This window comes from Nocardioides sp., assembly GCF_036274455.1.
In the GTDB taxonomy this organism is placed as follows: Bacteria; Actinomycetota; Actinomycetes; order Propionibacteriales; family Nocardioidaceae; genus Nocardioides.
This window is the reverse complement of sequence record NZ_DASUFR010000142.1, coordinates 1-48,923: the sequence shown is the minus strand read 5'-3', so window position 1 is coordinate 48,923 and position 48,923 is coordinate 1. Positions and strand designations below refer to the sequence as shown.

Below are 48,923 nucleotides of genomic sequence, written 5' to 3'. Positions count from 1 at the left end.
CTGAACAATCGCGCGGCGCCTGCGCCGCGATAGCCGCACGCTGGCTGTGTTGCCGCCCCTCGAAAGGCGCCCAGCCTGCCTTCGGGACGGACGCCTTGCCATCGCACGACTCTCGCGACGCAGGCATCCACGCCCTTGTTCGCCACCCTCCTAGAGCCGTCGCGAGGTCGCACAACAGGTCGCACAAGTCGCCGTCGCGGCCCCGCTCCCGGTGTCAGACTCGATCGTGTGAGCGAGCAGGCGCCGCATCGCTGGACCGTCCAGGAGCTCCTCGACCTGGTGCTGGACGAGGGCTCCTTCGAGTCGTGGGACGAGCCGATCGACATCTCGGACGCCGCGCCGGACTACCGGGCCGAGCTGGAGACGGCCCGCGAGAAGGCCGGTACCGACGAGTCGGTGGTGACCGGCCGCGGGCTGGTGCACGGCCGGCCGGTGGCGGTGGTGGCCAACGAGTTCCGGTTCCTGGCCGGGTCGATCGGGCTGGCGGCGGCCCGCCGCATCATCAGCGCCGTACGCCGGGCGACCGCGGAGCGGCTCCCGATCCTGGCCAGCACCGCCAGCGGCGGCACCCGGATGCAGGAGGGGACGCCGGCGTTCGTGAAGATGGTCGAGATCTCGCGGGCACTGATGGAGCACCGCGCCGCCGGGCTGCCCTACCTGGCCTACCTTCGCCACCCGACCACCGGCGGCGTCTATGCCTCGTGGGGCTCCCTGGCGCACGTGACCGTCGGCGAGCCGGGCGCGCTGATCGGCTTCCTCGGGCCGAAGGTGTTCGAGGCTCTGAACGGGCGCCCGTTCCCGCCCAACGTGCAGCTCGCCGAGAACCTCAAGCACCACGGCGTCATCGACGGCCTCGCCACCGCCGAGGAGCTGCCGGTCCTTGTCGACCAGGTGCTCTCGATCCTCGTCGACGCCCCGTCGGAGCCGCGGCTGACCAGGCGAACCGGCGAGCCCGCCCCGGACCTCGACGCCTGGGCCGCGATCGAGCAGACCCGGAGCGAGGAGCGGATCGGCGTCCGCGACGTGCTGCGGGCAGGTGCCGAGGTCGTGCTGCCGCTCTCCGGCACCGAGAAGGGCGAGCGGGACAGCACCGTGCTCGTGGTGATGGCGCGGATCGACGGCGAGCCCTGCCTGGTGGTCGGCCAGGACCGCAGCCGCCAGGGCCCCGGTACGCCGATGGGGCCGGGCGCCCTGCGGACCGCCCGCCGGGCGATGCGGCTGGCCAACGAGATGCGACTCCCGCTGGTCACCGTCATCGACACCCCCGGCGCCGAGCTGTCGCAGCGCGCCGAGGAAGGAGCGATCGCGGGTGAGATCGCGCGGTGCCTGGCCGGCCTGGCCACCATGCGGGTGCCCACCGTGTCGGTGATCCTGGGCCAGGGCTGCGGCGGCGGCGCACTGGCCCTGTTGCCCGCGCAGCGGGTGATCGCCGCCGAGAAGGCGTGGCTGATGCCGCTGCCTCCAGAGGGCGCCAGCGTCATCGTGCACGGCGACACCGCGCACGCCGACCAGCAGGCGCGCGGCATGCGGATCCGCGCGGTCGACCTGCTGGTCAACGGCACGGTCCACCACGTCGTCCCCGAGCCGCCCGGCGACACCGGTGCGGCCCTCGCTGCGGCCGTCGCCGCGGAGATCGCCGCCGCCATCCGGGCGGTCCGGACCTGACCGGGAGAAATCAGCAATCGCCGGAGCAGCGGCAGCCATCCGGCCTACCCTCGCGGTGTGACCGAGCTGCGCGAGCCGGGAGATGCCGCGGGCTGGCGTGACGACCCATACGGCCGGCACGAGCTGCGCTTCTTCGACGGGCACCGCTGGACGCCGTACGTCCGCGACGGCGGCACCGACTCGGTGGACGAGCCCGGCGGCCCGATCGGCGACGCCAAGCAGCGCGTCCGCAGCTCGCTGCTGACCGAGGACGTCTTCGTGGTCGAGCGGTTCACCGACCTCGGCCGCCGCTGGTCGGACCGCTCGGTGCTGCGACCCGACGGCACCAAGGCCGGGATGCTGCGCCGGGCCGCACCGCCCGCTCCCCGCAGCTCCGGGCTCAAGGGGCTCGTGTCGCGCGACCATGCCAAGCACGACGTCGTGGAGCTCGTCGACGACAAGCAGGCCGTCGTGCTCACCATGATCCGGCCGGTCGGGGTGGCGAAGACCTCGGTGGAGGTCCGCGACGCCGACGGCCGCGATGCCGGCCGGATCGTGCAGCAGAGCCTGCGGCGCACCGAGACGACCTATGCGCTCCTGGGCCCCAACAGCCACTTCCTCGGCGACCTGCAGGCCGAGAACTGGGTGGCCTGGGACCTGCGGATCGTCGACAGCCACACCCGCGAGGTCGCCACGATCACCCGCGACTGGACCGGCCTGGACCTGGCCGGGCCGCCGCGCCCGGACGACTACGTCGTGCGGATCAACGAGTCGGTCAACGAGCCGTTGCGCACGCTGGTCGTCGCCTGCGCGCTCAGCCTCGAGGTCGTGGTCAAGCCCTACGCCGAAGGGCTCTGACCGGTCAGCTCGCCTTGCGGGCGGCGACCTTCCGGGTGCTCGCCTTCTTGGTGGCGGCCTTCTTGGTCGTGGCCTTCTTCGCCGGCGTCTTCTTGGCCGCAGCCTTCTTGGTGGTCGCCTTCTTGGCCGCGGCCTTCTTCGTCGTCGTCCGCTTCGCGGTTGCCTTCTTGGCCGCCGGCTCCTCCTCGGCCCCGACCTCGACGTCCTCGAAGATCTCCGACCCGGTCTCCCCGCGGCCCTTCTTGGCGGCGTCGACCGAGCGCTGCAGGGCGGCCAGCAGGTCGACCACCTCGCCGGAGGACTTGGTCGAGGTCGGGGTGCGCTTGAGCTCGCCGCCCTCGATCTTGGCGCGGACCAGCGCCTCGACGGCCTCGGCGTAGTCGTCCTCGAACTCGCTGGGGTCGAAGTCGCCGGCCAGCGTCTCGACCAGCATGTGCGCCATCTTGACCTCGGCGTCCTTGACCTCGCCGGCCTCGACCGAGAAGTCGGGGGTGCGGACCTCGTCGGGCCACATCATCGTCTGGAGCACGATGACGTCGTCCTTGACCCGCAGCACGGCGACGGTGGTGCGCTGGCGGAGCGCGACCGTGACCACGGCCATCCGGTCCGCGTCGAGCAGCGCCTGGCGGAGCAGCGCGTAGGGCTTGGCGCCCGACTTCTCCGGCTCGAGGTAGTAGGACTTCTCGAACAGCATCGGGTCGATCTGCTCCACGGGCACGAACTTCTCGACCGCGATCTCGCGCGAGGACGTCGAGGGCAGCTGCTCCATGTCCTCGTCGGTGAGGATGACCATCTCGCCGTCCTCGGTCTCGTAGCCCTTGGCGATGTCGGCGTAGGCGACCTCCTCCCCGTCGATCGAGCAGACCCGTTGGTACTTGATCCGGCCGCCGTCCTTGGCGTGCACCTGGCGGAACGAGACGTCGTGCGACTCGGTCGCGGCGTAGAGCTTGACGGGCACGCTGACCAGCCCGAACGACACCGCGCCCTTCCAGATCGCCCTCATCCGCCGTTCCTCTCGTCGATTGCGCGCCTGACCCCCAGACTGCGACCAGTGTGACCGGTGAGGCGTCGAGAATCCATCGGTCACCGAACGCCGGGCATCGGCAAGGATGGGGCCATGGCCGTGTCCCTCAATCCCGTTGCCGGCTGCGCGCCGCCATACGCGCACACTGGCGGCGTTGGCGAACGCTCGAAAGACGCCCAGTCTGCCTTCGCGTCGCCGCCTTGCCATTGCACACGTCTGACGCCGCGCAGCTCGACAGTGGATTGAGGGACACGACCATGCGCCCGATGCTCGCCTCGACCGGTACCCATGTGCCCACCGACGCGGGCTGGTCGCACGAGGTGAAGTGGGACGGCGTCCGGGTGCTGGCCGACACGACCCGCATCGGGGGCACCCGGCTGCTGAGCCGCAACGAGAACCCGGTCACCGTCGCCTGGCCCGAGCTCAACCGCAGCCCGCTGGGCGACCGCGACCTGCTGGTCGACGGCGAGGTGATCGCGCTCAACGACCGTGGCCTTCCGGACTTCCGGGTGCTCCAGGACCGGATGCACGTCCGCAACGCGGCCGCCGCGGCCCGGCTGGCCGACCGGCTACCCGCGACGTACATGGTCTTCGACGTGATGCGCGTGGACGGCAAGGACGTCAGCGACCAGCCGCTGGGGGAGCGGCGCAAGATCCTGCGTGGACTCGGGCTCGAGCACTCGACCTGGCAGGTGCCCGACGCCTACGACGAGGGGCCGATGCTCTACGAGGCGACCCGGCAGCAGGGGCTGGAGGGCATCGTCAGCAAGCGGCTGACCTCGCGCTACGTGTTCGGGCAGCGGACCAAGAACTGGCTGAAGTTCGCCCACCGCCACCGCCGCTCCTACGTCGTGGGCGGCTGGCGTCCCCAGGAGGGCACGACCGACCGGCTGGCCGCGCTGCTCGTCGGGGAGCCCACGGCGGAGGGGCTGGTCTACCGGGGCCGGGTCGGCAGCGGCATCGGGGGAGCGGCCAGCCGGCAGCTCACCGAGCTCGTCGCGCCGCTGACCCGCGGCGACAGTCCCTTCGACGACGAGGTCCCGCTCGTCGACGCCCGCGGCACGTTCTGGGTCGAGCCGGTGCTCGTGGTCGAGGTCGAGACGCACGGGATCGGCTACCAGCGGCTCCGGCAGCCGTCCTACCAGGGGGTCCGCACCGACCTGAAGCCCACCGACCTCCAGCCCACCGAGCTTGGCAGCGATCTGGGGAGCGGCCGGTGATCACCGAGCTGGTCCTCGCCGCCGCGCTGTCCTCGGCACTGTCCTCGGCGGGCGGCGGTCCCACGACCCTCGACGGCGTCCGCGTGCACCTCGAGCCCGGGACCCAGCAGGTCGTCACCGTCAACCACACCGACGGCTACCACGCACGGGTCACCTTCTGGAAGCTCGCCGGCGCGGGCTGGAAGGCGCGGTTCAGCGCCGAGGACGGCCGGATCGGGTACGGCGGCCTGGTCCGCGGCACCCAGCGCAAGCAGGGCACCGGCACCACCCCGCTGGGCACCTACGCGCTGCCGTGGGCGTTCGGGATGGGCGCCCCCGACGACCGCTGGAAGCTGCGCTACCGGCAGGTCCGGACCGGCGACTTCTGGGTGCAGGACAACGCGTCGGCCTACTACAACCGCTACCGCAACCAGGCCGAGGGCGGCTTCCGCTGGTGGCTGCCGGCGAGCGACCCCGACAGCTCCGAGCGGCTGACCGACTTCCGCCACCAGTACCGCATCGCCGTGGTCACCGACTTCAACAGGTCACAGGTCCGGCACCGTGGCGCCGGGATCTTCCTCCACGTCAACGGGCACGGGGCGACCGCGGGCTGCGTGAGTGCCCCGGGGGTGTTCATGGACAGGCTGATGCGGGCCCTCGACCCGGCCAAGGCGCCGGTCATCGCCGTGGGGCGCTGATGGCCAAGCAGCAGGAGTCCGAAGAAGTCTTCGTGGACGTCGAGGGCCGCACCCTCAAGATCAGCAACCTCGGCAAGGTGCTCTACCCGCGCACCGGCACCACCAAGGGCGAGGTGCTGAGCTACTACGCGACGATCGCCCCGGTGCTGCTGCCCCACCTCGAGGACCGCGCGGTGACCCGGATCCGGTGGCCGCACGGCGTCGAGGACATGAGCTTCTTCGAGAAGAACATCCCGGGCGGCACCCCGTCCTGGGTGCGCACGGTGACGGTCCCGACCACCGGCTCGCGCACCGCGTCCAAGGAGGAGGGGACGCTCACCTTCCCGATCGTCGACGACCTGGCCACGCTGACCTGGATGGTCAACCTGGCGGCGCTCGAGCTGCACGTGCACCAGTGGACGGTCGGCCGCAACGGCCGCCCGCGCGGCGCCGACCGGCTGGTCATCGACCTCGACCCCGGCGAGCCGGCGGGGCTCCACGAGTGCTGCACCGTCGCCCTGCTCGTCGCCGACGCCCTGGAGGAGCGGGGGCTGGTCGCCAAGCCGGTGACCAGCGGCAGCAAGGGGCTGCACCTCTACGCCGACCTGGCCACGCGGATGCCGTCGGAGGAGTCGACCGCCCTGGCCAAGGAGGTCGCGGAGGAGCTGGAGAAGCAGCACCCCAAGCTCGTCACCGCGACCATGACCAAGGCGCGCCGGGCCGGAAAGGTCTTCCTCGACTGGTCGCAGAACTCCGGGTCCAAGACCACGATCTCGCCGTACTCCCTGCGCGGGAAGGAGCGGCCCTACGTCGCCACCCCGCTCGGCTGGGACGAGGTCGAGGAGGGTGCCGAGGACCCGGACGCGCTGGAGCAGCTGCGCTACGAGCAGGTCCTCGAGCGGGTGGAGGAGTACGGCGACCTGTTCGCCTGAGCGGCCGGCTGCGAGCGTCCCGGCTGGTGCTGCTGTGACCGGTGGGGCGGGCTCGGCGCGGTGTTACCCAACCTTGGTCCACTCGTGGACCGGGCGTGGACCCTGCCGGCGATGGTCGGCCTAGTTTGGCCCTGGGCCTCACGGCCCGGGATGTCAGGGACGTGTCAGGGGGGACAGGTCTTGGAGATCGCGCCGGTTCCGCACCGGTCGACCCACCGCGAACGGCGGCGGCTCGTACTCGGTCTGGTCGTGCTCGTCCCGGTGGTGCTGCTGGTGCTGCTGCCCACGGTGCTCGGCCTGGACCGCTACGTCGTCTCCGACCGGTCGATGCACGGCACGCTGGGCCGCGGCTCGGTCGTGCTGGCCCGCGAGGTGCCGCCCTCCGACCTGCGCGCCGGTGACGTGATCACCGTCCAGCGTGGCGTCGGCCCCAACGACGACCGTGTGGTCCGCCGGATCGTGGCGATCCACGGCGACACGGCGACCATCGGATCGGACGCGGGGGCCGACGCGAGGCCACTGTCGCTGACCTCGCCGTCGTACTCCCGGGTCTGGCTCGCGATCCCCTGGATCGGCTACCCGTTCGTCCTCGACGGCGGCTGGCTGCTGCTGCTCTCGGTCGCCGCGACGTTCCTCGCCCTGGGGGTGATCGTGGGCCGTCGCGAACCGCAGGTCGTGGCCCGGCCCTCCCTGCCCCGACAGCCGGTGGGCTCCCGCTGAGGGGATCGGTGCGTTGCGCCGCGCGCACCTCATGTCTAGTCCTATCCTTTCGGCATGGCGCAGAGAGTCCTCGTCGTGGAGGACGAGGAGGACATCGCGTTTCCTCTCGTCCGCACCCTGGAGCGCGAGGGCTACGACGTGCACTGGGTCGACTCCGGGCAGAAGGCCCTGGACGACGTCTCGACGCGCCACGCCGACGTGGTCATCCTCGACCTGGGGCTCCCCGACATGGACGGCCTGGAGGTCTGCCGCAAGGCCCGCGACGGTGGCTACGACGGCGCGATCATGATCGTCACGGCCCGGGCGGGCGAGCTCGACCGGGTGGTCGGCCTCGACTACGGCGCCGACGACTACATGGCCAAGCCGTTCGGGCTGGCCGAGCTCCAGGCGCGGGTGCGCGCCCTCCTGCGCCGTACCAACAGCAACGCCGGCTCCGGCGACTCCGGCAACGAGGGCGGTCTGCGGATCGACGTCGCCGCCCGCCGGGTCTTCTCCGGCGACGACGAGGTGCCGCTGACCGGCAAGGAGTTCGAGGTCCTCAACGTCCTGGTCGCCAACAAGGACAAGGTCGTCTCCCGCACCCGGCTGATGGCCGACGTGTGGGACGAGAACTGGTACGGCTCGACCAAGACCCTCGACGTCACCATCGGGCGGCTGCGGCAGAAGCTCGAGAGCGTCGGCGTCCAGGAGAAGGTCGTGGCCGTGCGGGGCGTCGGGTTCCGCCTCGAGGGCAGCTCCAGCGACTGAGCACCAGCAGCCCCCACGTGGCAGGTGACCGGTGCGCGCGCGGCTGACGGCGTCGTTCGTCGTCCTCACCGTCGTGCTGCTGGTCGGCGCCCTGTGGATCCACGGCTACACCGAGCAGTCGACCCTGCGCACCCACGAGAGCCGGGGCCTGCGCGAGCAGGCGACGATCCTGGCGCTGGTCGTGGAGCAGCGCCAGCAGCTCGGCCAGCCGGTGGACCGTGCGTTCCTGGCCGGGGTGGTGGACAGCGCGGACCGGCTGGAGTTCGACCCCGGCGACGGTCCGCCGATCGTGGTCGAGGGCAAGGCCTACACCGACGAGCACGCCGACGACGCCATCGAGACGATGGTCGACGCGGGCGAGGGTGCGCTCACACTGCGGCAGTCGGGGTCGGTCCTCCACGAGCTGGCGAGCACCGACCTCGGCTCGCTCGGCTTCCTGGTCCTGCTGGTCGCGCTGGTCGCGGCGCTGGTCGGCTACGTGATGGCCCGACTGGTCTCCCGGCCGTTCCGTCAGCTCGCCGGCGCGGCGGGGCAGCTCGGGCGGGGCCGCTTCGACCTCGACCTGCCCCGCACCCGGATCCCCGAGGCCAAGGCGCTCAGCCAGGCCCTGCTCACCTCGGCCGGCCAGCTCCAGGAGCGGCTGGCCTCGGAGCAGGCGTTCGCCGAGCACGCGTCGCACGTGCTGCGCACGCCCCTGACCGGGTTGCGCCTCGAGCTGGAGGACCTGGCCCTGCGCGACGACCTGCCGGCCGACGCGCAGGCCTCGGCGACCCGAGCGGTCGGCCGGATCGAGGCGATGGACGCGGTGGCCGGCGACCTGGTCGCGCTGGCCCGCCGCGGCGCCCTGGTGGCGGGGGCCGAGATCCCGCTGCGCGACCTGGCGACGCAGTGCGCCCAGACCTGGGCGGACGCGCTGGCCGAGCAGGACCGGGAGCTCACCGCAGCGGTCGAGGGGCAGATCGAGACGACCTATACGCCGGGGCCGGTCGAGCACATCCTCGACCTGGTCCTGGCCGACGTGCTCAAGCGCGGCCAGGGCGCGGTCCGGATGGTCTTCGAGGCCGACGACGAGGGACACCTCTCGATCGGCGTCTCCTGCGAGGACGTCCGTGCCGGGTCCGGGCCTGGCGCAGACATCTCGATCACCCAGGCCCGAGCCGTGGTCGCCGCGCTGGGCGGCCGGCTGACCGGCGAGCCGGCCGAGAGGCTCTCGATCCTGCTGCCGCGCCGCTGAAGCCGTGACTCACGTGCAGGTCGGGTGCAGACTGACCTACCGTGCGCAGTCGACTGCCCCATCTGGTCCTGGCCGGCGCGTTGACCGTGGGGTTGTGGCTCGGGCCGGCGCACCCGGCCGGCGCCGCTGCCCAGGTCACGCTCAAGGACACGCAGTGGGGGCGGGCCGCCGCCGGGACCGCCGAGATGCTCGGCGACCTGGCCCCGGGGCCTTCGTCGTCGATGACGACCTTCCCGCACCCCGAGTTCAGGTCGGCCAACGGGCGGGTGTTCTTCGCCGGTGACGACGGGGTGCACGGCCTCGAGCCGTGGGTCACCGACGGGACGCCCCAGGGCACGGCGCTCGTGGGCGACCTCCAGCCGGGGGCGGCCGACTCGGACCCGGCGTACTTCACCTCGGCCCGGCACGGCGTCGTCTTCATGACCGACACCCGGCTCGCGTCGGGACACGCCCCGGTCACCGGGGCGATCTGGTCGACGACGGCCACCGGGACCGGCGGCGCCACCGGCACGACCACGCGGCTCGCCGAGGGCGCGGACGTCGTGTCGCTCGACGCCGCCCCGCTGGGCGACCTCGCCCTGCTGACGACGTCCGACTTCGACAAGAACCCGCAGGTCTGGCGCTCCGACGGGACCCTCGCCGGCACCTTCCCGCTGAAGCGGCACCTCACGCTGCCCGACGAGCTGTCCCCCATCGGCCGGCTCGCGCTCTTCGTCGACGGGCAGAACCCCCTGTGGCGCACCGACGGCACCCCGGCCGGCACCCGCAAGGTTCGCACGCTCGGAAGCGGCTCATCGACCTTCCTGCTCCAGCTCACCCCCGTCGGCCGGCGCGTCTTCTTCAAGGTCAATACGCTCGCCTCGGTCGGCACCGAGCTGTGGGTCAGCGACGGGTCGCGGCGCGGCACCAGGCTGGTCCGCGACATCCGGCCAGGCCCGGCCGGCTCGGACCCCCGGAGTCTCTCCGCGCACGGCGACGCGTTGCTCTACCTCGCCAACGACGGCGTGCACGGCGTGCAGGTCTGGCGGACCGACCGCAACGGGCGGCGTACGGTCCGGCTCACCGACGTCGACGCCCAGCGGGTCAGCCGCCCGGTCCAGTGCGGCAGCACTGTCTACTTCACCGTCCGCGACCACCGGGGCAGCGAGCTGTGGGCCCGCTCGGGCCACCGGGTACGCCGGGTGGTCGACCTGCTCCCCGGCCCAGGCAGCTCCGCCCCCCACAACCTGACCTGCCTGGGCGCCACACTGGCGTTCACCGCCACCGACGGCAGCCACGGCCGCGAGCTCTGGACCCTGGCCGGGCCGCGGCTGCGACCGGTCCTGCACGACCTGTCGGCGGGCTCGTCCTACCCGACCGCACTGGCCGCCCTCGACGGTGACCTCTACTTCGTCGCCAACGACGGCGTGCACGGCCGGGAGCCGTGGGTCCTGCACGTCATCTAGCCGTCACCGGACCGGTGCGGGTGGCGCCGGCAGTGGAGCGGCTGGAAGTAGTGGTGATCGACGTACCGGCCGACCTTGCGGCCCAGGGAGGTGCCCTGCAGGTCCGAGGACATGAAGTGGAAGCCGACCAGCACCCGCGCCAGGTCGACGTCCGCCACGATGTCGTCGAGCCGGGCGTAGTCCCGCGTGGTGTTCGTGGCGCGGCTGTCGAGGGTGAACGCGATGTCGTGGGTGCCGAAGAACGCCTCGAGTGCCGCGACCACGGCCATGCTGTGGCAGGCGTGCGCCGACGGGTACTCCGGGAAGTTCGGCGTCGTGGTCAGCGGCTGCCAGCCCGGGTCGGCGAGGGTCCGTGGGTTGCCGTCCGCGTCCGCCTGTGCGATGGCCTGGAAGGGCCGCCAGGACCAGTAGTGGTACTTCGCGTCGAAGCACGCGATCATCGCGTCCCCACCGGCCACGTGTGCCATCGCCAGCATCCGTGCGGTCTGCACGAGGCTCAGCCCTCGGGCCGCGGCGAGGCGAAGCATCCCGTCGTTCCACTGCCGGATGTCGTGGTCGGTCCAGAAGCGCGCCTCGAGCGTCTCCTCGGGCGTCCGCGACGTGCTGTCGATACGGCCCAGCTCCTTGACCTGGTTGAAGTCGTCGGCGTACTTCCGGCTGGTGAGGGGACGGGGGCCGTGCGGGCGGAGCTGTGATGCGCTCGCGAGCGCCAGTGGTCGCATCCCGGGCAGGCACAGACCGAGCACCGGCCCCGGCCCGGGCTGCCACACGCCGGGGCCGGCCGGCGGCTGTCCGAGGTCGGTGACGGTGGTGCTGCATCCCCGACCATCGTCGGCCCGGAGCGCGAGCACCGCCGCAGCCGCCCGCTCGCCGACGGCGATCCCGTTCGCCTTGGCCCGGCCGTCGGGGATGCCGGCCAGGTAGGTGGCGTAGTCGTGGTCGAGGATCGTCTGGTCCGCGCCGAGCGCGGGCTGGAGACCTGCAAGGGTCGCGTACGCCGCCGCCGCGACCGCGGCCGCGGAAGAGGTGCCCGCCGGGGCGGCCGGTGTCGGCGCGTACGGGCGGTAGCCACCCCGGATGGCCACGACCGCGTCGTAGATCGCGACGTGCACGATGCCCATGTAGACGGCCGCCTCGCCGGGGAACTTGTTGCCGAAGTTCTCCGCGCCGAAGACGCCGCCCGGCCCGGCCGGGACGATCGCGCACCGTGCCTCGGTGCTCCAGAAGGCGATCGGTGTGGTGGCGGCCGGGAAGCCGGCTTCGGGCTTGCACTGCGTCGCCGGCTGTGCCGACCCCACGCCGGGCGCCGGCGCAGCGAGGACGACGGACCCGGCGAGGACCGCGAGGACGACGAGTCTGGTCTTCATCCGCCGGACGGTAGGCGGGTCCGGTCAGCTTGGAATCCGCAGTTCCCCTGAACTTTGCTCGTCAAGGCGGAACCTACGTGCCAGCTCGGCCCGGGACCGGATGCCGAGCTTGGCGTAGACGTGCGACAGATGCGACTCGACCGTGCGCTCGCCGAGCATGAGAGCGGCGGCGACCTCGCGGTTGGTGCGGCCCTCCGCGACCAAGGCAGCGACGCGGCGTTCGGCCGGGGTGAGCCCCTCGGTGCGCGTGCGACCGCCGATCTGCCCGAGCTCCCCGCGCGCCCGCTCGACCCAGGCCGCAGCATCGAGCTCCTGGAACCGCGCAAGCGCCGCACCGATCGCGTCGCGGGCGTCGCGCTTGCGGCGCTGCCGTCGGCGCACCACGCCGAGCCCGAACAGTGCCCGCGCTGCTCCGAACGGGTCCGCGTCGCGCTCGTGCTGGTCGAGCGCGGCCTCCAGCAGCGACGCCGCCTCCTCGACGTGTCCCCGGGAGGCGGCGATCAGCCCACGACAACGCGTCACGTGGGCCAGCACCCAGTCGCGCCGCAACCGCCGAGCGTCTGCCTCCCAGGCGTCGACCACCCGGACGGCCTCGTCCCGGCGGTCCAGCGCCAACAGCGCCTCGACGTGGTCGGGCACCCACCAGCGCCTGCCGGGCTCGTGCCACTCGAGCCTGGTCAGGATGGCTTCGGCCTCGTCGAACCAGCCGAGTGCGGCGCCTGGATCGCCGGCCTGGAGGGCGACGAACCCGAGCGTGCCCAGGTGGACCGGGGTGTGCAGCCCGAACTGCTCCTCCGCGAGCTGCAGGGACCGCTCCGAGTGCGCGCGGGCCAGCGCGAGCCGCCCGCGGTGCGCGGCGATCACGGCGACGGGAAGGTGGATCCACGGCACCTCGAGGCCGTACTGCACGGTGATCTCGTGAGCACGCTGGGCGTGCTCGGCGGCGAGCTGCCAGCGTCCGCTCCACAGATCGACGTAGGCGAGGGCGAACAGCGCGTCCGTGGCTGCGAGCTCGTCGCGCTCATGGCATCGCTCGTAGAGGTTCTCGTTGAGCGCACGCAGCTCCTCGACCCTCCGACGGACCTCGAGGACGTTCGAGACCGCCCGGCGCGCCTCGACCAGGAGATGCTCGTCGCCGAGACCGGAGGCGAGCCGGCGGGCCCGCCAGGCGTGACCGGGCGCGGCCGGATCGCCGGCCGCGCACCCGAGGAACGTCAGGATGGCGAGCGCCTCGACGCGGAGCGCGTCGTCGTCGAGGTCGTCGGCGATGTGCAGCGCCGTACGCGCGTGCTCGAGTGCTCGCTCGTAGCCCTTGGTGAAGCGAGTCGTCCACGCCAGCCGGCACTGGATCCGCGCCCGCAGCGCCGGCCCGGCCCGCTCGTCCTCGAGCGCTTCGGCGAGCAGCGCAGCCCCGCGTTCGAGTCCCTCGAACTCCGCGAGCTCGATGAGGACCTCGGCGCGGAGCGGACCGAGGTCCTCCGCCAGCAGGTCGGTGAGGATGTTGCGTGCGCGCGTCCACTCCCCGGCGGAGCGGTGCGCGCGAGCCGCCGTCAGGGCTCGTGGATGGCGCTCGACCGCCTCTGCCGGCGTCAGCCGGACGGCGTGCTCGGCAAGCTCGGCGCCGACGGCAGACAGCCCGCGCTCCATGGCGAGCGCGGCGGCGTCGTCGAGCACGGTGGCGATGCGTGGCTCGGGTGGCGCCGCGGACAGCGCAAGGTGCCGGGCCCGGGTGATCGGGTCCTCGACGATCTCGGCGATGCGTCGGTGCACGCTCCAGCGCCGCTCCCCGAGGTCGCGGTAGAGGACCGACGACAGAAGCGGGTGGCCGAACCGGACCGTGCCGTCGTCGAGCTCGACGACGTGCGACGCGACGGCCGGCGAGAGCGTCTCCAGCGCCACGCCCGCGCGCTCCATCAGAGCCAGGGACGGCGTACCGATCGCCGAGGCGAGCGCGAGGGCATCGCGGGTGGCGGCGGGCAGGCCGTCGAGCCGCGCGGAGAGCAACCCGTCGAGGGTGTCCGGGACCGGCAGCGGCCGCAGCGGATCGATGTCGGCACCGAGCGCCCTCGCCAGCTCCAGGGCGAAGAACGGGTTCCCGCCCGCCCGCTCGTGGATGCGGAGCGTCGTCTGGCGGGCGTAGGTCCGCTCCAGCCGATCGGACAGGAGTCGATGGAGGGCGCCGGAGGTGAGCGGGCCCACGAACACGTGCTGGAGGTGCTCCTCGCCGATCGCGCGCTCCAGCTCGGTCGGCTCGGCCTTGTCGACGTGCCGACGGGAGAGGAGGACGCGGACCGGGGACCCGGCAAGACGCCGCAGCGCGAACGACAGCGCGCTCGAGGAGGACGGGTCGAGCCACTGGTGGTCGTCGACCGCCAGCAGGATCGGCCGCCGCTGGGCGAGCACCGAAAGCAGGTCGTGGACCGCGACGCCGAGGGCGCGCCGGTCGACGGGATCGTCCGCTGCCTCCTCGCGCAGGAGCGCGACCTCGAGGGCGCGCCGGCGAGGCGCCGCGAGCGCCGGGGCGACCTCGTCCAGGACGTCGTCGAACAGGTCGCCGAGACCGATGTGGTCGAAGCTGCGTTCGGCCTCCGTCGGCAGCGAGGAGAGCACGAGCAGCCCCCGGTCGCGGGCGCCGGCCACGGCCGCGCCCCACAGCGTGGACTTCCCGATCCCCGGCTCGCCCACCAGGCTCAGGCCTGCCGGGCCCGCGACGTGGCCGTCGAGGAAGGCCGATACCTCGCCCAGCTCCCGCTCGCGCCCGACCACGTCGCCTTGCGGCATGTCCTCCATCTTCGCGCGCTGGGCGGGAATCGTCCCCCGCGCGCGAGAAGCTTCTAACCACCCTCGCCGGGCAGCGGGGGCGGGACCGGGCTCGGGCGGTATCTGCCGGCGTTGCCGTGCGGCCGGGTGCCGTCGAGGTCGTCGATCTCGTAGTGGTCGGCCAGCTCGCCGACGTCCACGACCTGGCCGGTCCACCGCATGACCTCCGGGTCGGCGGCCAGCGCCGCCATCACCCGCCCCGCCAGGTGCGGCGACTCGGTCTTGCCGGCCAGCACCTCCGGTGCCACGTGCGCCTCCATCAGCTCGGTGCGCATCCAGCCCGGCGCGACGGCGACCACCCCGATCCCCTTGTCCTGGAGGTGGTAGCCGAGGGCGTAGACGAGCCGGTTCTTGGCCGCCTTGCTCGACTCGTAGGGCACCCACGCGGGTGGCTCCGGCGTGTGCCAGGTGGTGGTCAGGACGAGCCCCGACCGCGCCGGGCCCATCGCCAGCCGCAGCGTCAGCAGCGTCGTGACGTAGTCGGAGTAGGCACCGCCGAGCAGCATCGCCCGGAACTGCTCCATCGGCTCGTCCCACACCTCCTCGCCGTCGGCCTCCTCGTGGTGGTCGTGGCCGCCCCAGGCGTTGTTGACCAGCACGTCGACCCGGCCGTGCCGGTCGAGCACGCCGCGGAGCAGCGCCTCCACCTGGTCGGGCTCGGTGTGGTCGCAGCGGTGCCACTCGCCGTCGCCGCCGGCCGCGCGTACGGCGTCCAGCGTGCCCTCGAGCGTGAGGTCGTCGACGTCGGTCTGGGTCGCGCCGGTGCGGGTGCTGCGCGCCGTGCACACGACGTACGCCCCGGCCGCGGCCAGCTCGACGGCGGTGGCGCGGCCCAGTCCTCGCGAGGCGCCGCTCACGAGCGCCAGCCGTCCGGTCAGGGGTCCTTCGGCAGCCATCTGTCGATCCTGCCCATCGCAGGGGCAAGTCGCTTGACCGTCCTTGCGCCAGCCTCCGAATCACGACCACCGAGCCGATCGGACCTCGGCTCCCTGGCGACGGAGCTACAGGCCGGTCGCGAGCCGGTGGTAGGCGTGGTTCCACCGGAGCTCGTGCTGGAAGGCCTGGACAGTCGTGGTCTCGTCGATGACGAGCAGCTCGGTCCGGGCGATCTCTGCGAAGTCCCGGAAGACGTCGACGCCGACCGTCGTGGTCATCACGGTGTGGTGTGCCGCGCCGGCCGCGAGCCAGCAGGCGCTCGAGGTCCTGAAGTCGGGGGCCGGGCGCCAGACGGCCCGGCCGACCGGCAGGTGCGGCAGGTCGGGTGCGCTGAGGTTCTCGACCACGTTCGCGACGAGCCGGAACCGGTCCCGCAGGTCCGACATCGCCACGACGACGGCAGGCCCCGGGTCGGCGGTGAAGACCAGCCGGACAGGGTCGTCCTTGCCCCCGATCGCGAGCGGGTGCACCTCCAGGCTCGGGACGGCTGTCGTCAGCGAGGGAGCCACCTCGAGCATGTGGGCGCCCAGGATCCGCTCGTGACCCGGGACCAGGTCGTAGGTGTAGTCCTCCATGAGGCTGGCGCCGCCCGGTAGCCCCGCACCCATGACGTTCGCGACCCGGACCAGGATGGCGGTCTTCCAGTCACCCTCCGCGCCGAAGCCGTACCCCTCCGCCATCAACCGCTGCACCGCGAGCCCGGGGAGCTGGCGCAGCCCACCGAGGTCCTCGAAGCTGGTCGTGAAGGCGCCGAACCCGCCACCCTCGAGGAACGAGCGCAGCCCCAGCTCGATCGCCGCGCCGTCCCGCAGTGACCCGTGGCGCTCCCCGCCGGGGAGCAGCTCCGGAGCGACGTCGTAGCGGTCGGCGTACTCCTCGACCAGCGTGTCCACGTCGGCGGGTGCCACGTCGTCCACCGCCGCCGCGAGCTCGTTGACGCCCCACGTGTTCACCTGGACGCCGAACCGGAGCTCGGCCTCGGTCTTGTCGCCCTCGGTGACCGCGACGTAGCGCATGTTGTCGCCGAACCTGGCGATCCGCAGCGACCGCGCCGCGGTCCAGGCCGCCGCCGCCCGCTGCCAGGTCTCGATCTCGCAGAGCACCCGCGGGTCCGACACGTGGCCGGAGACGGTCTTGCGGGCGACCCCGAGGCGGGTCTGGATGTAGCCGAACTCGCGGTCGCCGTGAGCGGCCTGGTTGAGGTTCATGAAGTCGAAGTCGATGTCCGCCCACGGCAGCTCGAGGTTGGCCTGCGTGTGCAGGTGCAGCAGCGGCTTCCGGAGCGCGTCCAGGCCGGCGATCCACATCTTCGCCGGGCTGAACGTGTGCATCCACGCGACGATGCCGATGACCTCGTCGCGCGCGTTCGCGTCCAGCGCCAGCCGCCGGATGCTGTCCGGGTCGGTCAGCACGGGCCGCCACACGACGCGCACCGGCAGCCCCTCGAGCCCGGCCACCACCTGTCGGGACTGCTCGGCGACCTGGCGCAGCGTCTCCTCGCCGTACATCGTCTGGCTGCCGGTGACGAACCAGACCTCCTGGCCGTCGTACGTCGTCAGCATCTGGTCTCCCTCGTTGGCGCTCACTCGCGGCGGTCGTCGGTGGCCTGCCCGTAGACGTTCTGGTAGCGGGCGTAGAGGTGGTCGATCGCCTCCGGCGCGATCGGGAGCGGGTCACCGACCTGACGAGCGATGTGCACCGTGCGCGCGACGTCCTCGAGCATGACTGCGGCCTTCACCGCGTCGCGCGGGGTGACGCCGATCGTGAACGGCCCGTGGTTGCGCATCAGCACGGCCCGGGACCGGTGGCCGCGCAGCGTCTCGACGATTCCCCGGCCGATCGAGTCGTCCCCGATCGTCGCGAACGGCCCGACCGGGACCGGCCCGCCGAACTCGTCGGCCATGCCGGTCACGACGCACGGGATCTCCTCGCCACGCGAGGCCCACGCGACGGCGTAGGTCGAGTGCGTGTGCACGATGCCGCCCACGTCCGGCAGGTGCCGGTAGACGTAGGCGTGCGCCGCGGTGTCGCTGGACGGCGACCGCTCGCATCCCCGGGTGCCCGGGACGACCCGGCCGTCGAGGTCGCAGACGATCATCGAGTCCGGCGTGAGCTCGTCGTAGGAGACCCCGGACGGCTTGATGACGAAACAGTCTGTGCCCGGCACTCGGCCGGACACGTTGCCCGCCGTCCAGACGACCAGGCCGTAGCGGACCAGCTCGGCGTGCAGGCGCGCGAGCTCCTCACGGACCGCGACCACGCCGTCCGTGCCGTCCACGGCGTCCTCGGTGCTCACGACGCGGCCCCGTCCAGCGCGGCGCGGCGGGCCCCGCGCAGCCGCTTCATCACGTCGTTGCCGCCTCGTCCGAACCAGTCGTGCAGCTGGAGGTAGTCCGAGAACAGCAGGTCGTACGCCGCCGCGTCGTGGTCGTCGGGCAGGTACACGACCTGGCCGCGCGAGCCCATCGCTGCGGCGGCGGCCCGGACGTCGGCGTGCACTCCCGCCGCGACCGCGGCGTGGATCGCCGACCCGAGCGCCGGGCCCTGGTCGCTCCCGATCGTCGAGATCGGCAGTCCGACGACGTCGGCGTAGGTCTGCATCAGCCGGGTGTTCCTCGTCAGGCCTCCGGCCACGACGAGCTCGGTGACCGGGACGCCCGCGGCCGCGAAGGTCTCGACGATCACGCGGGTGCCGAACGCGGTCGCCTCGAGCAGTGCCCGGTAGCCCTGCTCGGCGCGCGTCGCGAGCGTCTGGCCGACGACGACCCCCGAGAGGTCGTGGTCGACCAGGACCGACCGGTTGCCCGAGTGCCAGTCGAGGGCGACCAGGCCGTGGGCCCCCACCGGCTCCCGGTAGGCCAGCTCGGTCAGCAGCTCGTGCACCGAACGTCCCTGGGCGGCGGCCTCGTCTGTGTACCGGGCGGGGACCTGGTTGTCGACGTACCACGCGAAGATGTCGCCGACGCCCGACTGCCCGGCCTCGTAGCCGAACAGCCCGTCGACGATCCCGCCGTCGACCACCCCGCACATCCCCGGCACCTCCACGAGGTGCTCGTGGCTCATGACGTGGCAGGTCGACGTGCCCATGATCGCGACCATCTGGCCGGGCTCGGTGGCCCGGGCCGCCGGCGCCGTGACGTGCGCGTCCACGTTGCCGACCGCGACGGCGATGCCCTCGGGGAGCCCCGTCCAGCCGGCCGCCTCGGCGCACAACCGGCCGGCCGGGTCGCCGAGCCGGCCGATCTCGCCACCGAGCAGCTCCTCGGCGAACCCGGCGAAGGCCGGGTTCAGCGCGGAGAGGAACTCGCGGTCGGGGTAGCGGCCGTCCTGCAGCAGGCCCTTGTAGCCGGCGGTGCACGCGTTGCGGACCAGGCTGCCGGTGAGCCGCCAGACGATCCAGTCCGCCGCCTCGACCAGGAGGTCGGCCCGCTCGTAGAGCTCCGGGTCCTCCTCGAGCAGCTGGAGCCCCTTCGCGAACTCCCACTCGCTGGAGATGAGGCCGCCGTACCGGCTGAGCCAGGGCTCGGCCCGGCGACGGGCGAGCTGGTTGAGGCGGTCCGCCTGCGGCTGCGCGGCATGGTGCTTCCAGAGCTTGGCGTAGGCGTGCGGGCGGTCGGCGTACTCCGGCAGGTCGCAGAGCGGGGTGCCGTCAGCCAGCGTGGCCAGGACGGTGCAGGCGGTGAAGTCCGTGCCGAGGCCGACCACCTGGCACGGGTCCACCCCGGCTGCGCGCACCGCGGCCGGCACCGCGGTGCAGAGCACGTCGACGTAGTCCTGCGGCACCTGCAGGGCCCAGTCGGGCGGCAGGGCGACGTGACGGTCCGCCGCCGCTGCCGGCCCCGCGGTGAGGCGCGTGTCCATCACCGCGTGCGCGTACTCGTGCACCGCGGCGCCGAGCTCGGCACCGTCGCGCACCCGGACCACGACCGCGCGGCCGGAGAGCGTGCCGAAGTCGACGCCGATGGTGCACGGGTCGCTGGTCACGGAACCTCCCCGGGTCGGGGCCGGCGCGGTCGCCGACGCGGCGGATGGTAGCCAATTGTGATCGTTAACGTAAGTCCCGACTTTGGCGCCAGCCACGCCCCACGTAGGACTCGAAATCTACCCCTTGTGCTACCGGCATGTTACCGCTAACCTCCCGGCAATCTCGGAATGTGAAGGTTCACAATCAGTCGCTGGCGCAGTCCGGAGGCACGCGTCACGCATACTCAGCCCGGCGCAGCCGGTGCTAGCGAGGAGGTTTGGAGTGAAGACGAAGTTCCTGACCGGCATCGCCATGCTGGGTGCCCTGGCACTCGTCGCGGCCGGCTGTGGCAGTGACTCCGACTCGGGCAGCGGCTCGGGCGGCGGCTCGGGCGACACGATCAAGGTCGGCTTCGCGCAGACCGGATCCGAGTCCGGCTGGCGCAGCGCGAACACGGAGAACATGAAGCAGGCCTTCTCGAAGGAGAACGGCTTCGACCTGGTGTTCAACGCTGCCGACAACGACCCCGCTGCCCAGATCGCCGCGGTCCGCAGCTTCATCAACCAGCGCGTCGATGCCATCGTCATCGCGCCGATCGTGGAGGACGGCTGGGACGACGTCCTGCAGGAAGCGGCCGACGCCGACATCCCCGTCGTCCTCGAGGACCGCACCGTCACCTCGTCCGACGACCTGTACGCGAGCTGGGTGGGCGACGACTTCAAGAAGGAGGGCGAGACCGCGGGTCAGTGGGCCGCCGACAACTTCGGAGACACGCCGACCAAGATGGTCGTGCTCGAGGGCACGACCGGTTCGGCGCCGGCGAACGACCGGGCCGAGGGCTTCGACAGCGCCATCGGCGGCACCCAGATCGAGAAGATCGACTCCCAGACCGGTGACTTCACCCGCGACGGTGGCAAGAAGGTCATGGAGGGCTTCCTCCAGAAGTACGGCGTGGACGGCATCGACCTGGTGTTCGCCCACAACGACGACATGGCCCTGGGCGCGATCGAGGCGATCGAGGCGGCCGGCGGCAAGCCGGGCGAGGACATCAAGATCGTGTCGATCGACGCCGTCCACGACGGCATGCAGGCGCTCGTCGACGGCAAGATCAACTTCATCGTCGAGTGCAACCCGCTCCTGGGCGACTACGCCGCCGACCTCGTGAAGAAGGTCCTCGACGGCACCGACGTCGACAAGCAGAACTACGCCGAGGACGGTTCCTTCACCCAGGACCAGGCCAAGGAAGTCATCGACTCCCGTCCCTACTGATCGGTCCAGCACCACACCGCGCAACCAGAGAGGCAACCAGAGAGCGGCTCCGCCGGAGACCCAGTGACCCCGGGGCTCCGGCGGAGCTCTCGCTCCCGAGACAGGGGCTGCTGACGCACATGTCTGTCACGACCGAGAGCCGCACCGTCGTCGAGATGCGCCGGATCACCATCCGCTTCCCGGGCGTCCTGGCGCTCGACGCGGTTGACTTCTGCCTCCGCGCCGGAGAGGTGCACGCCCTCATGGGCGAGAACGGCGCCGGCAAGTCCACGCTCATCAAGGCGCTCACCGGCGTCTACTCCATCGACCACGGCACGATGGCGGTCGGCGGCGAGGAGCGGGTCTTCGGCTCCGCGGCGGACGCGCAGGGCGCCGGGATCTCGACGGTCTACCAGGAGATCAACCTCTGCCCGAACCTCTCGGTCGGCGAGAACGTCATGCTCGGCCACGAACCCCGCTCGCTGCGCGGGATCGACTGGCGCGCCACGCACCGCGAGGCGGCCCGTCACCTCGCGAGCCTGGGGCTGCACCTGGACACGCAGTCGGTCCTGGCCAGCCACTCCATCGCCGTACAGCAGCTCGTCGCCATCAGCAGGGCCATGGTGCTCGACGCTCGGGTGCTGATCCTCGATGAGCCGACCTCGAGCCTGGACCGCGAGGAGGTCGACCGGCTGTTCGCCGTGGTCCGGGGGCTGCGCGAGCAGGGCGTGGCGATCCTGTTCGTGAGCCACTTCCTCGACCAGGTCTACGAGATCGCCGACCGCATCACCGTTCTGCGCAACGGCAAGCTGGTGGGGGAGTACCTCGCCGACCAGCTGCCGCGCTCCGAGCTCGTCACCAAGATGATCGGACGTGAGCTCGACGAGCTGGAGGCGATCTCCGCCAGCGCCGAGCGGAGCATCGACCGCACGGCCATCCCGGTGCTCAGCGCGTCGGGGGTGGGCAAGAAGGGCGTCCTGCACCCAGCCGACATCGACGTCTACCGGGGCGAGGTCGTGGGCATCGCCGGCCTGCTCGGCTCCGGCCGCACCGAGCTCGTGCGGCTGCTGTACGGCGCGGATCGCCCCGACTCCGGCACGGTCTCGGTCCACGGTGCGCCGACGAGGCTCTCGTCCCCGCGCCACGCGATCGACCGGCGGATCGCCTTCTCGTCCGAGAACCGCCGGGCGGAGGGGATCATCGCCGACCTCACCGTCGCCGAGAACATCGTGCTCGGCATCCAGGCACGGCGCGGTTGGCTGCGCAAGGTGCGCCGGGCGGAACAGGACGCTGTCGTCGAGGAGTACATCGGCGCGCTCGACGTGCGTCCCGCCGATCCCAACCGGGTGGCGGGCGAGCTGTCCGGCGGCAACCAGCAGAAGGTGCTGCTGGCGCGCTGGCTCGCGACCGCACCTGAGCTGCTCATCCTCGACGAGCCGACCCGCGGGATCGACGTCGGTGCGAAGGCGGACATCCAGCGCAAGGTCGCCGAGCTCGCGGGGCGCGGACTTTCGGTCATCTTCATCTCCTCGGAGCTGGAGGAGGTGCTTCGATTGGCTCAGCGTGTGGTCGTCATGAGGGATCGACACCAGATCGGCGTGCTCGACTCGAGCACCGTCGACGTCGACGGAGTGATCGACTACATGGCGACAGAGGGCGAAGGGAGCGTCGCGTGACCAGCCTGCTCAGGCACCGCTTGTTCTGGCCCGGCTTCTCGCTGGTGGCGCTGATCGCCCTCAACACCGCGGTCCGGCCCCGGTTCATCCAGATCACGGTCCGCGACGGGGAGCTGTACGGCGCACTCATCGACATCCTGCGCAACTGCGCGCCGTTGATGCTGGTCTCGCTCGGCATGACCCTGGTCATCGCGACCCGCGGCATCGACCTGTCAGTGGGCGCGGTGATGGCGGTGTCGGGCGCCGTCGCCCTGACCATCATCGACGGGTCGTCCGACCCGGGCAGCGTGAGCACCGTCCTCGTGGCCATCGGCGTCGGGGTCGGCGTCGCGCTGGTGCTCGGCGTCTGGAACGGCTTCCTGGTCTCGGTGCTCAAGATCCAGCCGATCATCGCCACCCTCGTGCTGATGCTGGCCGGGCGCGGTGTGGCGCTGCTCATCACCGACGGCTTCATCACCACCGTGAACAGCAGGCCGCTGGAGTACGTCGCCAGCGGCCACCTCTTCGGGCTGCCGTTCGCGCTCTACATCTGGGTCGCGGCGACCGTCTCGATCGCGCTGGTCGAGCGCCGTACCGCCCTCGGGGTGCTGACCGAGGCGGTGGGCATCAACCCGGAGGCCAGCAGGCTGGCCGGCGTCCGGTCCCGCGGCATCATCCTCGGGGCGTACGTCGCGAGCGGCACGCTCGCCGGCGTCGCCGGGATCATCTACAGCTCCAACATCCGTGCGGCCGACGCGAATGCCGCCGGTGAGCTGATCGAGCTCTACGCCATCTTGGCGGTGGTCCTCGGCGGGACGTCGCTGATGGGCGGCAAGTTCTCGATCGCCGGCACGGTCCTCGGCGTCCTCATCATCCAGACGCTGCAGTCGACGATCCTCTTCCTGGGCGTCTCCTCCGCGGAGAGCCCGGTGTTCTTCGCGGTCGTCGTCGTCATCGTCGTCCTGATCCAGTCGCCGCGGGTGCACGAGATCGCGCGCCGCCTGACCCGAGGCCGGCGGTCCCGGCCCTCCCCGGAGGTCCGGGGCGATGCCGAGCTCCGGACCGATGCGGAGCTCCGGACCGAAGCCGAGGTCACCCCATGACGAGCGTCCCGATCGCCGACCGCCGGGCCCGCGTCTCGGCGTACACCCAGACATTCATGAGCCGGCACTCCTCGATGGTGCCGACCTTCGCGGCGGTCGTGATCTTCGTCCTGATCCTCATCGGGGCGCAGATCCACTTCGGCGAGTTCGTCACACCGCGCACCCTCTCGGCGCTGCTGCTCGACAACGCCTACCTGCTCATCCTCGCGGTCGGCATGACCTTCGTGATCGTCACCGGCGGCATCGACCTGTCGGTCGGGTCCGTGATGGCGTTCACCGGCATCTCGTGCGCCTCACTGCTCGCCCACGGTTACTCCGCGGCGGTGGTGGTGCCGGCGATCATCCTCGGCGGCGCGCTCATCGGGCTGCTGATCGGCGTGCTGGTGCAGTACTTCGACGTCCAGCCGTTCATCGCCTCGCTGGCCGGTCTCTTCCTCGCGCGCGGGCTCGCCTTCGTCGTCAGCCTGAAGTCGATCCGGGTCGAGGACGAGTCGGTGCTGTGGCTCCAGACCACGAGGTACCGGTTCGGCGAGTGGTACATCACGCCGACCGGGATCCTCGCGATCGCGGTGGCGGTGGTCGGTGCCCTGGTCATGCGCTACACGCGGTTCGGCCGCACGGTCTACGCCGTCGGCGGCAGCGAGCAGTCGGGGCGGCTGATGGGGCTCGCCGTCGCCCGGACCAAGGTGCTGGTCTATGTCATCAGCGGGGTCTGCGGTGGTGTGGCGGGGCTCGTCCTCACGGCGTACTCCGGAGCCGGCTACCCGCGAAACGGCATCGGCACCGAGCTCGACGTGATCGCCGCGGTGGTCATCGGCGGCACCCTCCTGACCGGAGGCACGGGCTACGTCCTCGGCTCGGTGGTCGGGGTGCTGGTCTACGGGACGATCAAGACGGTCATCTCCTACATGGGCGCCGAGCAGGCGTGGACCCGCATCATCGTCGGCCTCATGCTGCTGATGTTCATCGTGGTGCAGCGGGTGATCGTGGTCCGCGCGGAGCGTCGACGATAGGCAGCACCACTCCGCGGGATACTTGCCCGATGGAGCGCCCGCTCGTCGAGCTCGTCGGCGCGACGGTCTACTTCGGTGCCGACGCGGCGCTCGACGGGGTCGACTTCCAGCTCTTCCCGGGCGAGGTGCACTCGCTGATGGGCGAGAACGGCGCGGGGAAGTCCACCCTGATCAAGGCGCTGACCGGCGCGCTCCAGCTGTCCTCGGGCGAGATCCGGCTCGACGGCGCCCCGGTGCGGTTCCACTCGCCGCACGACGCCCAGCTCGCTGGCATCCGGGCGGTCTACCAGGAGATCGACCTGCTGCCGAACCTGTCGGTCGCCGAGAACATCGCGCTCGGCTCGGAGTCGCGGCGGTTCGGCCTCATCGACCGGGCCGAGATGCGGGTGCGGGCGCACGCGGTGCTCGCCGACCTCGGCCTCGACATCGACCCCGCCTCCCTCCTCGGGCGGCACTCGATCGCCGTCCAGCAGCTCGTCGCCATCGCGCGGGCGATCTCGACCGACGTACGCGTGCTGGTTCTCGACGAGCCCACCTCGAGCCTCGACCAGGCGGAGTGCACCGAGCTGTTCCGCGTGGTCCGCGACCTCAAGGCGCGCGGCGTCGCGATCATCTTCATCTCGCACTTCCTCGACCAGGTCTACGAGATCTGCGACCGGGTGACCGTGCTCCGCGACGGCAAGCTCGTCGGGGAGTACCTCACCCGGGAGCTCCTCCGCATCGACCTCGTCCACGCCATGCTCGGGCGCAGTGCCGACAAGCTCCGGACCCGGTCGCGGCTCCACGTCGTCGACGGCCGCAGGGAGCCCTACCTGAGCGCGCGCTCGGTCAGCGTCGGGTCGGGGATCGCCGAGGCCGACGTCGACATGGTGGAGGGCGAGGTGCTCGGCGTGGCCGGGCTGCTCGGGTCGGGTCGCACCGAGCTCGCGCGGGCGATCACCGGCATCGACCGGCTGGACGCCGGGATCATCCGGGTCCAGGGCGCCAAGGAGGGGATCGGCGGGCCGCGGACCGCGATCTCGCTCGGCGTCGTCTACTCCTCGGAGAACCGGCGCGCTGAGGGCATCATCGGCGACCTGAGCGTAGGGGAGAACATCACCCTCGCGCTGCAGGCCGAGCGCGGGATCCTGCACCGCATCCGGCCGTCGCGTCAGCGCGAGCTGGCGCTCAGCTGGATGGAGGCGCTGGACATCCGGCCACGCGACCTGGACCGGCCGGCGGGCACGCTGTCGGGAGGCAACCAGCAGAAGGTGCTCCTCGCGCGGCTGCTCGCACTGTCGCCGCGCGCGCTGGTGCTCGACGAGCCCACGCGGGGCATCGACGTCGGCGCGAAGGTCGAGGTGCAGAATCTCGTGGGCGAGCTCGCCGACAACGGGCTGTCCGTCATGTTCATCTCCGCCGAGCTCGAGGAGGTCCTCCGGGTGGGCAACCGGGTCGCGATCGTGCAGGGCGGGCGCATCGTCGACACGCTGCCGTCCGACGAGCTCACCCCCGACGTGCTGACCGCGTTGGTCGCCCAGCCGGAGTCCGAGCGATGAGCGAGCGCAAGCCGGCCCCGCCGGGACGTGGCCGGGCCGCCAACATCTTCGACGTCGCCCGGCTCGCGGGCGTTTCGCACCAGACGGTGTCGCGGGTCATCAACGACCTCCCGAACGTGCGGCCGTCGACCCGGGCCCGGGTGGAGCAGGCGATCGCCCAGCTGCACTACAGCCCGTCACCGGCCGCGCGCGCGCTCGTCACCAAGCGCACCCGCACCATCGGCCTGGTGACGCCCGGCATCTCCGACTACGGGCCGACGTCGATCGCGATGCACTTCAACTTCGCGGCCCGTGCGGCCCGCTACGCCGTGGAGTCGGTGAGCACGCCGCCCGCCGACCCCAAGTCGTTCCGCGCCGTCGTCGACGGGTTGCTTCGGCAGCGCGTGGACGCTCTCGTCCTGGTCGTGGTCGACGTCGAGGTGTTGGAGCTGGTGCGCAACCTCGACCTCAGCATCCCCGTCGTGATAGCCGCGTCCACGGCCCGGCGGAGTCCGGGGATCGTCTCCATCGACCAGTACCGCGGAGCGCGAGCCGCGGTCCGTCACCTGTCCGAGATCGGGCACACCCGGATCCTGCACGTCGCCGGACCGCGCAACGCGACGGATGCGACCGAACGGGTCCGCGGCTGGCGCGACGAGCTCGCCGAGCACCGGCTCGAGATCGTCCCGCCGGTCTTCGGCGACTGGTCCGCGGCGAGCGGCTACCGGCTCGGCACGGAGCTCGACATCGAGCCCGGGGCGGCGGTCTTCGTGGGCAACGACCAGATGTCGATCGGCCTGTTCTCGGCCCTGCGGGAGCGGCGGCTGCGCGTGCCCGAGGACGTCAGCGTCGTCGGCTTCGACGACATACCCGAGGCGGGCTACCTGTTTCCGCCGCTCACGACGATCCGCCAGGAGTTCGACACCCTCGGCGGGCTGATCATGCAGAAGGTCCTGATCGCCGTCGAGGAGTCGAACCCGCCCACGGAGGACACCCCGCTGCCGACCCACCTGATCCTGCGGCAGTCGACCCGTCCCGTTGACGACTGACCTCCCGGGCGACCCGTGGACTCGGTGTCACCCTGCCTCGACCGGAGCGAGCCGCTCGACCGTCCTCGGCCGCGGTGACCAATCAACCGCAGCCTGGCCCAGCGTGGTTGATCACCCACCGCCACCCTCGGCATGGTGGCGGGACACGCCGAGGCGCCGGCGGTCCGTGAACCCGTGAGCGGTTCAGGCCGGTTGAAAGGTCACCGCTGCCCGGGGGTGGGCTAGTCCACCGGCGCGGCCCATGTGGCGCCCACCCTCCAGCACGTCTCGTCACACCCGCACCAGTTCATCCACAGATTTCTGGTGCCCTCTTCCGCTCGTGCCAAGGGGGGCTTACGGTCGCGGCAGCAGGGCTCCTTCTCGGGATTCGGGGTCACATGACGACGACGCACGCCGCGGTGCCGGCCGGCACGGGCGCGCCCGACGAGCTGGTCGAGCAGCTCGACGCCCACGTGCGCGAGGCGGTTCGGCGCGAGGGCGTCGACCCCCAGCGCGACGCGGGCGTGGTGCGCCGCATCGCGGAGTCCGTCGTCCGCGACCACGACGAGCGCAGCCTGACCGGCGTGGTCGCGGCGGTCCCGGACGCCGAAGCGGTCGTGGGGGAGCTGGTCGCGCGGGTCAGCGGCTTCGGCCCGCTGCAGCCCTTCCTCGACGACCCGGCCGTCGAGGAGGTGTGGATCAACGAGCCCAGCCGGGTGTTCGTGGCCCGCCACGGCCGCCACGAGCTGACCAACCTGGTTCTCACGAGGGCCCAGGTGCAGGAGCTGGTCGAGCGGATGCTGAAGAGCTCGGGGCGGCGGATCGACCTGAGCCAGCCGTTCGTCGACGCGATGCTGCCCGAGGGCCACCGGCTGCACGTGGTGCTCGAGGGCATCAGCCGGGGTTTCTCCGCGGTCAACATCCGCAAGTTCGTGCTGCGCGCCAACCGGCTGCACAGCCTGGTCGAGCTCGGCAGCCTCAGCCCGCGGGCGGCGGCGTTCCTCGAGGCCTGCGTGCGGGCCGGGCTCAACATCCTCGTCGCCGGCGCCACCCAGGCGGGCAAGACCACGATGCTCAACTGCCTCGCTGCGGCGATCCCCGGTGGCGAGCGGGTGGTCAGCGCCGAGGAGGTCTACGAGCTGCGCTTCACCCATCCGGACTGGGTGGCACTCCAGACCCGGCAGCAGGGACTCGAGGGCACCGGTGAGGTGCGGCTGCGAGACCTGGTCAAGGAGAGCCTCCGGATGCGGCCGAGCCGGGTGATCGTGGGGGAGGTGCGGGCAGAGGAGTGCCTCGACCTGCTGCTCGCGCTCAACGCAGGGCTGCCGGGGATGTGCACCATCCATGCCAACAGCGCCCGGGAGGCGCTGGTCAAGGCGTGCACCCTGCCGCTGCTGGCCGGTGAGAACATCTCCGCGCGGTTCGTCGTGCCGACGGTCGCGGCCAGCATCGACCTCGTCGTCCACCTCGGCATCGACGAGCACGGCGTGCGCCGGGTCAACGAGATCGTCGGTGTGCCCGGCCGGGTCGAGAGCGACGTCATCGAGACAGAGCCGATCTTCGTCCGGCACGGCACCGAGCTGCGTCGCACCGGTGGCCTGCCACCCCGGCTCGAGCAGTTCGAACGTCGCGGGCTCGACGTCCACGGCATGCTCAGCGGACAGCTGGAGGGCTGATGGGCGCGCTCGTCGGGCTCGGCGTCGGAGTCGGGTTGCTGATGATCTGGTCGGCCTTCTTCGTGCCGCTCCGGCCGCGGACCGCGGGCCGGCCCGGCCGCACGGCCGACCTGCTCGCCCGCGCGGGGCTCGGCGAGGTGTCGATCACCGGGTTCCTCGTGCTCTGCCTGGTGATCGGCGCGGTCGCGGCGTTCGCGGTCCAGGTCGTGAGCCGCACGCCACCGGTGGCGCTCGCCTTCGGAGTGATGGGCGGCTACCTGCCGGTGGCCGTCGTCAGCGGGCGCGCTCGCCGCCGGCAGCGTGAGTTCGCCGAGGTGTGGCCCGAGGCGGTCGACAACCTCGCGAGCGCCGTGCGCGCCGGCATGAGCCTGCCCGACGCCCTGGCCGGCCTGGGCGTGCGCGGACCCGAGCCGCTGCGGCCGGCGTTCGACGCGTTCGCGCTCGACTACCAGGTCACCGGACGGTTCGGCGAGAGCCTCGACCGGCTCAAGCTGCGGCTGGCCGACCCGGTCGGCGACCGGGTGGTGGAGGGGCTGCGCGTGGCCCGCGAGGTGGGCGGCGGCGACCTCGGGCGGTTGCTGCGCAACCTCTCCGGCTACCTGCGCGACGACCTCCGCACCCGCGGCGAGCTCGAGTCCCGGCAGGCGTGGACCGTCAACGGCGCCCGGCTCGCGGTCGCGGCGCCGTGGCTGGTCCTGCTGTTCATGTCGTTCCAGACCGAGGTGATCCGGCGCTACGCCTCGCCCGGGGGAGTCCTCGTGCTCGCGGTGGGTGCCGGCCTGTGCCTGGTCGCCTACCGGCTGATGATGCGGATCGGACGACTGCCGGTCGAACGACGGATCCTCCGGTGACACCGGCCGCGTGGGGGGCACTGCTCGGTGCGGTGCTGTGTTGCGGCCTTCTGCTCGTCGGCAGCCGGGTGCTGGCCCTGCGCCGGCCGCGGCTCGAGACCCGGGTGCTGCCCTACATCCGCGACCTGCCGCAGGTCGCGAGCCGGGCCGCGCCGACCACGAGCGCTGCGCATGGCGTCTTCGGCCCGGTCCTCGCTGCCGCCGGCGAGGCGGTCGAGCGGGTCCTCGGCGGCGCGGCCTCGGTGCGCCGGCGGCTCCAGCGGGCCGGTGTCGACGTCACGGTGAGCGAGTTCCGCGTCCAGCAGGTGGTGTGGGGGCTGGTGGCGTTCGCCCTCGTCGCTGCCTACTCCGTCCTGAAGGCGTTGACCCACCCCGGTGGCGCGGTCGCGCCGGTGCTGCTCTGCCTCATCTCCTTCGCGGTCGGCGTCCTGGCCCGTGACCAGCACCTCACCTCGCAGGTCAAGCAGCGCGAACGCCGGATCCTCGCCGAGTTCCCTGCCGTCGCCGAGCTGCTCGCGCTCGCGGTCGCCGCCGGCGAGAGCCCGGTCGCCGCCCTCGACCGCGTCGTACGCCGCTCCGGCGGCGAGCTCTCCGCCGACCTGGCCGCGGTGCTGGCGGAGGTCCGCACCGGCGAGCCCGTGGCCGCGGCGTTCGACCGGATGGCCACCACGACCGGCCTGCCGCTGGTGGCCCGGTTCGCGCAGGGGATCGCGGTGGCGGTCGAGCGCGGCACGCCCCTCGCCGACGTCCTGCACGCCCAGGCGGCCGACGTCCGCGAGGCCGGCCGGCGCGAGCTGATCGAGGTCGCCGCCCGGCGCGAGGTGGCGATGATGGTCCCGGTCGTCTTCCTCGTGCTGCCGGTGACCGTGCTCTTCGCGTTCTGGCCCGGCGTGGTCGGGCTCTCGCTCACGGCCCCGTGACCCATCGTGGCCACCTCTCGGGAAAGGAAGCACGATGCAGCACCTCCACTCCGCACTGGCCCGGCTCTGGCTCGAGCTCAGCGCCCAGCGGCAGCGTGACGAGCGTGGCGACGTCCCCGGCTGGGTCCTCGTCACGGTCATGACCGCCGGACTGGTCATGGTCATCTGGGGCGTGGCCGAGACCCAGCTCCGCTCGATGCTCTCCGATGCCCTCGGCTCAGTGAAGTAGTGCCGAGACCTCGCACCGAGCGGGGCGCGGCGGTCGTCGACGTCGTCCTGGTCATGGTCGTGCTGGTGCCGGTCGTGCTCGGGATCCTGCAGGTGGCGCTGGTCCTGTTCGTCCGCAACGCGCTGGCGTCGGCCGCCTCCGAGGGCGCCCGGCTGGCCGCCACCCGCGACCGCGGGCCGGCAGACGGCGCCGCGTTGACCCGCGCGCAGATCGGCGGGGCCGTGTCCTCCCGGTTCGCCCAGGACGTCACCGCGGCCCAGCAGGGCCGGACCGTCGAGGTGACCGTGCACGCCCGGGTGCCTGCGCTCGGGATCGGCGGCCCGGCGGTCGAGCTGACCGTCACCGGCCACGCCGTCGAGGAGCCGCCGTGACCTCGCTAGGAGAGCAGCCGGTCGAGCCGGGCGAGCGTGAGCAGCCACCCCTCCTCGTGCCCGCTGTCCTTGCTCGTCTCCTCGTGCTCGAGGACGAGCCGGGTGACCTCGCCCTCGGGCGTGATCTGGACGGTGACCGTCGTCGGGTCCTCGTCGTCGTGCTCCCAGTCGAAGGTGAACACCAGCCGGGTGACCGGCTCGACCTCGACGTAGCTGCCGCCCACCACCCAGTCGCCCATCGTGACCCGCCAGTCGCCGCCGGGGCGCACGTCGAGCTCGGCCGTGGTGGGCAGGTCCGGGTTGGGACAGAACCAGCGCACGATCAGGTCGGGGTCGGTGAAGTGGGCGTAGACGCGCTCGGGCGGTGCGGCGTAGGTCTGCGAGAGCGTGAAGCCCAGGTCGGGGATGGTCATGGCTGCTCCTCGTCGAGTACGGCGCCGAGCCGGCCGAGCGCCGAGGTCCAGAACGCGCGCCGGTCGGTGAGCCAGCCCTCCAGCTCGCCGAACGGCTCGGGCCGCAGCCGGCAGGTCACCACGCGGCCGCGCTTGCGTCGCTCGACCCAGCCCGCGTCGACGAGCACGCCGACGTGCTTGCGAGCCGCGGTGAGCGTCATCGCGTGCGGCGCCGCGAGCTCGGAGATGCTGGCCGGGCCGCGTGAGAGCCGCTCCACCATCGCCGCCCGGGTCGGGTCGCCCAGGGCGGCGCAGAGGACGGCGACGGTCACCCCAACAGTGAACCATTCAGTTCAGTGTTGTGGCAAGGGAGAACGGGGGAGCGCGCTGGTCGAGCTGACCTGGCTCGGCATCCTCCTGATCGTCCCGATGCTGTGGATCGTGCTCAGCGTCGTCGACGTGCAGCGCGGCGCGTTCGGGGTCAGCAGCGCGGCCCGGGCCGCCGGCCGCGCCTACGCGCTGGCACCCACCGACGCTGTCGGGCAGGCGCGGGCCGAGCAGGCCGCCCGCCAGGCCCTCGCCGACCAGGGGCTGCGCGGGGTCCCGTTCACCGTCACTGTCAGCTGCACGCCGTACCCCCGCGACTGCCACCAGGGCACCTCGGTCGTCACCGTCCGGGTCGCCACCCGGGTCGACCTGCCGCTCCTGCCCGAGCTGCTGGGCGGCCAGGCGCCCAGCTTCGCGCTGGACGCGTCGCACGCGGTGCCGGTCGGGCAGTACCAGGAGGTCGACGGTGCGCCGGCCCCCTGAACGAGGACGCAGTGAGCGCGGTCAGGCCACCGTGCTCATCGTCGGCTTCGCCGTCGTGCTGGCGATGGTGGTCGCCCTCGTCGTCGACAGCACCGCCGCCTACCTCCAGCGGCAGGGGCTCGACACCCTGGCCGACGGCGCCGCCCTGCGCGGCGCGGACCTCGGCGCGACCGGTGCCGACGTCTACGAGGGCGGCGTCCCGCAGGACGTGCTCGCGCTGACCCCGGCGCAGGCCCGCCGGGCGGTCGGCGCCTACCTCGAGCAGTCGGGCGCGTTCGCCCGCTACCCGGGGCTGACCTACGCGGTGCGCGTCGAGCAGGACCGGGTCGTGGTCAGCCTGCACGCGCCGCTCGACCTCCCGCTGACCATCCCCGGGTCGCCGGAGCGCACGACCGTCGGCGCCGACGGCTCTGCGGTCGTCGGCGTCGACGGCTGACTCCTACGACGCGGTGTCGACCCGGACCAGCTGGTCGGTCTCCGTACGCAGCACCCACAGCGAGCCGAACGCCGACACGAGCCGGTTGGAGGCGGGACCGCCGGAAAGAGTCACCGCCGGGGTGAGCACGCCGGTCGCGGCATCGACGCGGTAGAGCGAGTGGTCACGGTCGCTGGCCCAGACCTCGGAACCGAGGTCCGCGAACATCGACAGCCCTTCGCCGTAGTCGATCGGGGAGACCATTCCGGTTCGGGGATCGAGCCGCCGAGTGCCGTCGTGACAACCGAACTCCTCGATGTCGATGCTGGTGTACCAGAGGGCGTCACCGGCGCCGGACGACGCGGCGCACGCCCCGGTGTCGAGGTGGATGGGAGCTCCATCGACCTGCCCCGTGGTCGGGTCCACCCGGACGACCTGGTTGCTCTTGATCATCGCGACCCAGAGCGAGCCGGCGGCCAGGATGGGCCCGGCCGCCTTGCGCCCGGGCAGCTTGGTGATGCCGTCCACTGCGCCGGTGACCGGGTCCATCCGGATCAGGGTCGGTGAGTTGTGGTTGACGACCCACACGTCCCTCGCGGTCGATGCGAGCCCCACTGGCCCATCCCATGGTGCCGACGCCGAGCGGGTGATGGTCCGCAGCACCTGGCCGGTCTCGGCGTCGAGCTGCATGACGACGTCGTTCATGAAGCTCGCGACCCACAGGAACGGCGGGGCGTAGGTTCCGAACCCCACGGGATACGGCGGGGTGACCACCCGAGTGACCCTGTTGGTGGCGGGGTCGACCCGAGTGATCACCCCGCTGGGCCCGCCCAGGAGCCACAGCCCGGTCTGCGTGACGACCGCTTGGTTGGGGGAGGTGACATCGATCGTCGCGACGACGTGGGCGCCGGCAGACGGCGACTCGGAGGCGCGGGCGGTGTCCGCGCTGCGCTCCGTGCCGCTCCCTCCGATTCCGCAGCCGGCGAGCGCCAGGGCCGCGGTGATGCCGATGAGGTATCGGTGAGTGCGTGTCATGGCCGGGATCACGCCCCAGCCCGGTCCGCGGTTCCAGATCGCCCAGGTGCGCCATACCACTTCGGCCAGAACCAGCGGAGACTCCAGAAAGACCGGCCACCGACGGAACCGCGCCGCCACCTCGCGCGTGAGAGGTAGCAGCAGGCGGAGGTGATGATGAGCGACCAGGCGGCGTTCGACGAGTTCTACCTCGGGACGCGCCTGCACCTGCTGCGTCAGCTGACGATGATGACCGGAGACCGTGAGCAGGCCGCCGATGTGCTCCAGGAGGCGTACGCCCGGGCCTGGCAGCGGTGGCGCCGGGTCTCCAGGCTCAACGATCCGATGGCCTGGGTGCGCACCGTGGCCTGGCGGGTGGCGATCAGCCAGCACCGGCGGTCGATGGTGGCCTCCGACCGGCTGCGCCGCTACTTCGCCCCCGAGGTCGCCGCGGATCCCGGTCCGGCGAGCGACCGGGTCCTCGACCTCCGGGCTGCGCTGCAGCTGCTGACCCCGGAGCATCGGAGGGCCTTGGTCCTCTACGAGATGTGCGGGCTGTCGGTCGCCCAGGTCGCGGTCGAGACCGAGGTGGCGGAAGGCACCGTGAAGAGCCGCCTGGCGAGGGCCCGGACTGCCCTCGCCGCGGCCCTCGGACCGGAGTACGCCGTTGTGCCCACCGACGCCGCGCCAGAGGGGAGCCCGCTGTGAACCTCGCGGAGCTGATGAACGAGCTGGCCGGTGACGTCGGCACCCAGGCCCTGCCGGAGCCCGACGAAGTCCGTGGCGTCGGCGACCGGCTGCGTCGACGGCAGCGCAACCGTCTCGCGGCCGGGGCAGCAGCCCTGGTCGTGGCGGCCGCCGCCACCGCGGTGGCGGTCACCGGCGGGGGTCTCCGGTCCGCTCCCGAACCGGTCGGCCCGGCCGAGGGCTGGCGAGTCGTCCGGGCCGTGGAGGTGCCGGGCTCCGGTTCCGCGATCGTCGGTGACGGCTCGCTGTGGGTGGTCAACATGGCGGCGCACCGCCTCACCGACGACGGCTCGGCGCCTGCGGGCGATCTCTACCAGCTCGACCCCGAGTCCGGTGACATCGTCGCGCGCATCCCGGAAGGCGTGGGGGGTTGGCCCGCCGTCGGCGGCGGAGCGGTCTGGCTGATGACGGCCGCCGGCGATCTCAACGTCCTCTCGCGCGTCGACCTCGCCACCCATGAGGTCACCAGGATCAAGACCACCCACCCGCCGACCCTGCCGCGCGGCGTTGCTGTGGTCGGGAACACGTTGTGGGTCGCGAGCCTCGACACCGGCGAGCTCATCGTGATGGACACCGACACGCTTGACGTACTTCGGCGGATCCAGCTCGGGTCGCCGGCCTCCAACCAGGCGCCGAACAGCGTGGTCACCGACGGGACCAGCGTGTGGGTGGCCGACGGCGACGGCGTGGTCTCCAGGTTCGACGCGGCCACCGGGAGAGAGACCTCCCGTCTCCAGCTGCCTGCGAGCGGCGTCCGGCTGACGGGGATCGACCCCCGAGGGGTGCTCTACGCCATCGCCTCCGACGGCCGGACGCTCCTCACCGTCACCACCGGCGCGGCCGGCGCGCCGGACGAGTACGCGCGGACGGTCCATGTCGGGACCGGGAGCGACACCGTGCTCGCCGGAGTCGCCTTCACCGATGGGGCGACCTGGCTGGCCACGAGCAGCCCCGACCAGCTGCTGCGGATGGACCCGCAGTCCTTCGAGATCACCGGACGTACGCCGCTGGAGGGGGCGAACCACAAGAGCAACGTCCCGGTCGCGATTGCGGCGACCGACGACGCCGTGTGGGTCCGGGTAGACGGGCAGGTCATCGAGGTCGCCCCCTGAGTGGGGCCACGTGCCAGACCCGTCCGGGCCATTGCCGAGGCCGCGTCCACGCGCGACCGTCGGGAGATGGACCACGAACAGTTCAGCGTCGCGACGTTCAACCTCTACAACTTCCAGCTGCCCGGGAAGAAGCTGAACCCGTTCCAGAAGCCGTGGACCAAGGACGAGTTCAACCACAAGGTCTCGTGGATCGCCCGGATGCTGGAGAACATCGACGCCGACATCGTCGGCCTCCAGGAGCTCTGGCACGCCGAGGCGATGGAGACCGTGCTCGCCCGGCAGGCGCTCAAGGACAAGTACGACCTCCTCGCGACGCCGGCGACCGGCACGAAGATCGTGTGCGCGGCGCTGGTCCGCAAGGGGTTGCTGAGCGGGGACCCGGAGTGGATCTCCACCTTCCCGGCCGCGGTCCGGCTCGAGTCGACCGACGAGCTCGACCCCCAGTCGCCGGCCATCGAGGTGCACATCCCGGGCTTCTCGCGCCCGGTGCTGCACTTCAAGGTCGCGCTGCGCGACGCGCCGCCGCTGGTCGAGGTGTTCGTGGCGCACCTGAAGTCCAAGCTGCCCACGCAGATCAACGGCGAGCCGTGGTACGACGCCGACCCGGAAACCTACCGGGACCACCGCAACGCCCTCGGCGGGGCGATCTCGACGATCCGGCGTACTGCGGAGGCGACCGCGCTCCGGGTGCTCCTCACCGGCGTCATGAAGGGGACCGAGACGCCGGTGCTCGTGCTCGGCGACCTCAACGACGGCCAGCACAGCAACACCATCAACATCCTGACCGAACAGCCGAACTACCTCGTGGGCGAGTCCCACGGCGGCGCCGACATCGGGCTCTACACGGCGCAGACGCTGCAGGAGTACCGCGACACCCGCGACGTCTACTACACCCACGTCCACCAGGACCTGCGCGAGTCGCTCGACCACGTGCTGGTCAGCGAGCAGTTCTACGACCACAGCCTGCGCCGCAAGTGGCTCTTCGACGGACTGATGATCAACAACGACCACCTCAACGTCGAGGACCACAAGGCCACCGGGACCACGGACCACGGTGTGGTGAAGGTTCGGTTCAAGTGGAAGCCGTTCGCCAGCTAGCCGGGTGGATCCAGGCTTAGCCTGAGGGCATGCGTCGCACCCTCGCCCTGCTCGCGTCCGCCGCCGTCCTCGTCGCCACCGGCAGCCTGCCGGCCGGCGCCCAGCAGGCGCGGCAGACCCCGGCCGGGAAGTACGCCCAGCAGGCGTTCGCGGCGACCAACGCCAACCGCACCCACAACGGGCTCAAGGCGCTCAAGGCCAACGACTGCGTCAAGCACGCCGCGGTCCGGCAGGCCAAGCTGATGGCGCAGCGCGAGCAGATGTTCCACCAGGACCTCGGCCGGGTGATGAGGGACTGCAAGCTCAACACCGCCGGCGAGAACGTCGCCTACGGCTTCCCGAGCGGCCGGTCGGTGGTCAACGACGGCTGGATGAACTCCGAGGGCCACCGCGCCAACATCCTGAACCCGTCGTTCAGGCTGATGGGGATCGGCGCCCGCAAGGGCCACGACGGGCGCTGGTACGTCGCGCAGGTCTTCGGCCGCAAGGCCTAGGCCAAGGTCTGGCGAACCGAACCGCCGCTGCGTGCATCGGACCCGGTGACACACCCTCACCGGAAAGGCACCACCCATGTACCGCACCACCATCGCGGCCGGCGTCGTCCTGGCCGCCACCCTCAGCGCGACCGCCCTCGCCACGGCCGACGCTGCACCCAGCCACGACCGGTCAACGTCCGTCCGGGCCGGCGCCTACAAGGTCACCGCGACCGTCAACAAGACCGAGCCGCTGCAGGGCAGCAAGGTCAAGATCAAGGGCTCGGTCAAGCCGGCCGCGGCCGGCAGCAAGGTCACCCTCCAGTTGCGCTACGCCGACCAGAAGAAGTGGACGAACGTGGCCACCGACACTTTGTCGGGGAGCGGCAAGTTCACGTTCAAGGACAAGGTCAGCAGCGTCCGCGAGCGCAAGTACCGCGTCGTCAAGGCGGCCTCCGCCGGCCACGCTGCCGGTCACAGCAAGTCGCTGAAGGTGACCGTCTTCGGGTGGCGGGAGCTGACGTCCCTAAACCCGGCGACTGCCTCCGGCTTCGGCGAGTGGGACACCGGCGTGAAGATGAACGGCGTCGCCTACCCGAACTCCCTGCGGACCTTCCCGCCGTTCCCCGGCTCGGGGTCCGGCAACTCGATCGACTACAACCTCAACCGCGCGTGCAAGTCCTTCCGCGGTGTCGCCGGGCTCGACGACTCCTCGGCGGTAGCGGGCACCGCAACGGTCTCGATGGCGACCGACGGCACCGCGCGCTACAGCGGCTCCTTCGCGCTGACCCAGTCGGCACCGGTGACCTTCGACGTCACCAAGGTGTTCCGCCTCTCGATCACCGCGTCGCTCGCCAACGGCGGCACCGCCGCCGTCGGCACCCCGCAGGTGCTCTGCAGCTTCTGACTCCTCGCAGCCCGGGGGAGCACGAGGGGCCGGGCCCCGGCGCACGGAATCCGCGCGCCGGGGTCCCGCCAGTAGCATTGCCCCTCGTGGCAGGACCCGACTTCGACGCCGAGATCAAGCAGCTCAGGGCGACCATGAGCACCATCGAGCAGGTGCTCGACCTCGACGCGATGCGCAAGGAGATCGGCGAGCTCTCCGTGCAGGTTGCCGCACCCGACCTGTGGGACGACCAGGACAACGCCACCCGAGTCACCGGCCGGCTCTCGAGCCTCCAGGGCGAGGTCGACCGGGTCACCGAGCTGTCCCGCCGCATCGACGACCTCGAGATCATGGTCGAGCTCGGCCAGGACGAGGGCGACGCCGCCACACTGGAGGAGGCCGAGGCCGAGCTGGCCAAGATCCACAAGACGGTCGAGGCGCTCGAGGTCCGCACCCTCCTCTCCGGGGAGTACGACGTCCGCGAGGCGCTGGTCACGATCCGGTCCGGCGCCGGCGGTGTCGACGCGGCCGACTTCGCCGAGATGCTGATGCGGATGTACACCCGCTGGGCCGAGCAGCACGGCTACCCGGTCGACGTCTACGACACGTCGTACGCCGAGGAGGCCGGGCTGAAGTCCGCGACGTTCGCCATCCACGCGCCCTACGCCTACGGCACGCTCAGCGTCGAGGCCGGCACCCACCGGCTGGTCCGGATCAGCCCGTTCGACAACCAGGGCCGGCGGCAGACCAGCTTCGCTGCGGTCGAGGTGGTGCCGGTGCTCGAGCAGACCGACGAGATCGACATCCCCGACGAGGACGTGCGCGTCGACGTCTACCGCTCGTCCGGCCCCGGGGGCCAGTCGGTCAACACCACCGACTCGGCGGTGCGGCTCACCCACCTTCCTACCGGGATCGTGGTCAGCTGCCAGAACGAGAAGAGCCAGCTCCAGAACAAGGCCAGCGCGATGGTCATCCTCAAGGCCAAGCTGCTGGCGCTGAAGAAGGCCGAGGAGGCCGCGCAGCTCAAGGAGCTCAAGGGCGACGTGGCCGCCAGCTGGGGCGACCAGATGCGCAACTACGTGCTCAACCCCTACCAGATCGTCAAGGACCTGCGGACCGGCTACGAGGTCGGCAACCCCAGCGCCGTCTTCGACGGCGACCTCGACGGGTTCCTCGAGGCGGGCATCCGCTGGCGCCGGGGACAGGAGCGCGCCGCCGAGAACTAGCCTCTACCGGGCCACGACCACCCTGGACATCGGGCTGGTTGCGCCGGAGCCGACCGCGTTGGTCGCGACCACCGCGAAGCGGTACTTCCCGGCCTTCAGCTTCGCTTTGTAGCGCAGCGGCCTGTCGGCGGCGACGATGAAGGTGCGCACAAGCCTGCCGCTCCGGGCCTTGTAGACGTTCACGGCATAGGTGGTGATCGGCAGGCCGCCGTCGGCCGGAGCCACCCAGGTGACCGAGGCGGTCTTCTTCCCGCCCTTGCGGCCCTTCTTCGCCTTCGGCGCCGCAGGGGCACCGGGCACGTCGAACGTCGTCACCGACGTGGCGGCCGACGGTCCGGGGCCGACGGCGTTCCTGGCCCGCACGGTGAGCTGGTAGGCCGTCCCGCGGGTCAGGCCGGAGAAGGTGTGGCTGCCGACCTCGCCGACGTCGACGGCCGGACCGCCGGACATCGAGACGGTGTAGCCGGTGAGCGGGCTGCCGCCGTTGGTGCCCGGTGGCGACCACGCCACCGTGAGGCTCGTCCCGTCCGGGCCCGACGTGGCGGACAGACCGGTCGGCGCGCCCGGGGCCGCCGGCGTGGATGCGGTCGACGAGGCGGCGAGGCCGACGCCGACCGAGTTCCGCGCGGCCACCGTGAACAGGTAGGTGGTCCCCGGGGTGAGGCCGGTCCAGGTGTGGCTGCCCACCAGGCCGAGGTCGACCGGCGCCGCGCCGCTGCGGCTGACCTGGTAGCCGGTCACCGCGTTGCCGCCGTCCGACACCGGCGGCGACCAGGTGAGCGTCGCGGAGGTCCCGTTGGCGGCCGGGGTCACGACGAGCGACGTCGGAGCGCTGGGGGTGCCCGCGGTCGCGCACCCGGACACGGTCATCGTGTAGGCACCGATGCTGGCGTAGTCGGTGTAGCCCGTCGCGCCGGTGCCGTTGCCGACGCCGTCGACGCGGGCGAAGTAGGTGCCGGCGGGCACCGTCGTCGCGACGGAGGCGGCCAGGCCGCTCGCACTGTCCCGGTTGACGAACGCCGACACCGGGTCGTCGCTCGCCACGACCGCGCCGCCGGAGTCGAGCAGCTCGAGCCTGATGTCGAGGTCCGGGCTGGGCGGCGCGCCGGTGGCGGCCACGGTGACCGCGCCGGAGCAGGTGCCCAGCGCGAAGGTGTCCGTGTCGCTCGCCGAGGTGATGACCGCCTGCAACGGCAGCCCCGGGGCCGCGGTGGCGACGGTCCCGCCTGCCTCGTCCGCGATGACCGGCGCGCCACCGGCGGCGATGATCGCGAGGTCGTCCTGGGAGTTGTTCGCGTTGGTGTACTGCCCCTTGCTCCACTGCACGACCGGCTTCTGGTAGCCGACGCCCATGATCGGCGCCCACATCGCGTGGCCGCAGTAGTAGGCGAGGCTGGTGCAGCCCGAGGTCGTCGCGGTGGTGCCGTCGTGGTTGAGCCCGAAGTTGTGGCCGACCTCGTGTGAGACCGCCTCGGCGATGTCCTTGGTGTCGTTGTTGGCCAGGCTGTGCCCGAAGACCCACGCCGGCTGGTGGTAGGCGTGCGCCGAGGTGCCCGAGCCGAAGTCGTCGAACACCCCCACGTAGGCCACCCCGCCGCAGCCGCTCGGGCAGACCGCCGCCGATGCGGTGGTGTTGTCGGAGATGAGCGCGCGGGTCCCGAAGTTCTGGTCGCCAGAGCTGGACCGGTCGATCGCGGCGTCGCCGGGGTCCTCGGTGGTGACGTCGACGTCGAAGGCCGCGTAGTCCTCGCTCACCCGCTGCCAGATCGCCTGGATCTGCTCCTTCTCGGTGTCGTTGAACGTGGTCAGGTCGGGGTCGAGGCTGTAGCCGGAGTAGAAGCCGTTGGGAAGGCCGCCGGCGTTCCACGCGGTGCCGGAGACCGTCGTCCCGTCGAAGTCGAGGTAGATCACATGGGTCGACGTCGGCCGGCTGTGCAACAGGAACGTCTGGTCGAGGGGGAACGGCGGCGCGTCCGGCGCCAGCCTTCGCGGACCCTCGTCCGTGGGCTCGACGTAGTACATGCGCGCGTCCCGGTCCAGCCACGCGGTCGGGTCCTGGCGCAGGATGCGGCGGAGCTCTCCCGGGCCAACGCCGTTGAGCTCGGCCGCGGCCGCGACGTCGTCGCCGAGCAGCGTCAGCGCCTGCGCCCCGTGTGCGGGTCGCGGCAACCTCGGGCTCCGCGCGTCGGCCGGCGCCTGGGCGACGAGGGCGAGCGAGGTCGCCGCAAGGCCCGCGAGGGCGAGCAGAGGAGAGAGCCGCACCTGCACAGAGTGCCTGTGATCGGGCCCGCCCGTCATCGTTTTCCCGTCAGTCGGCGACGGCTCGGGCAGCCTCGGTCACGCCGACGCACCAGCGGCCGGCCCGGTCGGTCACGTCCCAGGTGGCGCCGGCCGGCCGCGCCACCTCGCAGACCAGCCACGCGTCGCCGAACAGCCCGCGGTACGACGACCGCACGACCCCGTCCTTGGTGCAGGTGAGGGCGAGCGTCGGGGAGCCGAACGGCGGTCCGCCCGCCTGCTCGCAGCCCGGCCCCTTGGCGGCGCTCCTGGCCAGCCGCTGGGCCTGGTCGGCACCGACGGGGGTGGAGAAGATCCAGGCCTGGGCCACCGCACCGTCCGCACCGGTCCACCGGCAGCCGAACTCGTCGGCCACGTCCTCGACACCGTTGCCGAGGTCGATGGTGTCGCCGTTCTGCCAGGTGGCGGAGTCGGTCGCCTCGCCGCCCAGCGCCGCGCTCACCTGGCGCTCGTCGACCGCCTCGCAGAACGGCCCGCGGGTCACCACCACGCCCGTGGTGTCGAAGGCGGACAGCGCGGTGGTCGTGAACGGCGTCCTCGCCGCCGGCGGTCGCTCGTCGGATCCCAGCGCGAGCACGCCGCCGCCCACCAGCGCCAACGTCGCAGCAACAGCCGAGGCGGCGAGGGCGGCGGCTCGGTGCACGCCGCACAGCCTAGGGAGTAGCCCGCTGCCTCACTCGCCGGCGAACTCGCAGAACGCGTCGTACGCGCGAGGTCCGTGGATGGTGGCCGGGCCACCGTGCATGAGGAAGGTGACACCGATGGCCTCGGCCGCCTGCTGCCGCGTGGCGCCCGCCCGGGCGGCGGCCTGCGCGTGGGAGGCGATGCACCCGTCGCAGCCCTCGACCACGGCGATCGCGAGGGCGATCAGCTCCTTGGTGGCGGCGTCGAGCGCGCCGGCGGCGAACGCGGCCTCGTGCAGCTCCCGGAACCCCTTGTAGGCGTCCGGGATCGCCCGCCTCAGCTCGCGGTGCAGGGGCGCCAGGTCGTCGAGGACGGCTTTGCCGTGGGGGCTGGTGTGGGTGTCCTCGGACTCGAGGATCGCGGTCACGGTGCTTCCTTCCGGAGTGGGGGATGGGTCCTTCGGCTCGGGTCTAGGCCAGGCCGAGGAAGAGCTTCTCCAGCTTCTTGACGTCGACGGAGCCGGGGCCGTCGCCCTCGGTCATGCACTGCTGAAGGCCGGTCGCCACGATCTGGAAGCCGGTCCGCTCGAGTGCCTTGAGGACGGCGGAGAGCTGGTTGAGCACGTCCTCGCACTCCGAGCCCTCCTCCATCATCCGGATGACCTTCCCGAGGTGGCCGTGGGCGCGCTTGGCGCGGTTGATGATCGCGTGCATGTCACGAGACTCCAGCTGCATGACGCCACCTCCGTTCCTCTCGTCGGGGTTCCGTGTGCCATCATAACCCCCTGGGGGGATAACCCCCAAGGGGGATACGATCCACCGAGGCCAGCAAATGTCCCCATCGAGAGGAGACCTCATGTGCCACGCGGCACGCTGCCGCACCTGCGGCAAGACCACCTGGCGCGGGTGCGGCCAGCACGTCGCGCAGGTGAAGGCCGGCGTCCCGGCCGGCCAGTGGTGCCCGGGCCACCCCGAGGAGCGTCGCGGGCTGCTGCGCCGGTTGGCGGGACGCTGAACCTCCACCAGTGAGGTCCGCACCGCCGTCGGCGGTGCGCTTGAATGCTTCGATGGGCGCCCCTCCGGAGATGCACGCCGCTGCCGCGGTGGTGCTGGAGGGGGCGGTCGGGCTCGACATGCTCCTGGGCCCGGCCGGGCTGAGCCCCGAGCGGCGCCAGACCTTCGCGCTCCGCCTCGACCGCTACTGGCCCGACCTGGAGGCCGGCGTCCGCGAGATCCACCCCGACCCGGCCGTGGCAGACGATCTGCTGGCCCGGCTGGTGCGCGCCGCGGCCACGGCGTACGCCGAGCGCCCGGCCGACCTGCACGAGCTCGACCAGCGGCGGTTGCTGACCCCTGACTGGCTCCAGCAGCCGCGGATGTTCGGCTACGCCTGCTACACCGAGCGGTTCGCCGGCGACCTGAAGGGCGTGGCCAAGCACCTCGACCACCTCCAGGACCTCGGCGTCACCTACCTGCACCTGATGCCGCTGCTGCTGCCGCGCGAGGGGGACAACGACGGCGGGTACGCCGTGCAGGACTACCGCGCGGTCCGCCCCGACCTCGGCACCGTCGACGACCTGCGCGAGCTCGCTTCGACGTTGCGCTCCCAGGGGATCAGCCTGGTCATGGACCTGGTGCTCAACCACGTGGCGCGCGAGCACGAGTGGGCGGTGCGGGCCCGGGCCGGGCAGGCGGCCTACCGCGACTACTTCCACGTCTTCCCCGACCGCGACCTGCCCGACGACTACGAGCGGACCCTGCCCGAGGTCTTCCCCGACTTCGCGCCCGGGAGCTTCACCTGGGACGACGGCCTCGACGGCTGGGTGTGGACGACGTTCAACGAATGGCAGTGGGACCTCAACTGGGCCAACCCCGCGGTGCTGGCCGAGTTCGCCGGGGTCATCCTGTGGCTGGCCAACCTCGGTGTGGAGGTGTTCCGGCTCGACGCCATCGCGTTCCTCTGGAAGCGGATGGGCACCAGCTGCCAGAACCAGCCGGAGGTGCACGCGATCACCCAGGCGCTGCACGCGCTGACCCGGATCGCGGCGCCCGCGGTGGCGTTCAAGGCCGAGGCGATCGTGGGTCCGCGCGACCTGGTCCAGTACCTCGGCACCGGCCCCCACGCCGGCCGGGTCAGCGACCTCGCCTACCACAACAGCCTGATGGTGCAGATCTGGTCGATGCTGGCGACCGGCAACACCATCCTGGCCAGGCACGCCCTGCGCGCGCTGCCGGCGACCCCCGGCACCGGCACCTGGATCACCTACGTGCGCTGCCACGACGACATCGGCTGGGCGATCGACGACTCCGACGCCTACGCCGCGGGGGTCACCGGCCCGGGCCACCGGCACTTCCTCTCCGAGTGGTACGCCGGCACCTTCCCCGGCTCGTGGTCCGACGGGCTGGTCTTCCAGGCCAACCCGGACACCGGCGACAAGCGGATCAGCGGCACCGCGGCCGCGCTGGCCGGGCTCCACGACGGGCAGCCGCCGCCCGACGAGGAGGCCGCGAAGGCGCGGATCTTCCTGGCGCACGCGATCGCAGCGGGCTGGGGCGGGATCCCCGTGGTCTGGAGCGGCGACGAGCTCGGCCAGCCCAACGACCCGGGCTGGGCCGCCGAGGAGGGGCACGAGGACGACAACCGCTGGGCGCACCGGCCGCGGCTGGACTGGTCGCGGGCCGTGGCCCGGCACGACACGCGCACGGTGCCGGGGCAGGTCTTCTCGGGGCTGGCCCACCTCGCCCGGGTCCGCGCCGCCCTGCCACAGCTGCACGCGTCGGCGCCGACCACGGTGCTCGAGGACACCGATGACGGCGTCCTCGCGGTGGTCCGCCAGCACGCCAGCGGCGCCTTCGTGGGCCTCTACAACGTCAGTGGTCACCGCCGCCCGTTCCACCTGCACCGGCTCCGGGCGGCCGGCCTGACCACGCCGTACGACGCCCTGGGCGGCCACCGGCTCGAGGCCGGAGGTGACGGCGTCCTCTGGCTCCCGGCGTACGCCGCGTGGTGGGTCGTGGACGCGCCACGTTGAGTCGGGAGTTCCGCCGGTTGAATCCGGACTTCCGCCGGTCGAATCTGCACTTCTGCCGGTGGTTTCGCCCGACTCGACCGGCAGAAGTCCGGATTCAACGACCCACCCCGTACTCTCGGTCCACGTGATTCGCTTCGAGAAGGTCACCAAGACCTATCCCGGACAGGGCAACCCCGCCCTCGACCAGGTCAGCATCGACATCGAGAAGGGCGAGTTCGTCTTCCTCGTCGGGCAGTCCGGCTCCGGGAAGTCGACGGCGCTTCGCCTCGTGCTCCGCGAGACGAGGTCGACCGGTGGCCGGGTGCACGTGGCCGGCAAGGACCTCAACCGGCTCGCGGGCTGGAAGGTCCCGCGGCTGCGCCGCCAGATCGGCACCGTCTTCCAGGACTTCCGGCTGCTCCCCAACAAGACCGTGGCGGAGAACGTCGCCTTCGCGCTGCAGGTGATCGGCAAGTCCCGCAGCGACATCAAGAAGCTGGTCCCGACCACGCTGGAGCTGGTCGGCCTCGAGGGCAAGGGGGAGCGGATGCCGGACGAGCTGTCCGGCGGCGAGCAGCAGCGGGTCGCGATCGCCCGCGCCTTCGTCAACAAGCCGATGATCCTCATCGCCGACGAGCCCACCGGCAACCTCGACCCGACCACGTCGGTCGGGATCATGAAGCTCCTCGAGCGGATCAACCGCACCGGCACCACAGTGCTGATGGCCACCCACGACGCCGGGGTAGTCGACCAGATGCGAAAGCGGGTCATCGAGCTCGACCACGGGCGCGTCGTACGCGACGACGCCCAGGGTGCCTATGGAGCGGCCGGCTAGATGCAGTTCCGCTACGTCTTCTCCGAGCTCGGCCAGGGGCTCCGCCGCAATGTCTCGATGCATCTCGCGGTGGTGCTCACGATCTTCGTCTCGATGACCCTCCTCGGCCTGGGTGTGCTGATGAAGCAGCAGACCGACATCGCCACGCGCTACCTCGGCAACCAGCTGCAGGTCACCGTCTACCTCTGCCGCGACGGCGACGCCAACCCCGCCTGCGGCGGCGAGGTGACCGACGAGCAGAAGCAGCGCGTCGAGGAGGCGATCAAGGAGAGCCCCGAGGTCTCGTCGTACCGCTTCGAGTCGAAGGAGGAGGCCTTCGAGAAGGTCAAGGACCTCTACGGCGAGGACCAGTTCGACGGCCCCAACCCGGCGCTGACCGCGGACGACATGCCGCAGTCCTACTGGATCACGCTGAAGGACCCGAAGCAGTTCGAGGGCGTGACCAGCGCGGTGCAGACACTCGACGGCGTCTCGCAGATCCGCGACCTGCGCAGCATCCTCAAACCGATCTACCAGTGGCTCGGCGTGCTCAAGTGGGGTGCGGCGATCACCGCGCTCTTCCTCGTCGTCGTCGCGCTGCTCCTCGTGGCCAACACGATCCGCCTGGCAGCCTTCGCGCGCCGCAAGGAGATAGCGATCATGCGGCTGGTGGGCGCCTCGACCCTCTACATCGCGCTGCCGTTCCTGCTCGAGGCGCTGGTCACCGCGGTGATAGGTGTCGCCCTGGCCGGTGGGGCCCTGGGTGCGTTCATGTACTTCGGCGTGCACCAGCGGATCGCCGACTCGGTCTCGTTCATGCCCTGGATCGGACTGCAGGACTACACGACCGCCCTGGCCGTGATCGCCATCGCCGGACCCGTCCTGACGCTGCTTCCGACACTCCTACTGACCCGCAAATACCTCAAAGTCTGAGTCGCGACCCTTACCGTCAGGGGCGTCCATCGTTACTTCCCCGACGGTGAGGATCCAACGACGTGCGCTCCTTCCCCGGCGCCGGCGGCCGCTCCGTGCTGGCCTGCCTCCTTGTCGTGACCCTTGGTGGCGCCGCCGTGCCGGCGCTCGCTGCCGACGGCGACGGTCTCAAGCACAAGCAGAAGCACGTCCACCAGCAGATCCAGCAGGTCCAGGGCGACATCGACGAGGCCAGCCGCGCGATCACCAGGGCCAAGGCCCAGCTCGCGGAGGCCGAGAAGCAGCTCGCCGCGGCCCAGGCCGACTACGCCGCCAAGCAGGCCTACGCCGCCGACGTCCAGGCCAAGCTCCAGGTCGCCACCGCCGAGAACGACCAGGCCCAGGCTGCGCTGCAGGCCGCCCAGGCAACGCTCGCGCAGGCCAAGGCGGACGTCGTCGCCGGACAGGCGGCCCTCGACGCGCAGCAGAAGAAGGTCAAGGACACGATCGTCGGGCTCTACCAGCAGGGCTCGCCCCAGCTGATGGCGTGGACCGGCTACCTCGAGGCGCAGACGCCGGACGACCTGATCCGCAAGATGGAGTACGCCGACACGCTGGTCGAGGACCAGAACTCCGTCTTCGTCCAGCTGCACGCCGCCGAGGTCGCGCTGCGTGCGAAGAAGGAAGAGGTGAAGGTCGCCGAGGCCGCGGCCGACGAGCAGGCCGACGTCGCCGCCCAGGAGCTCAACAACGTCACCCAGCTCAAGCAGGAGGCGGACCAGGCCGTCAACGAGGCATTGCTGGCCCAGAACCAGGTCACGCTCACCGTCGCCGCGCGCCAGAAGGCGCAGCACAAGGCGCAGCGCGCCAAGAAGCGCGACCGCGAGGAGCTCCGCCAGCTGCAGCGGCAGGAACAGCACATCAAGCACCTGATCGCCCTGGCGGCTGCGCACGACCACTCGCCGGGCTTCGTCGGCAACGACGACGGCTTCCTGCTGCCGCCGGTCAACGGCCCGGTCACCTCGCCGTTCGGCTACCGGATCCACCCGATCTACCACTACTGGGGGCTCCACGACGGCACCGACTTCGGCGTCTCCTGTGGTGAGGGGATGCGGGCCGCGGCCGACGGCCGGGTGCTCTCGCGCTACTGGTCCGACGTCTACGGCAACCGCCTCTACATCGACGTCGGCAAGGTCAACGGCCACAACCTGACCGTGGTCTACAACCACGCCTCGTCCTACCGCGTCAACGTCGGCGACCACGTGACCCGCGGCGAGATCGTCGGCTACGTCGGCTCGACCGGCTGGTCCACCGGCTGCCACCTGCACTTCACCGTCCTCCGGGACGGCAAGGCAGTGGACCCGATGACCTATCTGTAGGTGACCTTCGTCCCTGCTGCCGACGGCCGAGTGGCCGTAGCGTCGACGACGTGGCCAGACCCACGCCCATGTGCCCGATCCGGCTCGGTGAGTCGTGCTCGTTGTGCGTCCCCGGGGCGACCGGTCCGCAGGACTGCCCGCTGGTCTACCTGGTGCGGACCGACCCGGAGCTGCGGGAGCGGCTGGCCGAGCTGCGCCGGGAGGCCGCGGCATAGGACGTGGCGTAGGACGTGGCGTGGGACGTGGCTCCCACGTCCCAGACGGCGCCGGACTCGACCCTCGGCCGTGGCTGAGTCCGAGTCCCAGCATCGGCTGCGGAGGTCTCGACACGGCCGGTTCCGACCTCGTCCCTCGGTCGGACGGCCTGCTCGACCACCAACAGTCGGACCGGCCCTCGTTCCTCGGGCCGCTCCGACTGCGAGAATGGTGGGATGGCCAGGGAGCAGGGGCGCAAGGTGATCGCGCAGAACCGCAAGGCGCGGCACGACTACGCCATCGAGGACACCTACGAGGCGGGCCTCGTCCTCCAGGGCAC

General features: G+C 71.8%; 49 protein-coding genes. 35 read left to right on the top strand and 14 right to left on the bottom strand.

The window, feature by feature from the left end:
* The first annotated feature begins 228 nt into the window (after positions 1 to 228).
* Together VFV89_RS13895 and VFV89_RS13890 are read left to right on the top strand one after the other, a co-directional pair.
* Positions 229 to 1,665: a carboxyl transferase domain-containing protein gene (locus tag VFV89_RS13895; RefSeq protein ID WP_329706546.1), complete on the top strand. Its 1,437-nt coding sequence runs from the start codon at positions 229 to 231 to the stop codon at positions 1,663 to 1,665.
* Between the two features lie 57 nt (positions 1,666 to 1,722).
* A complete protein-coding gene (locus VFV89_RS13890) occupies positions 1,723 to 2,502 on the top strand; it encodes a DUF2510 domain-containing protein (protein ID WP_329706545.1) in 780 nt (259 codons plus the stop codon).
* 4 nt (positions 2,503 to 2,506) lie between these two features.
* On the opposite strand, the gene VFV89_RS13885 is transcribed toward VFV89_RS13890, so the two are convergent.
* A complete protein-coding gene (locus VFV89_RS13885; RefSeq protein ID WP_329706544.1) occupies positions 2,507 to 3,505 on the bottom strand; it encodes a Ku protein in 999 nt (332 codons plus the stop codon).
* A 287-nt stretch (positions 3,506 to 3,792) separates the two neighbouring features.
* Here VFV89_RS13885 and ligD (VFV89_RS13880) point away from each other — a divergent pair, with 287 nt between their 5' ends.
* The 7 genes from ligD (VFV89_RS13880) to VFV89_RS13850 all read left to right on the top strand — a co-directional run bounded on the left by ligD (VFV89_RS13880) (position 3,793) and on the right by VFV89_RS13850 (position 10,480).
* A complete protein-coding gene (gene ligD / locus VFV89_RS13880; RefSeq protein ID WP_329706543.1) occupies positions 3,793 to 4,746 on the top strand; it encodes a non-homologous end-joining DNA ligase in 954 nt (317 codons plus the stop codon).
* The gene (locus VFV89_RS13875; RefSeq protein ID WP_329706542.1) at positions 4,743 to 5,423 is read left to right on the top strand and encodes a hypothetical protein; all 681 of its coding nucleotides are present in this window, start codon (positions 4,743 to 4,745) and stop codon (positions 5,421 to 5,423) included. Before ligD (VFV89_RS13880) ends, VFV89_RS13875 begins: the two co-directional genes overlap by 4 nt.
* Positions 5,423 to 6,334: a non-homologous end-joining DNA ligase gene (ligD, locus tag VFV89_RS13870; protein WP_329706541.1), complete on the top strand. Its 912-nt coding sequence runs from the start codon at positions 5,423 to 5,425 to the stop codon at positions 6,332 to 6,334. The genes VFV89_RS13875 and ligD (VFV89_RS13870) overlap by 1 nt, the downstream gene beginning before the upstream one ends.
* Before the next feature lie 180 nt (positions 6,335 to 6,514).
* On the top strand, positions 6,515 to 7,054 hold the full coding sequence (locus tag VFV89_RS13865) for a S26 family signal peptidase (protein ID WP_329706540.1): 540 nt from the start codon (positions 6,515 to 6,517) through the stop codon (positions 7,052 to 7,054).
* Positions 7,055 to 7,108: 54 nt separating this feature from the next.
* Complete coding sequence (locus VFV89_RS13860) at positions 7,109 to 7,801, top strand: response regulator transcription factor (RefSeq protein ID WP_329706539.1); 693 nt, start codon at positions 7,109 to 7,111, stop codon at positions 7,799 to 7,801.
* 31 nt (positions 7,802 to 7,832) lie between these two features.
* Positions 7,833 to 9,035, top strand: a complete 1,203-nt coding sequence (locus VFV89_RS13855) for a sensor histidine kinase (protein WP_329706538.1) — start codon at positions 7,833 to 7,835, stop codon at positions 9,033 to 9,035.
* A 41-nt stretch (positions 9,036 to 9,076) separates the two neighbouring features.
* Entirely contained in the window at positions 9,077 to 10,480 is a 1,404-nt protein-coding gene (locus tag VFV89_RS13850) for an ELWxxDGT repeat protein (protein ID WP_329706537.1), read from the top strand.
* Here the strand turns inward: VFV89_RS13850 and VFV89_RS13845 are convergent.
* The 6 genes from VFV89_RS13845 to araB all read right to left on the bottom strand — a co-directional run bounded on the left by VFV89_RS13845 (position 10,477) and on the right by araB (position 19,587).
* The gene (locus VFV89_RS13845) at positions 10,477 to 11,847 is read right to left on the bottom strand and encodes a vanadium-dependent haloperoxidase (RefSeq protein WP_329706536.1); all 1,371 of its coding nucleotides are present in this window, start codon (positions 11,845 to 11,847) and stop codon (positions 10,477 to 10,479) included. The two genes, VFV89_RS13850 and VFV89_RS13845, sit on opposite strands and share 4 nt — an antisense overlap.
* A 24-nt stretch (positions 11,848 to 11,871) precedes the next feature.
* Positions 11,872 to 14,628, bottom strand: a complete 2,757-nt coding sequence (locus VFV89_RS13840) for an ATP-binding protein (protein ID WP_329706535.1) — start codon at positions 14,626 to 14,628, stop codon at positions 11,872 to 11,874.
* Between the two features lie 53 nt (positions 14,629 to 14,681).
* Complete coding sequence (locus tag VFV89_RS13835) at positions 14,682 to 15,563, bottom strand: SDR family NAD(P)-dependent oxidoreductase (protein WP_329706534.1); 882 nt, start codon at positions 15,561 to 15,563, stop codon at positions 14,682 to 14,684.
* Positions 15,564 to 15,668: 105 nt separating this feature from the next.
* The gene (gene araA / locus VFV89_RS13830; RefSeq protein WP_329706548.1) at positions 15,669 to 17,165 is read right to left on the bottom strand and encodes an L-arabinose isomerase; all 1,497 of its coding nucleotides are present in this window, start codon (positions 17,163 to 17,165) and stop codon (positions 15,669 to 15,671) included.
* Between the two features lie 20 nt (positions 17,166 to 17,185).
* Positions 17,186 to 17,899, bottom strand: coding sequence for an L-ribulose-5-phosphate 4-epimerase (locus tag VFV89_RS13825; protein WP_329706533.1), 714 nt, complete (start codon positions 17,897 to 17,899; stop codon positions 17,186 to 17,188).
* Positions 17,896 to 19,587 carry a ribulokinase gene (gene araB / locus VFV89_RS13820; protein ID WP_329706532.1) on the bottom strand — a complete coding sequence of 564 codons (1,692 nt, stop codon included), beginning with the start codon at positions 19,585 to 19,587 and terminating at the stop codon, positions 17,896 to 17,898. Before araB ends, VFV89_RS13825 begins: the two co-directional genes overlap by 4 nt.
* Positions 19,588 to 19,849: 262 nt before the next feature.
* Here araB and VFV89_RS13815 point away from each other — a divergent pair, with 262 nt between their 5' ends.
* The 11 genes from VFV89_RS13815 to VFV89_RS13765 all read left to right on the top strand — a co-directional run bounded on the left by VFV89_RS13815 (position 19,850) and on the right by VFV89_RS13765 (position 31,178).
* Positions 19,850 to 20,836 (top strand): ABC transporter substrate-binding protein, encoded by a 987-nt coding sequence (locus VFV89_RS13815; RefSeq protein ID WP_329706531.1) that lies wholly within the window; start codon positions 19,850 to 19,852, stop codon positions 20,834 to 20,836.
* Between the two features lie 119 nt (positions 20,837 to 20,955).
* Positions 20,956 to 22,491, top strand: coding sequence for a sugar ABC transporter ATP-binding protein (locus tag VFV89_RS13810; RefSeq protein WP_329706530.1), 1,536 nt, complete (start codon positions 20,956 to 20,958; stop codon positions 22,489 to 22,491).
* Positions 22,488 to 23,573, top strand: coding sequence for an ABC transporter permease (locus VFV89_RS13805; RefSeq protein ID WP_329706529.1), 1,086 nt, complete (start codon positions 22,488 to 22,490; stop codon positions 23,571 to 23,573). The genes VFV89_RS13810 and VFV89_RS13805 overlap by 4 nt, the downstream gene beginning before the upstream one ends.
* The gene (locus VFV89_RS13800; RefSeq protein ID WP_329706528.1) at positions 23,570 to 24,586 is read left to right on the top strand and encodes an ABC transporter permease subunit; all 1,017 of its coding nucleotides are present in this window, start codon (positions 23,570 to 23,572) and stop codon (positions 24,584 to 24,586) included. Before VFV89_RS13805 ends, VFV89_RS13800 begins: the two co-directional genes overlap by 4 nt.
* A 29-nt stretch (positions 24,587 to 24,615) precedes the next feature.
* Complete coding sequence (locus tag VFV89_RS13795) at positions 24,616 to 26,124, top strand: sugar ABC transporter ATP-binding protein (protein WP_329706527.1); 1,509 nt, start codon at positions 24,616 to 24,618, stop codon at positions 26,122 to 26,124.
* Positions 26,121 to 27,152 (top strand): LacI family DNA-binding transcriptional regulator, encoded by a 1,032-nt coding sequence (locus VFV89_RS13790; RefSeq protein WP_329706526.1) that lies wholly within the window; start codon positions 26,121 to 26,123, stop codon positions 27,150 to 27,152. The genes VFV89_RS13795 and VFV89_RS13790 overlap by 4 nt, the downstream gene beginning before the upstream one ends.
* A gap of 377 nt (positions 27,153 to 27,529) precedes the next feature.
* Positions 27,530 to 28,807, top strand: coding sequence for a CpaF family protein (locus VFV89_RS13785; protein ID WP_329706525.1), 1,278 nt, complete (start codon positions 27,530 to 27,532; stop codon positions 28,805 to 28,807).
* Positions 28,807 to 29,658: a type II secretion system F family protein gene (locus VFV89_RS13780; RefSeq protein ID WP_329706524.1), complete on the top strand. Its 852-nt coding sequence runs from the start codon at positions 28,807 to 28,809 to the stop codon at positions 29,656 to 29,658. Before VFV89_RS13785 ends, VFV89_RS13780 begins: the two co-directional genes overlap by 1 nt.
* On the top strand, positions 29,655 to 30,578 hold the full coding sequence (locus VFV89_RS13775; protein ID WP_329706523.1) for a type II secretion system F family protein: 924 nt from the start codon (positions 29,655 to 29,657) through the stop codon (positions 30,576 to 30,578). Before VFV89_RS13780 ends, VFV89_RS13775 begins: the two co-directional genes overlap by 4 nt.
* Positions 30,579 to 30,612: 34 nt before the next feature.
* On the top strand, positions 30,613 to 30,807 hold the full coding sequence (locus VFV89_RS13770; RefSeq protein ID WP_329706522.1) for a hypothetical protein: 195 nt from the start codon (positions 30,613 to 30,615) through the stop codon (positions 30,805 to 30,807).
* A complete protein-coding gene (locus VFV89_RS13765; RefSeq protein WP_329706521.1) occupies positions 30,807 to 31,178 on the top strand; it encodes a TadE/TadG family type IV pilus assembly protein in 372 nt (123 codons plus the stop codon). The genes VFV89_RS13770 and VFV89_RS13765 overlap by 1 nt, the downstream gene beginning before the upstream one ends.
* 5 nt (positions 31,179 to 31,183) lie before the next feature.
* On the opposite strand, the gene VFV89_RS13760 is transcribed toward VFV89_RS13765, so the two are convergent.
* Positions 31,184 to 31,591: an SRPBCC domain-containing protein gene (locus tag VFV89_RS13760; RefSeq protein ID WP_329706520.1), complete on the bottom strand. Its 408-nt coding sequence runs from the start codon at positions 31,589 to 31,591 to the stop codon at positions 31,184 to 31,186.
* Complete coding sequence (locus tag VFV89_RS13755) at positions 31,588 to 31,902, bottom strand: metalloregulator ArsR/SmtB family transcription factor (protein WP_329706519.1); 315 nt, start codon at positions 31,900 to 31,902, stop codon at positions 31,588 to 31,590. Before VFV89_RS13755 ends, VFV89_RS13760 begins: the two co-directional genes overlap by 4 nt.
* A 7-nt stretch (positions 31,903 to 31,909) precedes the next feature.
* Between VFV89_RS13755 and VFV89_RS13750 the strand changes: the two genes are divergently transcribed.
* Positions 31,910 to 32,380 carry a hypothetical protein gene (locus VFV89_RS13750; protein ID WP_329706518.1) on the top strand — a complete coding sequence of 157 codons (471 nt, stop codon included), beginning with the start codon at positions 31,910 to 31,912 and terminating at the stop codon, positions 32,378 to 32,380.
* Entirely contained in the window at positions 32,364 to 32,816 is a 453-nt protein-coding gene (locus VFV89_RS13745) for a pilus assembly protein TadG-related protein (protein ID WP_329706517.1), read from the top strand. The genes VFV89_RS13750 and VFV89_RS13745 overlap by 17 nt, the downstream gene beginning before the upstream one ends.
* 3 nt (positions 32,817 to 32,819) lie before the next feature.
* Here the strand turns inward: VFV89_RS13745 and VFV89_RS13740 are convergent, their stop codons facing one another.
* The gene (locus VFV89_RS13740; protein ID WP_329706516.1) at positions 32,820 to 33,830 is read right to left on the bottom strand and encodes a hypothetical protein; all 1,011 of its coding nucleotides are present in this window, start codon (positions 33,828 to 33,830) and stop codon (positions 32,820 to 32,822) included.
* Between the two features lie 153 nt (positions 33,831 to 33,983).
* Between VFV89_RS13740 and VFV89_RS13735 the strand changes: the two genes are divergently transcribed.
* From VFV89_RS13735 to prfB, 6 genes are all read left to right on the top strand, one after another.
* Entirely contained in the window at positions 33,984 to 34,517 is a 534-nt protein-coding gene (locus VFV89_RS13735; RefSeq protein ID WP_329706515.1) for an RNA polymerase sigma factor, read from the top strand.
* Positions 34,514 to 35,668, top strand: coding sequence for a hypothetical protein (locus tag VFV89_RS13730; protein ID WP_329706514.1), 1,155 nt, complete (start codon positions 34,514 to 34,516; stop codon positions 35,666 to 35,668). Before VFV89_RS13735 ends, VFV89_RS13730 begins: the two co-directional genes overlap by 4 nt.
* A gap of 66 nt (positions 35,669 to 35,734) precedes the next feature.
* Positions 35,735 to 36,766 carry an endonuclease/exonuclease/phosphatase family protein gene (locus VFV89_RS13725; RefSeq protein ID WP_329706513.1) on the top strand — a complete coding sequence of 344 codons (1,032 nt, stop codon included), beginning with the start codon at positions 35,735 to 35,737 and terminating at the stop codon, positions 36,764 to 36,766.
* Positions 36,767 to 36,795: 29 nt separating this feature from the next.
* A complete protein-coding gene (locus VFV89_RS13720; RefSeq protein WP_329706512.1) occupies positions 36,796 to 37,260 on the top strand; it encodes a CAP domain-containing protein in 465 nt (154 codons plus the stop codon).
* Between the two features lie 76 nt (positions 37,261 to 37,336).
* Positions 37,337 to 38,146 (top strand): NPCBM/NEW2 domain-containing protein, encoded by an 810-nt coding sequence (locus VFV89_RS13715; protein ID WP_329706511.1) that lies wholly within the window; start codon positions 37,337 to 37,339, stop codon positions 38,144 to 38,146.
* Between the two features lie 86 nt (positions 38,147 to 38,232).
* A complete protein-coding gene (gene prfB / locus VFV89_RS13710; protein ID WP_329706510.1) occupies positions 38,233 to 39,351 on the top strand; it encodes a peptide chain release factor 2 in 1,119 nt (372 codons plus the stop codon).
* Positions 39,352 to 39,354: 3 nt separating this feature from the next.
* On the opposite strand, the gene VFV89_RS13705 is transcribed toward prfB, so the two are convergent.
* The 4 genes from VFV89_RS13705 to VFV89_RS13690 are packed head-to-tail and all read right to left on the bottom strand — an operon-like array spanning position 39,355 to position 43,007.
* Complete coding sequence (locus VFV89_RS13705; RefSeq protein WP_329706509.1) at positions 39,355 to 41,613, bottom strand: fibronectin type III domain-containing protein; 2,259 nt, start codon at positions 41,611 to 41,613, stop codon at positions 39,355 to 39,357.
* A 46-nt stretch (positions 41,614 to 41,659) separates the two neighbouring features.
* A complete protein-coding gene (locus VFV89_RS13700) occupies positions 41,660 to 42,292 on the bottom strand; it encodes a hypothetical protein (protein WP_329706508.1) in 633 nt (210 codons plus the stop codon).
* A 30-nt stretch (positions 42,293 to 42,322) separates the two neighbouring features.
* Complete coding sequence (locus VFV89_RS13695; protein ID WP_329706507.1) at positions 42,323 to 42,700, bottom strand: carboxymuconolactone decarboxylase family protein; 378 nt, start codon at positions 42,698 to 42,700, stop codon at positions 42,323 to 42,325.
* Between the two features lie 43 nt (positions 42,701 to 42,743).
* A complete protein-coding gene (locus VFV89_RS13690; protein WP_329706506.1) occupies positions 42,744 to 43,007 on the bottom strand; it encodes a metal-sensitive transcriptional regulator in 264 nt (87 codons plus the stop codon).
* Positions 43,008 to 43,128: 121 nt separating this feature from the next.
* Here VFV89_RS13690 and VFV89_RS13685 point away from each other — a divergent pair, with 121 nt between their 5' ends.
* The 7 genes from VFV89_RS13685 to VFV89_RS13655 form a co-directional block, all read left to right on the top strand.
* Positions 43,129 to 43,287 (top strand): hypothetical protein, encoded by a 159-nt coding sequence (locus tag VFV89_RS13685; RefSeq protein ID WP_329706505.1) that lies wholly within the window; start codon positions 43,129 to 43,131, stop codon positions 43,285 to 43,287.
* A 52-nt stretch (positions 43,288 to 43,339) separates the two neighbouring features.
* Positions 43,340 to 45,304 (top strand): alpha-amylase family protein, encoded by a 1,965-nt coding sequence (locus tag VFV89_RS13680; RefSeq protein ID WP_329706504.1) that lies wholly within the window; start codon positions 43,340 to 43,342, stop codon positions 45,302 to 45,304.
* Between the two features lie 124 nt (positions 45,305 to 45,428).
* The gene (ftsE, locus tag VFV89_RS13675) at positions 45,429 to 46,118 is read left to right on the top strand and encodes a cell division ATP-binding protein FtsE (RefSeq protein ID WP_329706503.1); all 690 of its coding nucleotides are present in this window, start codon (positions 45,429 to 45,431) and stop codon (positions 46,116 to 46,118) included.
* On the top strand, positions 46,119 to 47,030 hold the full coding sequence (ftsX, locus tag VFV89_RS13670) for a permease-like cell division protein FtsX (RefSeq protein ID WP_329706502.1): 912 nt from the start codon (positions 46,119 to 46,121) through the stop codon (positions 47,028 to 47,030). It begins immediately after the preceding gene.
* Positions 47,031 to 47,092: 62 nt separating this feature from the next.
* Positions 47,093 to 48,388 carry a M23 family metallopeptidase gene (locus tag VFV89_RS13665; protein WP_329706501.1) on the top strand — a complete coding sequence of 432 codons (1,296 nt, stop codon included), beginning with the start codon at positions 47,093 to 47,095 and terminating at the stop codon, positions 48,386 to 48,388.
* Between the two features lie 50 nt (positions 48,389 to 48,438).
* The gene (locus VFV89_RS13660; RefSeq protein ID WP_329706500.1) at positions 48,439 to 48,603 is read left to right on the top strand and encodes a DUF6767 domain-containing protein; all 165 of its coding nucleotides are present in this window, start codon (positions 48,439 to 48,441) and stop codon (positions 48,601 to 48,603) included.
* A 216-nt stretch (positions 48,604 to 48,819) separates the two neighbouring features.
* A partial coding sequence (locus VFV89_RS13655; RefSeq protein WP_329706547.1) for an SsrA-binding protein occupies positions 48,820 to 48,923 on the top strand: 104 nt, incomplete at its 3' end.

What these genes read in the sequence shown, in the direction of transcription:
- VFV89_RS13885 (WP_329706544.1), bottom strand. Translation starts at nt 3,505, where the DNA reads ATGAGGGCGATCTGGAAGGGCGCGGTGTCGTTCGGGCTGGTCAGCGTG.
- ligD (WP_329706543.1), top strand. Translation starts at nt 3,793, where the DNA reads ATGCTCGCCTCGACCGGTACCCATGTGCCCACCGACGCGGGCTGGTCG.
- ligD (WP_329706541.1), top strand. Translation starts at nt 5,423, where the DNA reads ATGGCCAAGCAGCAGGAGTCCGAAGAAGTCTTCGTGGACGTCGAGGGC.
- VFV89_RS13860 (WP_329706539.1), top strand. Translation starts at nt 7,109, where the DNA reads ATGGCGCAGAGAGTCCTCGTCGTGGAGGACGAGGAGGACATCGCGTTT.
- VFV89_RS13845 (WP_329706536.1), bottom strand. Translation starts at nt 11,847, where the DNA reads ATGAAGACCAGACTCGTCGTCCTCGCGGTCCTCGCCGGGTCCGTCGTC.
- VFV89_RS13840 (WP_329706535.1), bottom strand. Translation starts at nt 14,628, where the DNA reads ATGCCGCAAGGCGACGTGGTCGGGCGCGAGCGGGAGCTGGGCGAGGTA.
- VFV89_RS13835 (WP_329706534.1), bottom strand. Translation starts at nt 15,563, where the DNA reads ATGGCTGCCGAAGGACCCCTGACCGGACGGCTGGCGCTCGTGAGCGGC.
- araA (WP_329706548.1), bottom strand. Translation starts at nt 17,165, where the DNA reads ATGCTGACGACGTACGACGGCCAGGAGGTCTGGTTCGTCACCGGCAGC.
- VFV89_RS13810 (WP_329706530.1), top strand. Translation starts at nt 20,956, where the DNA reads ATGTCTGTCACGACCGAGAGCCGCACCGTCGTCGAGATGCGCCGGATC.
- VFV89_RS13800 (WP_329706528.1), top strand. Translation starts at nt 23,570, where the DNA reads ATGACGAGCGTCCCGATCGCCGACCGCCGGGCCCGCGTCTCGGCGTAC.
- VFV89_RS13795 (WP_329706527.1), top strand. Translation starts at nt 24,616, where the DNA reads ATGGAGCGCCCGCTCGTCGAGCTCGTCGGCGCGACGGTCTACTTCGGT.
- VFV89_RS13790 (WP_329706526.1), top strand. Translation starts at nt 26,121, where the DNA reads ATGAGCGAGCGCAAGCCGGCCCCGCCGGGACGTGGCCGGGCCGCCAAC.
- VFV89_RS13785 (WP_329706525.1), top strand. Translation starts at nt 27,530, where the DNA reads ATGACGACGACGCACGCCGCGGTGCCGGCCGGCACGGGCGCGCCCGAC.
- VFV89_RS13780 (WP_329706524.1), top strand. Translation starts at nt 28,807, where the DNA reads ATGGGCGCGCTCGTCGGGCTCGGCGTCGGAGTCGGGTTGCTGATGATC.
- VFV89_RS13770 (WP_329706522.1), top strand. Translation starts at nt 30,613, where the DNA reads ATGCAGCACCTCCACTCCGCACTGGCCCGGCTCTGGCTCGAGCTCAGC.
- VFV89_RS13760 (WP_329706520.1), bottom strand. Translation starts at nt 31,591, where the DNA reads ATGACCATCCCCGACCTGGGCTTCACGCTCTCGCAGACCTACGCCGCA.
- VFV89_RS13740 (WP_329706516.1), bottom strand. Translation starts at nt 33,830, where the DNA reads ATGACACGCACTCACCGATACCTCATCGGCATCACCGCGGCCCTGGCG.
- VFV89_RS13735 (WP_329706515.1), top strand. Translation starts at nt 33,984, where the DNA reads ATGATGAGCGACCAGGCGGCGTTCGACGAGTTCTACCTCGGGACGCGC.
- VFV89_RS13725 (WP_329706513.1), top strand. Translation starts at nt 35,735, where the DNA reads ATGGACCACGAACAGTTCAGCGTCGCGACGTTCAACCTCTACAACTTC.
- VFV89_RS13720 (WP_329706512.1), top strand. Translation starts at nt 36,796, where the DNA reads ATGCGTCGCACCCTCGCCCTGCTCGCGTCCGCCGCCGTCCTCGTCGCC.
- VFV89_RS13715 (WP_329706511.1), top strand. Translation starts at nt 37,337, where the DNA reads ATGTACCGCACCACCATCGCGGCCGGCGTCGTCCTGGCCGCCACCCTC.
- VFV89_RS13690 (WP_329706506.1), bottom strand. Translation starts at nt 43,007, where the DNA reads ATGCAGCTGGAGTCTCGTGACATGCACGCGATCATCAACCGCGCCAAG.
- VFV89_RS13685 (WP_329706505.1), top strand. Translation starts at nt 43,129, where the DNA reads ATGTGCCACGCGGCACGCTGCCGCACCTGCGGCAAGACCACCTGGCGC.
- VFV89_RS13680 (WP_329706504.1), top strand. Translation starts at nt 43,340, where the DNA reads ATGGGCGCCCCTCCGGAGATGCACGCCGCTGCCGCGGTGGTGCTGGAG.
- ftsX (WP_329706502.1), top strand. Translation starts at nt 46,119, where the DNA reads ATGCAGTTCCGCTACGTCTTCTCCGAGCTCGGCCAGGGGCTCCGCCGC.